General features: G+C 65.7%; 51 protein-coding genes, 1 tRNA gene and 1 pseudogene (1 of these 53 running past the window's edge). 33 read left to right on the forward strand and 20 right to left on the reverse strand.

Annotated features, from left to right (window positions below):
• Window positions 1-205: 205 nt before the first annotated feature.
• Entirely contained in the window at window positions 206-805 is a 600-nt protein-coding gene (locus CSC78_RS09325; RefSeq protein WP_162337723.1) for a LysR substrate-binding domain-containing protein, read from the reverse strand.
• Between the two features lie 47 nt (window positions 806-852).
• Here CSC78_RS09325 and CSC78_RS19015 point away from each other — a divergent pair, with 47 nt between their 5' ends.
• Entirely contained in the window at window positions 853-2,619 is a 1,767-nt protein-coding gene (locus tag CSC78_RS19015; RefSeq protein ID WP_238391220.1) for an oxidoreductase, read from the forward strand.
• 131 nt (window positions 2,620-2,750) lie between these two features.
• Entirely contained in the window at window positions 2,751-4,337 is a 1,587-nt protein-coding gene (locus tag CSC78_RS09340; RefSeq protein WP_162337724.1) for a GMC family oxidoreductase, read from the forward strand.
• Between the two features lie 120 nt (window positions 4,338-4,457).
• Here the strand turns inward: CSC78_RS09340 and CSC78_RS09345 are convergent, their stop codons facing one another.
• Together CSC78_RS09345 and CSC78_RS09350 are read right to left on the reverse strand one after the other, a co-directional pair.
• Window positions 4,458-5,033 carry a cytochrome b gene (locus tag CSC78_RS09345; RefSeq protein WP_162337645.1) on the reverse strand — a complete coding sequence of 192 codons (576 nt, stop codon included), beginning with the start codon at window positions 5,031-5,033 and terminating at the stop codon, window positions 4,458-4,460.
• Window positions 5,030-6,133 carry a catalase family peroxidase gene (locus CSC78_RS09350; RefSeq protein WP_162337646.1) on the reverse strand — a complete coding sequence of 368 codons (1,104 nt, stop codon included), beginning with the start codon at window positions 6,131-6,133 and terminating at the stop codon, window positions 5,030-5,032. The genes CSC78_RS09345 and CSC78_RS09350 overlap by 4 nt, the downstream gene beginning before the upstream one ends.
• 150 nt (window positions 6,134-6,283) lie before the next feature.
• Between CSC78_RS09350 and CSC78_RS09355 the strand changes: the two genes are divergently transcribed.
• The 7 genes and pseudogenes from CSC78_RS09355 to CSC78_RS19020 all read left to right on the forward strand — a co-directional run bounded on the left by CSC78_RS09355 (window position 6,284) and on the right by CSC78_RS19020 (window position 14,286).
• Window positions 6,284-6,796 carry a sigma-70 family RNA polymerase sigma factor gene (locus CSC78_RS09355; protein ID WP_162337725.1) on the forward strand — a complete coding sequence of 171 codons (513 nt, stop codon included), beginning with the start codon at window positions 6,284-6,286 and terminating at the stop codon, window positions 6,794-6,796.
• Window positions 6,793-7,545 carry an anti-sigma factor family protein gene (locus CSC78_RS09360; RefSeq protein ID WP_162337647.1) on the forward strand — a complete coding sequence of 251 codons (753 nt, stop codon included), beginning with the start codon at window positions 6,793-6,795 and terminating at the stop codon, window positions 7,543-7,545. The genes CSC78_RS09355 and CSC78_RS09360 overlap by 4 nt, the downstream gene beginning before the upstream one ends.
• A 593-nt stretch (window positions 7,546-8,138) precedes the next feature.
• Complete coding sequence (locus tag CSC78_RS09365; protein WP_162337648.1) at window positions 8,139-8,417, forward strand: hypothetical protein; 279 nt, start codon at window positions 8,139-8,141, stop codon at window positions 8,415-8,417.
• A gap of 954 nt (window positions 8,418-9,371) precedes the next feature.
• Window positions 9,372-11,855 carry an integrase catalytic domain-containing protein gene (locus CSC78_RS09370; protein WP_162337649.1) on the forward strand — a complete coding sequence of 828 codons (2,484 nt, stop codon included), beginning with the start codon at window positions 9,372-9,374 and terminating at the stop codon, window positions 11,853-11,855.
• Window positions 11,856-12,923: a hypothetical protein gene (locus CSC78_RS09375; RefSeq protein WP_162337650.1), complete on the forward strand. Its 1,068-nt coding sequence runs from the start codon at window positions 11,856-11,858 to the stop codon at window positions 12,921-12,923. It begins immediately after the preceding gene.
• 190 nt (window positions 12,924-13,113) lie between these two features.
• Window positions 13,114-13,362 (forward strand): annotated as a pseudogene (locus CSC78_RS19270) (TniQ family protein); the annotation flags it as partial.
• A gap of 144 nt (window positions 13,363-13,506) precedes the next feature.
• Window positions 13,507-14,286, forward strand: a complete 780-nt coding sequence (locus CSC78_RS19020) for a hypothetical protein (protein WP_238391222.1) — start codon at window positions 13,507-13,509, stop codon at window positions 14,284-14,286.
• 585 nt (window positions 14,287-14,871) lie between these two features.
• On the opposite strand, the gene CSC78_RS09385 is transcribed toward CSC78_RS19020, so the two are convergent.
• Window positions 14,872-14,947, reverse strand: a tRNA-Ile gene (locus CSC78_RS09385).
• Window positions 14,948-15,268: 321 nt separating this feature from the next.
• Between CSC78_RS09385 and CSC78_RS09390 the strand changes: the two genes are divergently transcribed.
• Window positions 15,269-15,493 (forward strand): hypothetical protein, encoded by a 225-nt coding sequence (locus CSC78_RS09390; protein WP_162337652.1) that lies wholly within the window; start codon window positions 15,269-15,271, stop codon window positions 15,491-15,493.
• Between the two features lie 121 nt (window positions 15,494-15,614).
• Here the strand turns inward: CSC78_RS09390 and mdoH are convergent, their stop codons facing one another.
• The 4 genes from mdoH to dtd all read right to left on the reverse strand — a co-directional run bounded on the left by mdoH (window position 15,615) and on the right by dtd (window position 21,670).
• Window positions 15,615-17,588, reverse strand: a complete 1,974-nt coding sequence (gene mdoH / locus CSC78_RS09395) for a glucans biosynthesis glucosyltransferase MdoH (RefSeq protein ID WP_162337653.1) — start codon at window positions 17,586-17,588, stop codon at window positions 15,615-15,617.
• Complete coding sequence (locus CSC78_RS09400; protein WP_202924153.1) at window positions 17,585-19,105, reverse strand: glucan biosynthesis protein; 1,521 nt, start codon at window positions 19,103-19,105, stop codon at window positions 17,585-17,587. Before CSC78_RS09400 ends, mdoH begins: the two co-directional genes overlap by 4 nt.
• A gap of 170 nt (window positions 19,106-19,275) precedes the next feature.
• Complete coding sequence (rpoD, locus tag CSC78_RS09405) at window positions 19,276-21,129, reverse strand: RNA polymerase sigma factor RpoD (protein WP_162337654.1); 1,854 nt, start codon at window positions 21,127-21,129, stop codon at window positions 19,276-19,278.
• A gap of 100 nt (window positions 21,130-21,229) precedes the next feature.
• Window positions 21,230-21,670, reverse strand: a complete 441-nt coding sequence (dtd, locus tag CSC78_RS09410) for a D-aminoacyl-tRNA deacylase (RefSeq protein WP_162337655.1) — start codon at window positions 21,668-21,670, stop codon at window positions 21,230-21,232.
• A 90-nt stretch (window positions 21,671-21,760) separates the two neighbouring features.
• Here dtd and CSC78_RS09415 point away from each other — a divergent pair, with 90 nt between their 5' ends.
• From CSC78_RS09415 to CSC78_RS09440, 6 genes are read left to right on the forward strand one after another with little or no spacing between them, the layout of a single operon-like run.
• Complete coding sequence (locus CSC78_RS09415) at window positions 21,761-22,660, forward strand: lauroyl acyltransferase (RefSeq protein ID WP_162337656.1); 900 nt, start codon at window positions 21,761-21,763, stop codon at window positions 22,658-22,660.
• Between the two features lie 22 nt (window positions 22,661-22,682).
• The gene (locus CSC78_RS09420) at window positions 22,683-24,143 is read left to right on the forward strand and encodes a tetratricopeptide repeat protein (RefSeq protein ID WP_162337657.1); all 1,461 of its coding nucleotides are present in this window, start codon (window positions 22,683-22,685) and stop codon (window positions 24,141-24,143) included.
• The gene (locus CSC78_RS09425; RefSeq protein WP_162337658.1) at window positions 24,140-24,634 is read left to right on the forward strand and encodes a PH domain-containing protein; all 495 of its coding nucleotides are present in this window, start codon (window positions 24,140-24,142) and stop codon (window positions 24,632-24,634) included. Before CSC78_RS09420 ends, CSC78_RS09425 begins: the two co-directional genes overlap by 4 nt.
• A complete protein-coding gene (locus CSC78_RS09430) occupies window positions 24,634-26,166 on the forward strand; it encodes a PH domain-containing protein (RefSeq protein ID WP_162337659.1) in 1,533 nt (510 codons plus the stop codon). The genes CSC78_RS09425 and CSC78_RS09430 overlap by 1 nt, the downstream gene beginning before the upstream one ends.
• A gap of 27 nt (window positions 26,167-26,193) precedes the next feature.
• Entirely contained in the window at window positions 26,194-26,700 is a 507-nt protein-coding gene (locus CSC78_RS09435) for a glycosyltransferase family 2 protein (RefSeq protein WP_162337660.1), read from the forward strand.
• A 2-nt stretch (window positions 26,701-26,702) separates the two neighbouring features.
• Entirely contained in the window at window positions 26,703-27,755 is a 1,053-nt protein-coding gene (locus CSC78_RS09440) for a glycosyltransferase family 9 protein (protein WP_238391228.1), read from the forward strand.
• Between the two features lie 5 nt (window positions 27,756-27,760).
• Here CSC78_RS09440 and CSC78_RS09445 read toward each other — a convergent pair whose 3' ends face one another.
• The 3 genes from CSC78_RS09445 to CSC78_RS09455 form a co-directional block, all read right to left on the reverse strand.
• Window positions 27,761-28,591, reverse strand: coding sequence for a glycosyltransferase family 2 protein (locus CSC78_RS09445; protein ID WP_162337662.1), 831 nt, complete (start codon window positions 28,589-28,591; stop codon window positions 27,761-27,763).
• A 117-nt stretch (window positions 28,592-28,708) separates the two neighbouring features.
• On the reverse strand, window positions 28,709-29,737 hold the full coding sequence (locus CSC78_RS09450; protein ID WP_162337663.1) for a CDP-glycerol glycerophosphotransferase family protein: 1,029 nt from the start codon (window positions 29,735-29,737) through the stop codon (window positions 28,709-28,711).
• A complete protein-coding gene (locus tag CSC78_RS09455) occupies window positions 29,737-30,552 on the reverse strand; it encodes a glycosyltransferase family 2 protein (protein WP_162337664.1) in 816 nt (271 codons plus the stop codon). Before CSC78_RS09455 ends, CSC78_RS09450 begins: the two co-directional genes overlap by 1 nt.
• 161 nt (window positions 30,553-30,713) lie before the next feature.
• Here CSC78_RS09455 and CSC78_RS09460 point away from each other — a divergent pair, with 161 nt between their 5' ends.
• From CSC78_RS09460 to CSC78_RS09470, 3 genes are read left to right on the forward strand one after another with little or no spacing between them, the layout of a single operon-like run.
• Window positions 30,714-31,658, forward strand: a complete 945-nt coding sequence (locus CSC78_RS09460) for a UDP-glucuronic acid decarboxylase family protein (protein ID WP_162337665.1) — start codon at window positions 30,714-30,716, stop codon at window positions 31,656-31,658.
• Window positions 31,655-32,575 carry a glycosyltransferase family 2 protein gene (locus CSC78_RS09465; protein ID WP_162337666.1) on the forward strand — a complete coding sequence of 307 codons (921 nt, stop codon included), beginning with the start codon at window positions 31,655-31,657 and terminating at the stop codon, window positions 32,573-32,575. The genes CSC78_RS09460 and CSC78_RS09465 overlap by 4 nt, the downstream gene beginning before the upstream one ends.
• Window positions 32,550-33,896 (forward strand): glycosyltransferase family 4 protein, encoded by a 1,347-nt coding sequence (locus CSC78_RS09470; RefSeq protein ID WP_238391223.1) that lies wholly within the window; start codon window positions 32,550-32,552, stop codon window positions 33,894-33,896. The genes CSC78_RS09465 and CSC78_RS09470 overlap by 26 nt, the downstream gene beginning before the upstream one ends.
• A 101-nt stretch (window positions 33,897-33,997) precedes the next feature.
• Here CSC78_RS09470 and CSC78_RS09475 read toward each other — a convergent pair whose 3' ends face one another.
• From CSC78_RS09475 to def, 4 genes are all read right to left on the reverse strand, one after another.
• Complete coding sequence (locus CSC78_RS09475; protein ID WP_162337667.1) at window positions 33,998-35,257, reverse strand: O-antigen ligase family protein; 1,260 nt, start codon at window positions 35,255-35,257, stop codon at window positions 33,998-34,000.
• A 214-nt stretch (window positions 35,258-35,471) separates the two neighbouring features.
• Window positions 35,472-36,767, reverse strand: coding sequence for a 16S rRNA (cytosine(967)-C(5))-methyltransferase RsmB (gene rsmB / locus CSC78_RS09480; RefSeq protein ID WP_274379350.1), 1,296 nt, complete (start codon window positions 36,765-36,767; stop codon window positions 35,472-35,474).
• Window positions 36,764-37,684 carry a methionyl-tRNA formyltransferase gene (fmt, locus tag CSC78_RS09485; RefSeq protein WP_162337668.1) on the reverse strand — a complete coding sequence of 307 codons (921 nt, stop codon included), beginning with the start codon at window positions 37,682-37,684 and terminating at the stop codon, window positions 36,764-36,766. The genes rsmB and fmt overlap by 4 nt, the downstream gene beginning before the upstream one ends.
• Before the next feature lie 73 nt (window positions 37,685-37,757).
• The gene (gene def, locus CSC78_RS09490) at window positions 37,758-38,270 is read right to left on the reverse strand and encodes a peptide deformylase (RefSeq protein ID WP_162337669.1); all 513 of its coding nucleotides are present in this window, start codon (window positions 38,268-38,270) and stop codon (window positions 37,758-37,760) included.
• Window positions 38,271-38,402: 132 nt separating this feature from the next.
• Between def and CSC78_RS09495 the strand changes: the two genes are divergently transcribed.
• The 10 genes from CSC78_RS09495 to CSC78_RS09540 all read left to right on the forward strand — a co-directional run bounded on the left by CSC78_RS09495 (window position 38,403) and on the right by CSC78_RS09540 (window position 48,674).
• Window positions 38,403-39,527 (forward strand): LysM peptidoglycan-binding domain-containing protein, encoded by a 1,125-nt coding sequence (locus CSC78_RS09495; RefSeq protein WP_162337670.1) that lies wholly within the window; start codon window positions 38,403-38,405, stop codon window positions 39,525-39,527.
• Window positions 39,528-39,607: 80 nt separating this feature from the next.
• Window positions 39,608-40,786: a DNA-processing protein DprA gene (gene dprA, locus CSC78_RS09500; protein WP_162337671.1), complete on the forward strand. Its 1,179-nt coding sequence runs from the start codon at window positions 39,608-39,610 to the stop codon at window positions 40,784-40,786.
• Window positions 40,783-41,256, forward strand: coding sequence for a DUF494 family protein (locus CSC78_RS09505; RefSeq protein WP_055937630.1), 474 nt, complete (start codon window positions 40,783-40,785; stop codon window positions 41,254-41,256). Before dprA ends, CSC78_RS09505 begins: the two co-directional genes overlap by 4 nt.
• 26 nt (window positions 41,257-41,282) lie before the next feature.
• A complete protein-coding gene (locus CSC78_RS09510) occupies window positions 41,283-42,017 on the forward strand; it encodes a GYF domain-containing protein (protein WP_162337672.1) in 735 nt (244 codons plus the stop codon).
• Between the two features lie 51 nt (window positions 42,018-42,068).
• Entirely contained in the window at window positions 42,069-42,959 is an 891-nt protein-coding gene (locus CSC78_RS09515) for an RDD family protein (protein WP_162337673.1), read from the forward strand.
• Window positions 42,956-43,954 carry an RDD family protein gene (locus CSC78_RS09520; RefSeq protein WP_162337674.1) on the forward strand — a complete coding sequence of 333 codons (999 nt, stop codon included), beginning with the start codon at window positions 42,956-42,958 and terminating at the stop codon, window positions 43,952-43,954. The genes CSC78_RS09515 and CSC78_RS09520 overlap by 4 nt, the downstream gene beginning before the upstream one ends.
• Before the next feature lie 206 nt (window positions 43,955-44,160).
• Complete coding sequence (locus tag CSC78_RS09525; RefSeq protein ID WP_162337675.1) at window positions 44,161-46,659, forward strand: DNA topoisomerase I; 2,499 nt, start codon at window positions 44,161-44,163, stop codon at window positions 46,657-46,659.
• 21 nt (window positions 46,660-46,680) lie between these two features.
• Window positions 46,681-47,244: an L-threonylcarbamoyladenylate synthase gene (locus CSC78_RS09530; protein ID WP_162337676.1), complete on the forward strand. Its 564-nt coding sequence runs from the start codon at window positions 46,681-46,683 to the stop codon at window positions 47,242-47,244.
• A 60-nt stretch (window positions 47,245-47,304) separates the two neighbouring features.
• Window positions 47,305-48,021, forward strand: coding sequence for a hypothetical protein (locus CSC78_RS09535; RefSeq protein WP_162337677.1), 717 nt, complete (start codon window positions 47,305-47,307; stop codon window positions 48,019-48,021).
• A 2-nt stretch (window positions 48,022-48,023) separates the two neighbouring features.
• On the forward strand, window positions 48,024-48,674 hold the full coding sequence (locus tag CSC78_RS09540) for a DUF4124 domain-containing protein (protein ID WP_162337678.1): 651 nt from the start codon (window positions 48,024-48,026) through the stop codon (window positions 48,672-48,674).
• Window positions 48,675-48,681: 7 nt separating this feature from the next.
• Here the strand turns inward: CSC78_RS09540 and CSC78_RS19175 are convergent, their stop codons facing one another.
• Entirely contained in the window at window positions 48,682-48,816 is a 135-nt protein-coding gene (locus CSC78_RS19175; RefSeq protein ID WP_274379351.1) for a hypothetical protein, read from the reverse strand.
• 164 nt (window positions 48,817-48,980) lie between these two features.
• On the opposite strand from CSC78_RS19175, the gene CSC78_RS09545 reads away from it, so the two are divergent.
• Entirely contained in the window at window positions 48,981-49,640 is a 660-nt protein-coding gene (locus CSC78_RS09545; protein WP_162337679.1) for a hypothetical protein, read from the forward strand.
• A 123-nt stretch (window positions 49,641-49,763) separates the two neighbouring features.
• Window positions 49,764-50,966 carry a metallophosphoesterase gene (locus CSC78_RS09550; RefSeq protein WP_162337680.1) on the forward strand — a complete coding sequence of 401 codons (1,203 nt, stop codon included), beginning with the start codon at window positions 49,764-49,766 and terminating at the stop codon, window positions 50,964-50,966.
• Window positions 50,967-50,969: 3 nt separating this feature from the next.
• On the opposite strand, the gene CSC78_RS09555 is transcribed toward CSC78_RS09550, so the two are convergent.
• Entirely contained in the window at window positions 50,970-51,389 is a 420-nt protein-coding gene (locus CSC78_RS09555; protein ID WP_162337681.1) for a hypothetical protein, read from the reverse strand.
• Between the two features lie 41 nt (window positions 51,390-51,430).
• Entirely contained in the window at window positions 51,431-52,207 is a 777-nt protein-coding gene (locus CSC78_RS09560) for an SDR family oxidoreductase (RefSeq protein WP_162337682.1), read from the reverse strand.
• A gap of 58 nt (window positions 52,208-52,265) precedes the next feature.
• On the opposite strand from CSC78_RS09560, the gene CSC78_RS19180 reads away from it, so the two are divergent.
• The gene (locus CSC78_RS19180) at window positions 52,266-52,388 is read left to right on the forward strand and encodes a hypothetical protein (RefSeq protein ID WP_274379352.1); all 123 of its coding nucleotides are present in this window, start codon (window positions 52,266-52,268) and stop codon (window positions 52,386-52,388) included.
• 137 nt (window positions 52,389-52,525) lie between these two features.
• Here CSC78_RS19180 and sppA read toward each other — a convergent pair whose 3' ends face one another.
• Window positions 52,526-54,430 carry a signal peptide peptidase SppA gene (sppA, locus tag CSC78_RS09565; protein ID WP_162337683.1) on the reverse strand — a complete coding sequence of 635 codons (1,905 nt, stop codon included), beginning with the start codon at window positions 54,428-54,430 and terminating at the stop codon, window positions 52,526-52,528.
• A 49-nt stretch (window positions 54,431-54,479) separates the two neighbouring features.
• Window positions 54,480-55,868 (reverse strand): MATE family efflux transporter, encoded by a 1,389-nt coding sequence (locus CSC78_RS09570; protein WP_162337684.1) that lies wholly within the window; start codon window positions 55,866-55,868, stop codon window positions 54,480-54,482.
• 102 nt (window positions 55,869-55,970) lie between these two features.
• Here CSC78_RS09570 and CSC78_RS09575 point away from each other — a divergent pair, with 102 nt between their 5' ends.
• On the forward strand, window positions 55,971-57,044 hold the 5' portion of the coding sequence (locus CSC78_RS09575) for a DUF3667 domain-containing protein (protein WP_162337685.1). 144 nt of this gene lie beyond the right edge of the window; the window shows 1,074 of its 1,218 coding nt (coding positions 1-1,074); it begins with the start codon at window positions 55,971-55,973; its stop codon lies beyond the right edge, outside the window.

Genomic DNA, 57,044 nt, shown 5'->3' on the forward strand with positions numbered 1-57,044 from the left:
CTGCCAGCGATCCCACATCAGTGCCTTCTCGGTGTCGGTGTAGTAGAGCCTCTTCCTGCGCTTCATTCGCAACACTCCTGCTGCCTATGCAGCTATCCGTGTGTTGCGTCGATCATATGAATCCGCGGTCAGAAGCGGACATCGCCCAACACCTGAATTGGGTCGGAAGCTGACATCAAGGAAGTCGATCAGCTCTTGCAACCAATCAGCGGGGGCTTGCTGGGATTGGAGCGTCTTTACCTTCTAGGTCACGATCCAGCAGGCAATCGATGAATGCACGTAGCGCCGGCAGCAGGTAGCGGCGGCTCGAGTAATGGAGGTACAGGCCAGGCACGGTCGGCGACCAGTCGGCCAGGACGCGTTTCAGCCGTCCGTCGCGCAAGGCCTCGGCGATGTCGTCGTCGTTGTAGGCGTAGAGGATGCCGAGCCCCTGCAGCGCGGCGGGCAAGATGATGTCCTGGTGGTTCGAAATCACCCGGCCCTCGCCGAAGACCTCGACCGTCTTGCCCTTCTTCGCGAACGACCAGCCCGCGATCTTGCCGCTGCCGGGGAAGCGCCAGTTGATGCACGCATGGCGATCCAAGTCGGCCGGCGTCTTTGGTTCGCCATGCTGCGCGAGATACTCGGGCGAGGCCACCGCCAGCAGTTCGATGTCCGGCGTCAGCCGCACTGCCACCATGTCCTTCTGCAGGCGGCCGCCCACGCGGATGCCGGCATCGAAGCCTTCGCCGGCGATGTCGCTCAGCGCGTCGTCGATCACGATGTCGAGCACGACATCGGGATTTGCTTTTGCGAAACGGCCCAGCCGCGGCGCGTGCGCTCGTACCTACCGCCTTCGCCACGGCCTCGTCCATGTCGCATAGCATCGGCGCCATGAGCTTCGATCTCTCCCTGGCGGGCAAGCGCGTTCTGGTCACCGGCGGCACGCGCGGCGTCGGCGGCGCCGTCGTCGAACTGCTCTCTTCGCTGCAGGCACGCATCGTGGCGACCGCGCTGTCGGCACCGAAGCAGCCCATCGACGGCGTGCACTACGTGGCCGCCAACCTGGTCACCGCCGAGGGCGTCCGCGCCGCGACGGAGGCAGCGCAGCACCATCTCGGCGGCGTCGACATCCTCATCAACGTGGTGGGCGGCTCGTCGGCGCCCTTGGGCGGCTTCGCGAAACTGGACGATGGCGAGTGGGCGAAGGCGCTCGACCTCAACCTGATGTCGGCCGTGCGCATGGACCGCGCCCTGCTGCCGGCGATGCTCGCGCAGGGGTCCGGCGTGATCCTGCACGTGACCTCGATCCAGCGCCTGCTGCCGCTGCACGATTCCACGATTGCCTACGCCGCCGCGAAGGCCGCGTTGTCGACCTACAGCAAGGCGCTGTCGAAGGAAGTCACGCCGCAGGGCGTGCGCGTGGTCCGCGTGTCGCCGGGCTGGATCGAGACCGAAGCCTCGATCGATTTCCTCGGCGACATCGCGGCCAACGCCGGCACGGATTACGAAGGCGCCAAGCAGATGGTCATGAACGCGCTGGGCGGAATTCCCGTCGGGCGACCGGCCAAGCCCTCCGAGGTCGCCGACCTCATCGCGTTCCTGGTCTCGCCCCGCGCCGCGTCCATCTCGGGGTCGGAACGGCGGCACCGTGCCCACGGCGTAAGCGCCGCCGATGGCCTCCCTGCCCGCCGGCACCGCGGCGGGCAGACCCGGCAGGGCGCACGGCAGGAACGTACGATCGATCAAGTTTTCAGGACGTTACGTGCCTTATGGTTCCGGATACGCCGGCAAAGTACCCCTGCCGGCCAACGCCGCACCCCGAACGCCACCCACCACTGCCCCGAGGACACGACCATGTTCAAGCTCATCCCCGCCCTGCTCGCCGCCGCCCTGGCCGCCAGCCTGTCCCCCGCCGTCCACGCCGCCGAGTCCGCCCGCGACAGCGGTGCAGTGAAGAACGTGGTGCTGGTACACGGCGCGTTCGCCGACGGCGCCGGCTGGCGCCCGGTGTACGACGACCTGACCGCACGCGGCTATCGCGTGTCCATCGTGCAGAACCCGCTGACCTCGCTCGCCGACGATGTCGCCGCGACCAGGCGCGTGCTCGACCGCCAGGACGGTCCGGCCATCCTGGTCGGACATTCGTGGGGCGGCACGGTGATCACCGAAGCCGGCGTGCACGACAAGGTGGCCGGCCTGGTCTATGTGTCGGCGCTGGCGCCGGACGCAGGCGAGACCACGGCGCAGCAGTACACGGGCTTCGCGCCGACGCCTGAGTTCGTCATCGACACCAGCGCCGATGGGTTCGGCTTCATCGCCCCGGCGAAGTTCAAGGCCGGCTTCGCGCACGACACGACGGATGCGGACGCGGCGTTCCTGCGCGATTCGCAGGTGCCGATCAACATGGCGTCGTTCGGCACCGTGCTGACGCACGCGGCGTGGCGCAGCAAGCCCAGCTGGGCGGTGATCGCCATCGAGGACAAGGCTTTCGACCAGGCCATGCTCATCCACATGGCCGAGCGCATCAACGCGCGCATCACCAAGGTCTCCGCCAGCCACGCGGTCTTCATGACGCAGCCGAAGGTGGTCGCTGACACGATCGACCGCGCAGCGAAGGATGCGGCGCAGGCGAAGTAAGCGCCGCTGGGACGCGACGGCATCTGCGGCCGTCGCGTCCGATATCTCTCCCCCTGAATTGCCCTTCCCCACGACAGGTGGCGCAACCCGCGCTGCCTGAAGGCCCCACGTCGCCCGGAGTTTCTGTCACCATGCCCACGTCCTCTCCCACCGTCCCCGCCTACGCCACCGACCTGCAACATCCGGGGCGCTACGACTTCATCGTCTGCGGCGCGGGTCCTGCCGGCTGCGCCCTTGCCGGCAGGCTCGCGGAAAATCCTGCCGTGCGCGTACTGCTGATCGAGGCAGGCGGCGCCGACGAGCTGCCGGAGATTCTCGATCCTACGCAGTGGCCATCGAACCTCGGCTCCGATCGCGACTGGGCATTTGTCGCCGAGCCCAATCAGCATCTGCATGGCCGTGCCATTCCACTGAACATGGGCAAGGTGGTGGGCGGCGGCTCCAGCATCAACGTGATGGTGTGGGCACGCGGTCACCAGAGCGACTGGGATCACTTCGCCGAGGAAGCCGGCGACGGTGCTTGGGGCTATCGTGCGGTGCTCGACATCTACAAGCGCATCGAAGACTGGCGAGGGATGCCCGATCCCATCCGCCGTGGCACCGGCGGACCGGTGCATGTGGAAACGCCACCGCATCCACAGCCAGTGGCCATCGCCATGGTCGAGGCCGCGAAAGCCCTGGGCATGCCGACCTTCGACAGCCCGAACGGCGTGATGATGGAAGGCCGCGGTGGCGTTGCACTCAACGACCTGATCGTGAAGGCCGGCCGGCGCTCTTCAATATTTCGCTCCTACATCTTCCCGAAGCTGGGGCAGCCGAACCTGACGGTGATGATCAATGCACAGGTGAGCAAGCTCGTGTTCGAAGGCACCACCGTCGTCGGCGTTGACGTGATGCAGAACGGCCGCCGTACGCGCATCACCGCCGAGCGCGAGGTGATCCTGTCGATGGGCGCGATCAATACGCCCAAGCTGCTGATGCAATCCGGCATCGGTCCGGAAGACGAACTGCAGTCACATGGCATTCCGGTGATTCAGTCTCTGCCGGGCGTCGGACGGAACCACCAGGACCACGTCTCGTTCGGCTGCCTGTTCGAGGCGAATGCGCCAGTCGGCGTGGGTAATGGCGGATCGGAGGCCACGCTCTACTGGAAGACGGATGCTGCGCTCACCTCGCCAGACGTCTTCCACTGTCAACTGGAGTTTCCGGTACCGACACCGGAAACGGCGCATCGTGGCGTGCCCGAGCACGGCTGGATGACGTTCGCCGGGTTGTCGCACCCCAAGAGCCGCGGCTCTCTGCACCTCACGGGTGCCGATGTCAGCGCACCCGTCCGTATCGTAGCGAACACGCTATCGCACCCCGACGATCTGCGCGATGCCATGGCGACCATCGCGCTGGCCCAGGAGATGGCGCACGCCTCACCGTTCAAGCGCTTGCTGAAGCGCGAAGCCATGCCTGGAAACCTGGCAAGGTCCGACCTAAAAGCGTATCTCCGCGACGCGGCTGTAACGTTCTGGCACCAGGCCTGCACGGCCAAGATGGGACGCGATGCGATGTCGGTCGTCAACGGCCAGCTGCAGGTCTACGGCATTGAGCGACTGCGGATCGCGGATGCGTCGATCATGCCCAGCATGCCGAGCGGCAACACCATGGCGCCGTGCGTCGTTATCGGCGAGCGCGCTGCGGAAATCATCAAGCAGACGCACGGGATCTGAATGCTGATGTTACGTCCGCTTCCGGCCAGAAGCGGACATGATGACCCGTCCGCTTCTTGTCCCTGCCTGCATTGGGGCTCAATGTAAGCGCCCAATGCGATATCGGCCAGGTCCACCGCGTCAATTCGGCTCGATGTCGGATCGAGCGGGCGGCAGTTCTGCGACGGCTCCGCTCCGCGCCATTGATCCAAACACGCCGTCACGACGTACCCACGCGTGATATAGCGCGGCGGTCAGGTGTAGCAGCACCAGCGCAAACAAGGCGAAGCCCAACGCCCCGTGCGCCTCCCTAAGCCAGGTATAGAGCGCGGGATCCTGTGGAAAGAGCGGCGGCAACCGCAGTGTGCCGACCATATGTACGGGATATCCGCCCGCCGACAACATGGCCCATCCAAGCAGTGGCATCGCTAGCATCAAGGAATACAACAGCCAGTGCGACGCCTTTGCAGCGACTGCCTGCAGTCGCGGCAGGTCTGCAGGCAGGGGCGGTGGCGGACTACGCCACCGATGTACAAGCCTGAGAAGCGCCAACAGCAGGATAGCGATGCCAAGCGGTCGATGCAGATCGATCAGTGCCGGCCGCAGCGACAACGATGAGACCATGCCGACGCCGATGAACAGCATCACCACGATCAACAGCGCCATGCACCAATGAAGCAAGCGCGCCAGTCCATCAAAATGTCCATGCCGGTTCATCGTGCGGCCTCCTGCACGGTGGCCCCGGTCGCCTCAGGCGCCTGCCCATGCGCGATCTCTCGCTCGCGCCGGTTGAACGAGACCGAATACGCCGCCGCCCGGGCAGCCAGAATTGGATCATCCGACAAGGCAATACCGCCAGGCACCACGGTCGGATCGTAGTTCACATCGCGGCATGCACCCGTTGCCTGCGGTTGGCTGCTTTCCAGCACCAGCGTGCCTGCGATGTAGTTGGGTCGGTCCTCGGGCCAGGCGCGCGAAGGATCCTCAATGGGATCCCCCGATTTGGCCTCGGTGACTACCAGATGCCAGCGCAGCGGCCCCTGCGACAATCGCGTCTGCAGGTCTTCCCGCAGGTAGTCGGGATCGGCGTGCTGCCGCTCGGCCTCGCTGAGCGGTTCGAACGCCGCCAAGGGCTGCATCGACCAACGTACAAAGCGAACACGGCCTTGCGCATCAATGAAGCGGAACGCGTTGACGCCGTTGTAGGTCGTGTTGGCCCAACTGCTGGACCAGGGTGCGGACTTGGCCCACGCCTGGAAGCGCTTGGCTTCGGGGTACTGCGCCACGAATGCGGCCATCTTCGCCGGATCCGGCTTGCCCGTCGCCGGATCGGGGCGCGACGCCAGTAGCTGGGCGTGGAAGCCGGCCGGCGTAGCCACCGCGAAGAATGGGAAGCTGTTCATCGCGGTGCGCCACTCTTGCCCATCATCCGTCTTCAGCAGCAGCGCCAAGCTGCGCACCCGGGCCTGTGCATCCAGGGCATATGGATCTCCCCCCGCGATCGACAGGCGGCCGGATACCTCAGTGCGAGGCTGGCTGAAGATGCGCGCGCGCGACAATGCGGCCGCCGGCTCCGATGGTTCGAAGTACCCTGCTACGCATACGCCCTTGCTGTGGGCCCGACGAAACCCCGGATAGGCCTTGCCACCCTCGATGGCGTCCACCAGCCGCGGTGCGGTCAGGCGCTTGGGCCCAATCCACCCTGCAGTCCATGCGAATGCGCCCGCTAGCACCATGACAATGGCGGCAATGGCCGTCAAGGCAAGCCACGGGACGCGGGTCCGGGATGGGTGGGTTGCTTCGTGAGGTGTCGACATGGATGGCTCCGGCATCGTGCAATGACCGTATGACGCCCGGGCGCGGGATTTATTTCACATCCGCGACATCTTTCGATTCCGAGGAATAATCGGGCTACCCGCACGTCTCACCTTAGACCTGCCCCGTTCACGCGACCCATGACCGCTTCATTGCCTCCGCTGGATGACGACAGCCTGCGAGACCTGATTCCTCGCCTGCGCAGGTTCGCGCGCTCGCTGACCCAGGATCCAGTCGCTGCGGACGACCTGGTCCAGGCGACGCTGGAGCGAGCGCTTACACACGGCGCTGAGCGGACGAAGGAAGCGGCGCTGCAATCGTGGCTGTTCTCCGTGCTCTACCGAAAATTCGTCGATGAGCAGCGGCGCGTAACCCGTTGGAGGCGCATCGCATGGCTATTCGCAGCCGAGGAGGAGGCACAGGCGGCCACGCCCGAACAGGTTTTTGCCGCCCGCACCTCGCTGGCCGGCTTCTCCCGCCTGACGGTGGAACAGCGCGCCTTGCTGATGCTGGTGAGCGTCGAGGACATGGGCTATCGCGAGGCCGCCGAGACGCTTGGCATACCCATTGGCACTGTCATGTCCCGTTTGTCGCGGGCGCGGCAGGCACTGCGTGCCATGCAGGAGGACGGACCCCCTGCCCCATCGTTGAGAGTCATGAAATGAACATCCAGACCACACAGCCCGAACCGGATGAGAGTGAACTCCATGCTTACGTGGATGGTCAGCTCGAGCCGGCGCGTCGCGAGGCCGTCGAATGCTGGCTGGACAGCCATCCTGAGCGTGCCCGCCAGATAGCCGACTGGAAGCGCGATGCCGGGCACCTGCGCGCACTGCACGCGCATCCGGAGCAGTGGGCGGCGAACGCGGCACTGGAGCCTCTACGGATACGGCGGCGCCTGCATGCAAGTCGCCGGCACCGCATGGGCATCGCTGCCTCCCTGATACTGGCGCTTGGATTGGGGGCTGGTGTGGGTTGGTGGGCACGTGACCTGCAGCCAGTGCCCATGCCCATGGCCGACGCGGTAGCGGCCTATCGCCAGTTCGCCGATGCCGATGCGCCTGCCATGGACTTCGATGCCAGTCGGAGCGCGGACCTGCAACGCTGGCTGCAGCGGCATTTCGGCAAAGTTGGCCGTGTCCCCGACCTCAAGCCGGCGGGCTACCGGCTGATGGGTGGACGCGTGCTGTCCACCGAACAGGGCACTGCCGCCATGCTGGTCTATCAAGATGGATCAGGTGCCCGTGTGGGGTTCTATCTCCGCCCGCGCGGCAAGCTGAAGGGTACAGGTCAGCGCCGCGACGGCGACCTGCTGGCTCAGTACTGGTCACATCAGAACACCAGCTTCGCTCTGGTTAGCGAGGTCGCAGATACAGCTGCTTTGCGACTTCCACACTTGTTAGACAACGGCTGAGTTTTCTAACACAAACTAGAGAGTCCGCTATCGGCCACAAGCGGACATCTGCCAAACCTCTAAACTCGACCGGCTCGTGAGTCATTATCGGACAGAGCTAGATGCCAGACGCCTAGCCTTCCTTGGAGGTAAGTGGAGCGCTCTCTAACCTTATAAATTTCGTCAGCAAGCGATCAATTCAGCTAGCTACCTGATTTGGCTAGGTTAGGCATGAACCCTACGCATTCTTGCCAAAGGGCCTACTGACGGCTTTTGATGAGTGACCGTGTCTCAATGGCATTAATTAGCAATACGATTTGGCGGGCTGACACGATTAATCCATGTCTAGGCTCGAGGCGGCCCCCGCGGGAGCGCAAGTTATGCTCGTGGTACATGCCGGGCTGCTAAGCAGAGCGAATTCGGCCCATGCAGTGTCCCCTTTGACGAGTGCGCATCATGACGAACGACGAGCAGATGGATCTTTGGCTGTGGAGTCAGGGTGTAGGCCAATGGCATGCGGGTCGCGTTAAGAGATGGGGGGGTCACCGAGCAGCTTGATTAGCTGTTCGGTTTCCTTCCTCAGGTACTTCGCTGTGATCTCACCCAATGTGGGAATGAAGGTGGCCCACCAGTCAGGCCACTCGCATTCGCTTCGCTCGCGTCCTGTCATTACCCGGGAGAACCTGCGCGACGTCGCGAGCGTACGTGCGGCAAACCACAGATACGATCTGCGCCAAGCGACGGTGCTGGTGTTCGTGACGCATCGATCGCTCGTTGGCTTTGTTAGAACGTTCATCTCGTCAGATCAAGGCCAAAAGCGCGGTGGCGCACTTGACCGCATCAACATCAGCTCTCGAGTTTTCTCGCTCAAGAAGCGCCAGGTAAATGGTTGATTTCTCACCGAAGCCCTTCGAGTATTTGTAAGCGAGATCAAGCGACGCTTGGACCACCTAAAGTGCCTCCATCTTCCCATCACCTGCTGAATCACAGCTCCGCGCTCTGAAAGAATGCGACTCCCTTCACAGTCATCGAATATGCCTACTTCGGAACCAGGCAAAATCGCATGTAACGGGAGGAGTTGCTCCGGCATCAGGTCTAGCAACCGATCTAGCACATCGATGAACTCAATCTCGTAGCGCTGCATCATAGGACTATGCGCCATTGGACCTATCATCGACAGCAAACGATCAGTTCGCGACAGCAATGTACGTACATCTCGACCACCCAACGCGCGCCGCCACTCACAGAGTGACCACCAGAATTCTGCTGTGGTCACGTCCTCACCGACCTTGGTAGAGAGCCTGATAGCTGGCTCCTTATCTAGTCGTCTCGGATGCAGTGCTTCCCAAGGCATGGCCGTCACGAAACCAAGCGCTACCTCTACTGACAACGCCTCCATTCGATCACGTGTGAGTCTGCGCTGGCCGGATTCATATAGCCAGAACTGCCGCCCAGCGTTACGGGGATGGATACCCCAAGCGAGGGCTGCCTTGTGAACTAGGTCCTCTCTACCACCCACGATAGTCTCCGCCGCGCCCAAGATAACGTGCGTCGCTAAGACGTCTGCCAAGTCGCTGTCGGGCTGACCTCTCCTTCTACGCGGATATCTAACCAGGTCTGAAATCCGGACATAGTCAAGAACTGCGGGATACGTGTACGTCGAAGAGGCGCGACTTGCAGCAGACGTATGCATAGACCTGTCCTCGCATGTGTCGTGTTCGGATTATCCCCCCTTCTTTTGGGAATAAAAGGACGCGCCCGGGTCACACCTTGTGGGACCCTGATGCAGCTTCACGACCACAGCACAGGCGAATCTGGGTCGCGTGTGGCCCGAAGGGTGAATCTGTATGGCTGCGCTTCCACTCGATGCTGTCACGCGTCAAGATCTACTGGAAAAGCTTGGGCTGAATCAACAGGCGGTTTCACATCTCGACCTTTCGCCCGAAGGCATCTCGTATGTCGTCGAGACCGCGATTTCTCCTCCGGCCAAGAAGGTTGGCAGGAGGCGGCGCCGCAACCTAATACTTGATGTACCGCTTAAGAGCATCCCAGGCGTCGTTCTCCAAGCCGAATCGATGACTGGCGAGTTCAACTTCCTAGTCGAACTTGATCGACGCCCTGATCTCACCGCGGTCTTTGACCAGCCGATAACCATCAAGGTCTGCATCACCGACAGCAGAGGTCGCAGAACCCGAACAACTTACACGGCCGACTACCTGGTGATCTACAGCCGCAGCGTATGTGTCTACGAGATAAAGGCCGACTCGGAACTCGAAAGGCTGGTCCGAGAGCGCCCCAGGGATTGGATCGTGCAGGATAGTGAGTATCACTATGTCCCAGCATCAAAGCATTTCAGCTCAATGGGAATTGATCATGTCGTCGTCCCGATTAGCTCATTGAGCTCGCTTCGGGCAGACAATCTTCGACTTCTCACAAGCTCTCGAGAGGCGCCGGACACGAAGAGATACCGCTGGACCAGGAAAGCGATTTTGACCCTGCTAGAGCATGAGTCAACCCTGCGCATGTCCGACATCCTTGAACGGCTCGGGATGCCGGATGGAACCCCAGTCCTACAACTCTTGGACGCTGAGCAGATCTTTGCAGACCTAGACCGTGTAACTCTGGCGGACCCCAATAGCGTCTGGTTATCAACAAGCTTGGAGCTCGCCAAGATTGCGCAAGAGTCGTGCAGTAGGCTCGCGACTAATCTCCGATCTGACGAACTCGGTACCGATGAAGTAGTTGACCCTCGTTATGAGCTAGAGGTCGCCAGCCGTCTCGCCCTTGTCCAGGGAACAACGCGTACAAATAGCAATGGCAAGAATGTCTCAGATCGATCCATACGGCGCTATCGGAAGGCCTTTCAGGATGCCAATGGCGACCCTCTCAGCCTTACGCCGCGCTGGAGTAACTGCGGAAATCGCGACCCTCTTATCGGAATAGTTCATTTGTCGTTCCTTGAATCCATTATTCGTGCAGGCAAAAGCGACCGCCACCACACATCCATTAGCGCATGTTTCTTTGCCTATCAGACAGCATTTCCTGAAGCAAGACGCCAACTCGAGTTCTTCGATGAGCACCCCGTGTCCCGTTCAACTTTCTACACGTACTGGGATCGCATAGCTCTCAACAATGAAGACTCTTTCAAGAAGGGCGGGAGGCGACTCCGCAACGAGCAGTCTGACTCGTTTGATCCCGCAAAGAGGACGATCCTCGCTACTCGGCCGTTTGCAGTTGCCCATATCGACCACTGGAAGACAGACCTTCATCTTGTTGTTGGATACATCAACGGAGCAAAGATAACAAAGCGAGCATGGCTTACCGCCATGGTCGATTCATTCAGTGGAGAAGTGCTGGCAATCTGGCTGTCATTCGCTGACCCGAGCAAGAAATCCTGCACAATGGTAATCCGAGACTGCGCAAGACGTCATGGCAGATTGCCGGAGATGGTCATTGTCGACGGCGGAAGTGACTTTAGGAGCAGTCACTTCTTTGTGATGCTTGCTTCTTTGAAGGTTGTCCGATGTGAGCGGCCACCTGAAGACCCGCGCTTCGGACAGCAGGTTGAGCGTCTCTTCAGAGACTTTAAAGAACGATTCGCTCGCGGCCTTCCTGGCTTCGGCATCAGCATTGAGCGCTCTCGTGCCGTTTCAGGCGCGTTCAAGGCGGCGGCGGGCTCAACCCTTACGCTCCTGGACGCTTTCGAAGCCCTTGAGGCGTTCGTGTTTCAAGGCTACAACAATGGCTCTAAACCCGGAGAAGTATCGTCACGCTACGCTCTGCGCCACAAGGCGGAGCGCACCTATCCACATGGCGGCCGGAGAATCGCTTGGGATATGAGGTTCCTGATCGCCACCTCAGTTGAATCTCCCGACGCAGGTTACAAGCTATGGACTGGGCGCGGCATCCATGTTCACGGTAAGTGGTATAGCTCTCCGAAGTTGTTGGCGTATCGCGGCTACAAGAAGGACCTTTCCGTTAGGATCGAGCCCTATGCCGATTCCGTTATCTACGTTTGCATTGAAGGGAAATGGCTTGAGTGCAGGAACTCCGACTCTCCTTTACAGCTAGCCATGTCCGAAACAAGCTTGCTTTTCCGGACTGCGGAACGACACGATCTTTCGGCACTTCGTGTTGAACTTACAAACGACATGAATCGTTGCGTCGCTGAAATAGTCAACGGCAAACTTCACGAAATTGCCGAACGCAAGGAATCTAACTCCACCCGACCTACCTCCAATGACAACCAGACGGATGACGTTCGGGATTCGTCCACCTTCGTGCCATTCAACTTCGACGACGTCGAACCGTACGAGAACGAGACGTTATAGATGAATCGTTTGTCGCGAGTCACTAACGGCGTAATCAAGCATCGACTTCTTGAAAGAGCAAGGGATATCTTCGTTCCACTGTGTCGTGATGCGTCCGATGGACTCGTACTCCTGCTTCTTGGCCCGACGCAGTCCGGAAAGTCCATCATATTTCACGAGATAGTTACGGCATTGAAGGATTCCTTCCAAGATAGTCGTCCCGGTGCAATCCCCATAGTGAGCCTACAGATTGAAACTGTCAGCGAGGGACGCGCGAAGGCGAAGTGGATCGGAATCGAGTTGCTGAAGTCGCTTGAACATCCGATATACAAGCATATCGGAGGTTTAGATGAGAACGAGCACTACTTTCCTTCGCGAGGCCGGGACGAGTCCACCATTCGCATCGCGCTGAAGGAAGCGCTTAGTCATAGGTTCACTCGTCGCACCTGCCTAGATGAAGCGCACCTTCTTACCCGGACCAAGGACCCAGAACTCCGCGCCGCAATTCTTGAGTCCATCAAGTCAACATGCGCGATAGATCGAACTCTCATAGCGAGTGGCGGATACGAGATGGCATACAAAGGATTATTCGACTCCTCCCACTTTTGCGGACGTGTATTAAGCTTTAATTTCGGCCACTACGGTGCATGCAATCCCGACGATCTCGAGTCCTGGGCACGGATTCTAAAGACATACAGCGGGAAGCTTGAACTGAGTCCGAAATCTCTACTCCTAGACGAAGCCGTCAATCTCTTGCACTGGAACAACGGAACGGTCGGACTGCTTGACAAGCACCTCTGGTCGTGCAGCGTGCAGGCTCGTGCGCGCCATATGTACATAGACAGAGCGCTCCTTAGGGCATGTGCCCCTCCCGAGCGGGAGCGAAAGGCTATCGCTGAGGACATCCGAAGGGGCGAGGAAGCACTCCAATCCAGCTCCCAGTTCTCCATTCCTAGTTCAGGGAAGTCACGCCAAGAAGAAGAGGGGCCTGGCGACAAGGCGGATAACTCCAGTCAAAGAAACACGCCGTTCCAACGTGCGCCAAACCGCAATGCTGCCGCGGAGGTTGTTGTTCATGACGACGACTGAGTACTTGCCGATATCGCCGCTAGGCCAAGGCACGGTCGAGATTGAGGCTTTCGGTTCATTGTTCTGCAGAATGGCTGTATCCCACAGCGTAACCATCCATGCCCTGTCCAAACATCTCCGCAGCTGGTGGCTACGCCAGAATCCGGGCGTTTTCGAGCTCAGCATAGGCGGCATCAATGGCAAGAATCCAATGTTCTGCGGCACCGGGCTGATCGTTCAATCATTCGTAGATCTCTTAAGCGAGGCTGTAGGTTGTCCTACGCTCAAACGAACAACGTTCTTGGCGCTCACGCCAGTACTAAGCTTGCAAGGGCATGGAATAGTTCGAGAGGGTCGCGCATGGTGTCCCGCTTGCTTGGAGGAGGCCATTAGCAGCCAGAACCAGTTCTATGATCGACTGATTTGGGCTATTCCCGTCATCAAGCGATGCACAATTCACCGAATATCCCTTCAAACCCTGTGCCCGCGGTGTGGGAGCCGCCAGGCGCGGTACCATCATCTTGGACAAATGGCCTTGTGCTTCAGATGCAAAGGATCTTTACGCCAAGCTTCGTCCGGATGGCAAACGGCGCTCGATACGACAATGTATGAGAAGGAATGCTTCGAGTTGGTTGAGGCGATCTCTACTGGGAACCTTGAAACTGTTGTTCCCGATGCCTATAGCATGCTCCTCAAGGAGGGCATCAAGTCCAGACCTGAGATCTACGATGCTTTCGGCCGTAAGAGTCACATCTCGATGGCGGTGACTCGAATTACTCTGCGTACCTCTGGCCGCCCACACTTGCGCACGCTAATGAAGCGCTGCGTTTTGCTGGGTGTCAGCCCGGTTGATCTGATCAGGGATCCAATCGGGACGTTCAACTCAGTTGACCTTCTTGATCTGGCGGCTGCAACGGTGCCAGAAGATCGAAAACCAAAGCGGCCTGAGCACCTTACAAAAATCGCCGAGAAGTGGCTTAAAGCAGAACTCGAGAAGACCGACTTCGATTCGATGGTTTCTCTAGCTTTTATCGCGAAGCAGCTTGGGGTTTCTAAAGGCTTTCTACGCTATAGGCTACGTGAGCTTTGCGCACGGTACGCTCGTCATCGCAAGCAATATGGATATCTTAAGCACGTCGAGAGAATTCGCCTCGCTGCGGACTACCTCCTCAACGGCCCTGTTTTGAGCTACCCCTCTGCCGAGTATCCAAGTCATGATCACCTTGTCGCCGCCGCCGTCAGCGAGACTGGCGTCGGAGTGCGGGTTGCTCGGCTTGCTGTCGAAGCAGCCCTTAAGAAAGTGACAAGCGATTGGAATTACAGGCGGTACCGCGAGGCCAACCGTCTCTTTCGAGTTCCTCGACCAACGATAGCGGCTGAGTAGCCTTAGATGATGTCCGCGCATCCTCTCTGTGCGGCGATACAAACACTTGAACGTGGCCCAGCGCGGCGTAAGGAAGGCGACCCCATTGCTGCGTCTTGGTCTTGCCTCGAGACAATTCATGCTTCTGCCAGCAGCCCCAGCATCGCTACTCGGGTCCGAATTGCTAACGCTATCAGTTGGTCGCTGATCGCCAACATGCTGGTCATCGGCGCCAGCTCAAACTGGAAGGCTAACTCCAATTACTCAGAGCAGCTGCTTGAACCAACTCTAGAAGTCTCCCGGCCTGACAAAGCCGCACGGACCCTAAGTCCTAGTACCCCGAAGTTGGGTTGGGTCCGCGATGGGCACTGGGAACCCCGCATTGTGGACGGCACTGCGTTGATTACGGCCATGCATTAACTGGTGGAACTACTTTCCTACGAGATAGCGTCAACTTTGACGCCATTTAAGTTGGAGTACCCGTCCACGCACCGCCTAGTCCCCCTGCCCCAAGCGGCCAAACTTGTCGGACATCCATCAAGGTTTGTCCCAAATGGCCAAACTTGGCTGGATCGCGCAGAATCCGGATACTGCCGGATTGCTTTATGGTGGGCCCACCAGGACTCGAACCTGGAACCAAAGGATTATGAGTCCTCTGCTCTAACCATTGAGCTATAGGCCCGACGATGCTTTCAAGCGGATGTGTGCGATGCCCGGTGCAATCCGGTGTACCCCTGCTTCCGGAAAGCCGGTTCCGCAGCGGTCCATCGCGCGCCGCATTGGAGCCGCGTGAGTATAGCGTTCGGCCATTGCGTGAGTCTTCCAGCCCCTTGTCGGCGGGTGGGTGCAGCGTCCTCACCCGCGCGCGTGGCGTTCTTCACCGTAGCTCGGTTACGGGACATGGCCCGTTGCCAGTGGCGTTCCGTAGCCCGACGTCTCGACGGTTGAAATGGGCGCGTCGCGGAATAGAATCCGGCGCGTGCGGCACGGGGTTGGATGAAGCATGACGGTGAAGACGATCACTGAGAATGGACACCAGCTGACAGTCCAGATATTGCAGAGGACCGACGCTTCCGGATTGAGCTACTGGCAGGCCCGGGCCATGTTTCGTGTGGCGAACCAGACCGCCAGGGGCGACGTGATCACGACATCCCGGCACGCCTCGACGGAGGCGGCGGAGCGGGCGGCCATTCGACTGGCGCGGGACCATGGCTGGGGCCGGAGCTGAGCCGGAGCGGCCGATCAGGCGTCGTTGACAGCGGCACCGACAGTGCCAAGGCGCCTTGTTCCAGGTCGCTTAGGCAAGAAGCGGAATTCGCGGCATGCCGAAAAGCCCCGGCAGCATCGGATCACGCGTCCTCTGCGCCGACCATCGGGCCATAGCTCCTCAGCGACAGCGTTGTGCCGGAGGCTTCAACGATTGAAGGCATGCCCTCGTTCCGGGAACGAAGTTCGAGCGCGCGGGCGAGCACGGGCGGGGGCGTGGTGTCCTCCGGGGTGCGGAACCACCCTGCGGCACACAGGCGGCCTCCGACTCGGGGCGACGCGGTCACCATGTTGATCGGCACCGACAGCACCATGCCCAGGATCACCGGCGCCATCCACGCCGCCAGCGCCGGCGACACGAGGTAGGCGAGCACGCCGCAGAAGAGGCCGAACAGCGTCAGCCCGGCATATCGCCGCACAAGGCCGGCGAGCGCGACGCTGCCGTCGTCGCGACGCTGGGTTTCCCAGCCCGAGTCGCGGCCGGCCAGCACTTCCGCCACGCCACGCGACTGCACGTACATGGTGACGGGTGCCATCAGCGCCGCCATCGCCGTTTCCAGCAGCGCACTGCCGGCGATGCGGGCGGCGCCGCCACATTGCCGCCGGAGCGCAGGGTCCAGCATCGTGGCGATGCAGCCCATCACTTTCGGGGCAAGCAGCACCGCCATGGTGAAGTAGAAGACCCACAGGAAGCGTTCGGGGTCGCCACCGCGCCAGTACAGCGCAGGCGTGAATCCCGCCAGCTGCGGCTGGTCCAGATGGAAGCCCGCCTGCTGCAGCGGGATCGCCAGGCCGACCAGCATCAGCATCGCCCACATCGGCGCGGTGAAGTAGTGGCCGATGCCCACCAGCAGGTGCAGGCGACTGATCCAGTGCAGGCCGCGTGCGGGCAGCACGGCACCATGCTGCAGATTGCCCTGGCACCAGCGTCGATCACGCACCAGCATGTCGGTCAACGAGGGCGGGCCCTCTTCGAAACTGCCGCCCAGGCCCGGCGCCATGTGCACCGCCCAGCCACCCCGCCGCAGCAATGCCGCCTCGACGAAGTCATGGCTCAGTACCGCGCCCTCGAACGGCTTTCCGCCTCCCAGATGCGGCAGCCCTGCGTGCCGCGCGAACGCCGCGGTGCGGATGATGGCGTTGTGGCCCCAGTAGTTGCCTTCGGCACCATGCCACCACGCGATACCGTGCGCGACGACAGGCCCGTACACGCGGCCGGCGAACTGCTGCATGCGCGCAAAGAACGTGCGCCCGTTGACGATCATCGGCAGCGTCTGCACGAGCGCCAGCGCGGGCTGCCGCTCCATGGCCGCGGCCAGCCGGACCAGCGTGTCGCCGGTCATCAGGCTGTCGGCGTCCAGGATGAGGAAGTGCGGATAGGCACCACCGAAACGACGGACCCACTCGGCGATGTTGCCCGCCTTCCGCTCGGTGTTTTTCTGGCGACGCCGGTAGAACACGCGGGCGCCGCTGCCGAGCCGATGCAGCAATTCCCGCACGGCCGCGAGTTCTTCCTGCTGCGTGTCCGGCCTGGTCGTATCGCTCAGGATGAAGAAGTCGAAGCGATCCCCCTGCCCGCTCTCCGCCAGCGATTCGTGCATCGCCTGCACACCCGCGAGGACCCGCCACGGATCTTCGTTGTAGGTCGGCACCAGGAGCGCGGTGCGCTGGGTCAGCGTGGGCAACGGCGCATCCGGATCAATACCCAGCGGATGCGAACGCCTCGCGAGCAGCATGACGAAGCCTGCCAGGGCGCTCGAGAACGAGAGCGCTATCCACGCGAACAGCGCGACGAACAGCACGAGCAGGATGCCCTCGAGTACGTCGATGCCATCGCCCCGCAGCACCCACCACACCTGGTAGGTCGCGAAGATCGTCAGCATCGCTGCGACGCCCATCACCAGCGCGCGACGTCCTCCGATCCCGGCGGGGGACGTAGGCGGAACACGCGATGGAAGACGACCCTCGCGCAGTTCCTGCACGGGCATGGGCAGGGGGGATTCGAGGGGCAGCCACTCATTCTGCAGAGGGGAGGAATGCGGGGTTCGGTCGTTCATGGCGGGCTCCAGCGGTACAGCCAGGTTTCGGACAGCGGCACGTGCCCCTCCAGCACGCGCGCATGCAGTTCCACATCATGTCTGTCCCCATGGGGACGGAATTCGAAGCTCAGCCGCCATCCGCCCGCTTCCGGATTCGGATACGCGACTGCATTCACGACGTCGCCATGGGCCGCCCACACGTCGGGCGTCAGCGTCGTGTCGTGGGCGATGGATGCCAGGCGCCCGCCTTCCAGGTCGATCACCACCAGGCGCCGTGTCGCGTCCGGGGCCGCGCCGATGCGGGTGGCGCCGACGGTGGCCAGCGCTGCCTCCGAGCGGTGCGTGTCGCACCAGTGCATGCGGTAATCGAAACGGTATTCGCGGCCAGCACGCAAGGGCTGCTGCGGCCGCCAGAACGCCACGATGTTGTCGTGGTATTCGTCGGCGGTGGGAATCTCCACCAGCACCACCGCGCCGTCGCCCCAGTCGCCCACGGGTTCGATCCAGAGGCTCGGCCGCTGGTGGTAACGCGCTTCCGTATCCGCGTAGTCGGCGAAGTGGCGCTTGCGCTGCATCAGGCCGAAGCCTTTCGGGCGCGCATCCGTGAAGCCGCTGATCCTGACGCGCGGCGGATTGCCCAACGGCCGCCATATCTGCTCGCCTGCGCCATCGAGGATCGCCAGTCCGTCGGAATCGTGCACGGCAGGACGGTAGTCGTCGATATCCACACGGTCGCCGGCGTCGAACTCGAACATGCTGGTCAACGGCGCAATACCCGCACGGGCAAGATCCACGCGCGGATACAGGCGCGACTGCACATCGATGATCGTCTCTCCGCCGGGCCGGATCGCGAAACGGAATGCACCCGTGACACTGGGACTGTCGAGCAGTGCGTGGACGACCAGATGGTCCGCACCGGATGCGGGCTGCTCTATCCAGAAGGCGCGGAAGACGGGGAACTCCTCCGCGCCAGGATCGCCGCTGCCCAGCGCCAACCCGCGCGCGGACAGACCGTAGAGGTGTCCTTTGCCGAGCGCGCGGAAGTAGCTTGCGCCCAGGAAGACGATCAGTTCGTCATACACCGTCGCCCGGTTGAGCGGCGCATGCACGCGGAATCCCGCAAACCCGGTGTCTTCTCCCAACTCCGCGCCGACGCCGGGTGGCAGGGAGAACATTCCCGGCGAATAGACGAGCGGCGTGGCGACGCCGTCGTGCACCAGATGCAGATCCACGCGCTGCTTGAACAGGAAACCGCGATGGAACATCTGCAACTGGAACGGCAGGGCTTCGCGGCGCCAGATCGCCTGTTCCGGATCGAAGCGCAGGTCGCGGTAGGCATCGTAATCGGCGGCCAACGCGGCAGGCAGGCGGTCGTCCGGCGCGCGGAAGGGCTGTTTCGCCATCGCCTGCGCGAGGCGTGGAACCGTTTCCAAGTCGAATCGTGCAAGTGGTGCGGCGGTGTTCGCCGCTGTGGAGGCCTGCGCCATCACGCGGGGCATGGTGCCCAGCAACGCCATGGCGAGGACGGATTTCACTGCGTCCCGTCGCTGCACGCGGAAGTCTTGCTCGTGGGGTACCGTCAGTCTATGCAGGCGTGCGTGATGAAGATGAAAAGGCTGGCGTCATGGCGTCGCGCGGCCTGCACCAAAAACAAACGCGGCCCATCGGGGCCGCGTCTGTTTGGTGCATCTCGTTGGCGGATGCGTCAGTCGATGTCGAGGAAGCTGCGCAGCTGCTCCGACCGCGACGGGTGGCGCAGCTTGCGCAGCGCCTTCGCTTCGATCTGGCGGATGCGCTCGCGGGTGACGTCGAACTGCTTGCCGACTTCTTCCAGCGTGTGATCGGTGTTCATGTCGATGCCGAACCGCATGCGCAGCACCTTCGCCTCCCGCGGGGTCAGGCCGGCGAGCACGTCGCGGACCGTTTCCGAGAGATTGATGTTGGTGGTGTTCTCGATCGGGGACTCGACATTGGTGTCCTCGATGAAGTCGCCCAGGTGGGAGTCTTCATCGTCGCCGATCGGGGTTTCCATGGAGATCGGTTCCTTCGCGATCTTCATGACCTTGCGGATCTTGTCCTCGGGCATGTCCATTTCCTTGGCCAGCTCCTCCGGCGTGGCCTCGCGGCCGTACTGCTGGAGCATCTGGCGGGAAATGCGGTTGAGCTTGTTGATCGTCTCGATCATGTGCACCGGGATGCGGATGGTGCGCGCCTGGTCGGCGATCGAGCGAGTGATGGCCTGGCGGATCCACCACGTGGCGTACGTGGAGAACTTGTAGCCGCGGCGGTACTCGAACTTGTCCACGGCCTTCATCAGGCCGATGTTGCCTTCCTGGATCAGGTCGAGGAACTGCAGGCCGCGGTTGGTGTACTTCTTGGCGATGGAGATGACCAGGCGCAGGTTGGCCTCGACCATTTCCTTCTTCGCCTTGCGTGCCTTGGCTTCGCCGTAGGCCATCGCGCGGCTGATGTCCTTGATGTCGGCCAGCGTCAGGTGCATCGCCTGTTCGACGGCGATGGTGGCTTCCTGCTCGGCGACGATCTGCTCGCGCACGTCGCGCAGGCCGGACGACCACTTCTGCTTGCGCTTCAGCACTTCGTCCACCCAACCGAGGTTGGTCTGGTTGCCTTCCCACGCGCGCAGGAATTCCTTGCGCGGCATCTTGGCGACGTTGGCGCACAGGTGCAGCACGCGGCGCTCGTGGTCCTTCACCTGGGCCACGACCTCGCGCAGCTTGCGGACCAGCGTGTCGGTCAGCGGCAGCGGCAGCTTCAGCGTGACGAAGGTCTCGGCCAGTTCGGCGCGCAGCTTGGCGACCGCCTTGTTGTCTGCACCGTTCTTGGCGTACGACTTCTTGAACTTGGTGTAGCCGTCGGCCAGCACCTGCATGCGACGCGCGACCTCTTCCGGATCCGGACCGGTCGGCGCGGCTTCCTCGGCGGTGTCGTCGTCGCCGTCGTCGTCTTCGTCCGCCTCTTCGGCGGAATCCGAGGCTTCTTCGGCGGCCGGCACTTCAGGCGTCGGCTCTTCGACGTCGTTGAAGCCGACCACGACTTCGGCCAAGCGCTTCTTGCCGGCCTTGTGCAGTTCGTACTCTTCCAGCAGCAGCTCGATGGACCACGGGAAGTTGCCGAGCGACGCCTGCACCTGGCCCAGGCCTTCCTCGATGCGCTTGGCGATGGCGATTTCGCCTTCGCGCGTCAGCAGCTCGACGGTGCCCATCTCGCGCATGTACATGCGCACGGGGTCGGTGGTGCGGCCGCCTTCGGTGTCCAGCGAGGTCAGCGCGGCGGCCGCTTCTTCGGCCGCGGTCTCGTCGACTTCGCGGTTGCCGGTGTTGCCGTCGGCGAGCAGCAGGGTTTCGGCATCGGGGGCAACTTCATGGACGTCGATGCCCATGCCGTTGATCATGCCGATGATGTCCTCGATCTGCTCCGGGTCGACCAGGTCGTCCGGCAGGTGATCGTTGACTTCGGCGTAGGTCAGATAGCCCTGCTCCAGGCCCTTGCTGATCAAGAGCTTGATGTCGGACTGCTGCGCAGGACGTTCGTTGGCCATGGAGGTTGCGCCACCGGGAGTGAGGAAGGGAGAACCCCGTATTATACCAGCCCGGACCGGCTTGGGTTCCTGCTACCTGGTGCCCGGCAAGGGGGAAACGTCAGGGACGGAGCAGGAAGGTCACGGGCCCGTCGTTGACGAGGCTGATCACCATATGGGCACCGAAACGGCCCGTTTCCACCCTCCCTGAGTGCATTTGGCGACAGATTGCGACCAGCTGGTTGAAGCCCTGTTCAGCCTCGGCGGGAGGGGCGGCCGTGGTGAAGCTGGGGCGCATCCCCGACCGGGTATCCGCAGCCAACGTGAACTGACTGACCAGCAGCAGGCCACCGCCCGTGTCGGTCAGGGAGCGGTTCATGCGCCCGGCCTCGTCGGCGAACACGCGATACCCCAGCAGACGCTCGGCCATGCGCGCGATCTGCGCATCGCCGTCTCCCGGCTCCACCGCGACCAGCGCAAGCAGGCCGCCGTCGATGGCTCCCACGACAAGCTCATCGACGGCCACAGAGGCCCGGGTCACGCGCTGGATCAGGGAAAGCATGGGCAGACATCCGGACGGAGAGCGACAGGATAACGGCGCTCCACCTCCGGACCACCAGGGCCTGCCATCCGGGTTGGCTACACTCGACGGATGAAACCGGACACCCTCGCCGCCCTCGGCTACCACGCTGCCGCCCTGCTCGGGCGCCTCCCCTGGTCCTGGTTGCGCGCGCTCGGCGACGTGATGGCATGGGCGTGGCGCAAGGCGGATGCGCGGGAGAGCCGGGTGACGCGGCGCAACCTCGAGATCGCCTACCCCGATCTGCTGCCCAGCCAGCGCGAGGACCTGCATCGCGCGATCCTCCGCACAACGGCGCGGCAGGCCCTTGAAACCCTCCGCTTCTGGACCCGCCCGCCCGCCGAGAACCTCGCCCACCTGCGCGAGCGCCACGGCGAGGCGCTGTATGACGCCGCGCTGGCCAGCGGCAAGGGCGTGATCGTCGCCGCGCCGCATTTCGGCAATTGGGAACTGCTCAACCAATGGCTGGCATCGCGCGGCCCGCTGGCCATCGTCTATCGCCCACCAGCCTCGCCCGCGGGCGACGCCTTCCTGCTGCGCGTGCGGGGCGCCGACAACATCCGCCAGGTGCGCGCGGAAGGCCCGGCCGTGCGCCAGTTGTGGAAGGTGCTCAAGGAAGGCGGCGCGGTCGGCATCCTGCCGGACCAGCAGCCCAAGGCCGGCGACGGCGAGTTCGCACCGTTCTTCGGCAAGCAGGCGTTGACCATGACGCTGGTATCGCGGCTTGCCGAGCGCACCGGCGCGGTCGTCCTGTTCGCCTGGTGCGAACGGATCGGACCCGGGCCGGACTTCGCGCTGCACGTCGAACCCGCATCCCCGGCGATCGCGGATGCGGATCCGGTGGCAGCGGTCACCGCGCTCAACGAAACCGTCGAACGGATCGCGCGCCGCGATCCCGCGCAGTACCAGTGGACGTACAAACGCTATACGCTGCGGCCTGCGGGCAGCGGAGAGGACACACCCTACCGCTGAGGGGAACGGACAGGGGACGACGATGCGGATACGGGGATGGCTGACCGGGATGTTGGCTGGCGTGCTGGCGCTGCCGGCATGGGCGACACAGGACGTGTCCACGATGAACGACGTGTCGCGGACCTGGGAGCGCTACAGCGCCCTGAGCAGCCAGGACAAGATCGAGTCCGTGGACATGCTGTCGGCGTCCAGCCTGGCGCATGTGGGGTTTCTCCGCGACATGGCGCTGTATGCCTCGACCGAGCAGCTGCGCCGCCTGCCGGTCCTCGATCGCATCGTCGTCTACCTTCTGCGGGCCTCGCAGACCGACGACGCCCTGCAGGCCATGGACGCTCGCGCGGTTGCCACGCTGTGCGTGGGTCGCGGCTGGATCAATGTGCGGGCGCCCCAGGCGGGAATGGCGTTGCCTAGCCTGTCGCATGTCACCGTCTTGGGCGACCAGGCCATCGGGGAACTGAGCCCGCCGACGGAAACGCAATTCCATTTCGGGCCGGCGTTCGTTCGCGAAGACGGCCATTGGCGCTTCCTCTACATGTCGATGGTGGGTGATATGTCCACCGTCATGGACGAGCAGATCCGGCGTACCGGGATGAACGAATCCCGTGTGCTGGAAATGTCGATCTCCAATGCACTGAAAGGTCCGGCGCCCAGTCTGGCCACCCTGGACCGCGCGCCGCTGGACGACGCCGCCAGGCGGACACGGCTCAACGAGGCCTGGCCCGACTACGCCCAGTGGCTGCAGCTGCGCGTGCGTGCCATTTTCCGCAAGGCGGAGGATGGCGATGCGCTCGCGCAGTACGCCGCGGGCAGCATCACCTACGTGGGCGAGATGCCGGCCATCGCGCCCAAGGACGAAGCCGCCGGCCTGGCATGGTGGGAGAAGGCCAGCCAGAACGGACATGGCCTGGCGGCCTGGATGGCCTTCATGGCGATCACCGACGGCAAAGACGGGCAGACGGACGCGGCCGCGCTGCGCGCCCTGCCCCACCTGCAACGTGCGGCCGCCCAAGGCACGCCACCCGACGCGTTGCTGGCCCAGTCCAACTACTACCTGGATGGCATGGCCGGGCTGCCGCGCGATTGCAGGCAGGCCGCCGAGTGGGCCACGCGCGCCGAAGAAGCCGGCGTGGAAAGCGCGCGCAACGAGCGCGTCTGGATCTGGGCCACCTGCCCGGTGGAGGGCCAGCGTGATCCTGCCCAGGCCCTGGCACTCGCGCAGTACATGATCGGGCGCGAAGACACCCTGAAATGGCATGAACTCGACACCGTGGCCGCAGCGCTGGCCGCCAACCGCGACTTCCCGCAGGCGGTCCGGTTCCAGCAGCTTGCCGTGACGAAGATGGGCGCGGATCCCGAGTACACGGGCCGCGACCGGACGGCGACGCTGAAGCGGATGAAGGCGCGTCTGAACCGCTATCGCGCCGGGCGCGACTATGTGCTCGACTACCGCATGATCGACGAACTCAGGACAGGCAAGCAGTGACATCCCCCGGCATTGATGCACCTTCGACCGACGCGTGGCATGCCTTGCCCGGCCGCGGCGCCTGGCTGGCCGCACTCGGCGGGGCGACGCTGCTGTTCCCGCTCGGTTTCCCGGTGTTCTTCATTTCCCGGTCGACGGATATCGTGTCGCCCTGGCTGGCGGTGCCGGTCGCGGCCATCGTCGGTGCCGCAGTGGGTGCCTGGGTCGCCGTCAAGCGCCACCGGCGCACGCGCTGGCGCCTCGACGACCGCGGCTTCGCCGTGCGCCGCGGCAACTGGTGGCAGAGCGAAACGCACGTGCCGATCTCGCGCGTGCAACACCTCGACCTGAAGCGCGGGCCGCTGGAGCGCAGCGCCGGGCTGTCCACGCTGGTCGTGCACACGGCCGGTACGCGCATGGCCTCCGTCAGCGTCTCGGGCCTGGATGCGGACGATGCGGAGCGGCTGCGAGAGCGGCTGGCGACCCAGGTCGACCACGACGACGCCCTGTGATGGACGGAGCACGCCAGGGCGCGTCGCCGGACGAACGCCGCCTGCATCCCTGGTCGTGGCTGTTCGTGCTGTTGCAGCAGCTCAAGCAGTTCATCTTCCCGCTGGTCGCGCTGGTGGTGTTCGGCGCGCGCAGGAGCAGTGGCGACGGCGAGCTGTGGGCTTCGCTCGCGCCCGTCATCGGCATCACGGTGCTGGTGGTCCTGGCCATCCTGCAGTACTTCACGTATCGCTACACGATCGGGCGCGACGGACTGACCGTACGCGAAGGGTTGCTGCACCGCTCGCGCCGCGAGATCCCGTTCTCGCGCATCCACAACGTGGTCGTGCACCAGTCGCTGCTGCACCGCGTGTTCGGCGTGGCCGAAGTCCGGCTGGAATCGGCCGGCGGCACCAAGCCGGAAGCGCAGATGCGCGTGCTCGGCCTGCACGATGCGCTCGCACTGGAAGACCTGGTGCGCCACCAGTCGCACGGAACCGCACCGGTTGCCCCCGGGCAGGAAGCGGCGCCGCGCGACGAAGGCACCACGCTGCTGTCGTTGTCGACGATGGAAGTGCTACGGCTGGGCCTGATCTCCAATCGCGGCATGATCGTGGTGGCCGCCGGCTTCGGCGCCGCGTGGCAGATCCTGCCCGAGAACGTGATGGCGCAGTTCTTCCGCCAGGGCGCGAAACAGGCCTATGGCTATGCCGAGGGCCTGCACCTGGGCTGGCTGACCGGCGCCGTCGGCGGCGTCGCCCTGATCGGTGTCGCGCTGGCGCTGGTGCGCCTGCTGTCCGTCGCGCTGGCGCTGTCGCAGTTCCATGGTTTCCGACTGACCGAGGAGCCGCGCCGCCTGATGGTGGAACGCGGCCTGTTCGCGCGCCTGCGCACCAGCGTGGCGCGTCGGCGCATCCAGGCGTGGACGCTGCACGAAGGCGTGCTGCATCGGCTGTTCGGGCGCCGCTCGCTGCGCATCGACACGGCGGTCGCCGAGAAATCGGGACAGCAGGACACGCGCGCACTGAAGGATGTCGCCCCCATCGCGCCACCCGAGGCCTGCGACGCGCTGATCTCCCACCTGTTGCCGCAGGCGCACTGGCCGCGCGACGACTGGCGGGCGGTCGATGCGTCCGCGCGCTGGCGCCTGTGGCTGCCTTCGCTCGCATGGCTGCTGCCGGTGACGGCCCTGGTCGCCTGGCAGTTCGGTGCCTGGGTGTGGTTACCGGGGCTGGCGTGGATGCTCGCGGCCGCGTACGCCGCACGCCGGCAGGCGCATCGGATCGGATGGGCGCTGGACGACCACCTGGTCGCCGTGCGCAGCGGCTGGTGGTCCCGCTACTGGCGCTTCGCCGAGATCGACAAGCTGCAGGCGCTACGGCTGTCGCGCTCGCCGCTGGACCACCGCATGGGCACCGCGACGCTGTGGCTGGACACGGCCGGCGCGAGCGGCATGTCCGCGCCGCTGGCGCTGCGCTTCATACCCGAGGCCGACGCCGTGGTCGTCCACGAACGGCTGACCACGGCGCTGGCACGGCGACGCCTGCACTGGTGACCCGATGCTGATCCAGGTTCCGACGCCATGACGTCCCCGCTTCCCCTCTCCGCCGTCATCATCACCAGGAACGAGGCCGACCGGCTGGGTCGTTGCCTCGCTTCGGTGCGTGATGTGTGCAGCGAGATCCTGGTGCTGGACTGCGGATCCGACGACGGAACGGTCGTGTTGGCGCAGTCGTACGGCGCGCGTGTCGAACACCAGGACTGGCTGGGTTTCGCAGAGCAGACGAACGAAGCCATCCGCCGTGCCACGCAGCCCTGGCTGCTGCTGATGGACGCGGACGAGTGGCTCGCCGACGGCAGCGACAAGAACGACCGCTATGCGCGCCTGTGGACCGAACAGCGGCACGAGGACGGCAAGCGCTGCTCCGCGATCAGCCCATGGACGCATGCGGCCGCCTACTGGCCGATGATGTATCTGCTGCGCGGTGCCTGGCGCGACGGTCGCCAGGGCTGGTGGTTCCATGCCAACCACGCGCGCGCCGTGATTCGCAAGTATCGACATCTGCATGAGTTGAGGAAGTCCGCTTGACCGTGAACGACGCGACCTCCGCGCCTCCCCTGGTCGTGCGCTGTGGCGCCTTCGGCGACGTGGTGATGCTGACCACCATGGTCCGGCTGCTGCATGCACGGTACGGCCAGCCTGTCGATGTGCTGGGCTCAGGAGGCTGGACCGGCCCCCTGCTGGAGCCCCTGCCGGAGATCGGACACGTCCGGATCGTCACCAGCCGCAACACGCCCTACCTGCTGTGTCCCAGCCAGTGGGCCGCCATCCGCTGGCTGCGCGCACGCGGCCGCGGCCCCGTCTACGTCTGCGACACCGATGCCGCGACACTGCAGCTGCTGACGCGTGCCGGCCTGCATCCGGACGACCGCGTGCAACGCACCCGGGACGACGACGAAAGCGACGGCATCACGCGCCTGTGGCCGGACCGCTGGCTGCGGATCGGCATGCGCGATCCCGGGCACGCGTATCCGACGCGCGAGGTGGATCCGCTCGAGTACCTGTATCCGCGCCTGCGGATCACCGAAGAGGATCGCCGCGACCTAGCCCGATGGCGTGCCGGACATGGACTGGAAGGCCCCTGCGTGCTGTTCCAGCCCGGCAACAAGCGCACGCACAAGCGGGGCAATGTGGCGACGGCCTCGCACCCCAAGTACTGGCCGCCGTCGGCATGGGCCGCGCTGGCGGCTTCGATATGGCGCGACCTGCCGGAGGCTCGCATCGTGCTTTGCGGATCGCCCGCCGAGCACGGGGTACTGGAGGAGATCGCGACCGCGGCCGGTCACGATCCCCGCATGCACAACGCCGCGCGCGAACTGCCGATCCCACGCCTGCTCGCGTTGCTTGAACAGGCACACAGCCTGGTCTCGGTGGACACCGGTCCTGCGCATGCGGCGGCGGCGCTTGGCTGCCCGCTGGTGGTGATGTTCGGGGCGGCGTCGCCGGCGAAATGGCGCCCGATCGGACCCGGTGCGATCACGGTACTGGGCGGCGAACGGGGTGAAACCAGCCGTGTGCGCGACATCCCGGCGACCGACGTGATCGCCGCATGGTCGACGCTGCCGGACCGCGACGCCGGCTGAGGCGTTCAGCCCGCCGGACTGCCGGCGGACTTGTCGATGCCGTACCGTGTCCAGGTGATGCGCTGCGCACGCGTCTGCGCACGGATGGCGAGGTTGCGCTCCACCGACTCGCGGGTCTTGTAGCCGCGCGCATGGTCCAGGTGCACGCAGACGGCACGGTGGCGGACCTGCTTGCCGCGGATGCCGTTGTTCTCCAGCCGCTCTCCCAGCTCGCGATCCGGCCCGCCGTACTTCATCCGCTCGTCGTAGCCGTTGATCGCCAGCAGGTCCGACTTCCAGGCCGATGAATTGCAGTTGTTGAACGTCGGCCGCGTGGTGGTGATGGTGTCCAGCAGCTTCGCCGTCACGGTACCGGCACCCAGCTTCAGCGTGTTCGACAGGCCGAGCCGATCCTGCGCGCGTAGCCAGCTGCGGTCGAAGGCGCGTCCGTCACGGATATCGTCGGGACCGATCGCCTTGCTGAGTTTCATGCTCAGCTTGCAGTAGCCGCCGGAGAGGAACCGGCCCGGCTCCGCCTGCTCGGCATGGACCTGCACGAAATCGCGCCGCGGGATGCAGTCGCCGTCGGTGAACAGGAGGTAGTCGTGCCGCGCTTCCAGAATGGCGACGTTGAGGATTTCCTGTCGCCGATAGCCCTCGTCTTCGTGCCAGACATGCCGCAGCGGCAACGGATAGTCGGCGGCGAACCGTTCCACCAGCGCGCGGGTCGATTCGCGCGACCCGTCGTCCGCCACGATCAGCTCGAAATCGCGCCAGGTCTGGCAGCGGTAGCCCAGCAGGACCTTTTCCAGCCATTCCTCGGCGTTGTAGGTACTGGCGATGACGGTGATCTTCATGGTGCCTCTCCATACGCCAACAGCGGCGACGCCCCATCGGGGCGACGCTTGTTCCCGCACGGATTGTCCCTGGGCCGGATGACAGCCAGCAGCACCGCCAGTCTCCGGCCTCAGGCCTCAGGCCGGGCCCCAATAGCCGATGCGCCGGCGGATCTTCAGCTTGCGCCACAGGTTCATCGGCTTGGGCCTGGGATTGCGCGCGCCCGCAGCGATGAACGCATCGATGGCCTCCAGCACACGCTCGCTCGAACGGCCATCGCGGTAGGGATGGATGCTGTCGGCGTAATCGACGATGGCCCGCATCAATTCCGGCGGCCGCGACAGTGCGCGGCGGATCGCCGGTTCGAACTGCGCAGGATCGTCGATATCGATCAACTGCGGGCCGGGACGGCGGTTCTTGAACGTCACCACCGGCTTGTGGGTCAGCAGGAACTCGTTGAGTGCCGACGAGGTGTCCGAGCACATCATGTCCACCTGCGGGAACAGCTCGAGGATGTTGTCGTCGTCGGCGAAGCGCAGGTGTTCGTTCTCCAGCGCGCGGAACTTCGCCACCGTGTCCAGGCTCATCTTGGGGTGGAAGGTCACGATCCACTTCCACTCGCCGGTGCGCGAGAGCCGCTTCACTTCCTCGTACAGCGTTTCCGCCGCGCTCCACGACGGCGAGAACGTGGAGTGGTAGAGGATCACCGGTGGCTGGCGCACCGGCGGCAGGTCACCGGCGATCTCCTGCATGAAGGGATCGATTTTCGGCCAGCCGGTCTCCACCACGCTGAAGTGGCCCACCTTGTCGGCGATGGCCTTGAACTGCGCGGTGTCGCGCGGCCCCGTGGTGCAGTACAGGTCGAAGAATCCCCGGATGTAGATATGGCGCGGCTTGCCGGCATCGAAGCCATGGAAGGTTTCCACCTTCACGCCGGGGAAGAAGTGCGGCACCGCATTGCTGCCGGTGATCACGGCGATGGCGTTCCAGCGGCGGACCTCCTCGGTCGTCGTCAGCAGCTTCTCGTCGGGATGCAGATCCTCGGCGCCGGGGCCGTCGAAGAACCAGGCAGCCTCGCCGCCGCGCGCACGGATGGCCTCCTGCACGGGCCGCAGGATCGCCAGCGCATAGCGCTCGGAGCCGTAGAGGAGGTAGTGCTTGGCCATCAGTGTTCCAGTTCGTGGTGGGCGAGCTTGCGGTGCGCGGCGTCGATGGATGGGGGATTGTGCTGCATCTCGTAGTAGCGCATGCGTTTGTATATGGCGTAGCTGGCCGCGGTCTGCGCGATGATGAAACCACGCCAGCCGTCCAGGAACGCCAGGCGCAGCAGGTAATCCTTGATGAAGCTGGACAGGTAGACCAGCGGCGTCAGCCACATGTAGACCGGCCGCCGCTTGTCGCGCCAGTCGAGCGCCTTCAGCTCGCTGTAGCGCAATACCTTCAGCTGCTTGTGCACCAGGCTGGGGTTGTCGACATGGTTGAACGGCGCCTTGAACTCCACCGTCTCGCCATCGAACCGCAGGGATTCGTGCACGCGCGCATCTGTCCAGCGCGCACGGCCGCGATGGTAGAGGCGCGCCATCCGCTCGCCGACCATCGGCCGGTACCAGCGCATCGGCGCCCCCATCAGCCAGGTACGACGGCGCAACCAGGCGCCGGCCTTCGCCGATGCCATCAGCGCCGGCAACTCCTTCTCGAGTTGCGCTGCCAGTTCGGGAGACAGGAACTCGTCGGCATCCAGGACCAGGATCCAGTCATGCGCCGCCTGGGTACTCGCGAAGTTGCGCTGCGGACCGAACCCCAGCCAGTCCTGGTGCACCACCCTGGCGCCATGTGCCTGCGCGACGGCAATGGTGTCGTCGGTGCTGCCGCTGTCCACCACCAGCTTGTCCGCTGCGAGCGGGACGCTGTCCAGACAGCGGGCGATGTTCAACCCCTCGTTGTGGGCGATGACGACGAGGGAGAAGGGCAAGTTTGGCATCGTCACATTCTAGGGGGCGTGGGCCCTCCCGGGGAGGGCCGCGAAGTCCCGGTTGCCGCGCAATTTCTGACTGGGGGCTGTCTCGATGGCAAGACCCCTGCTGTCCGGGGGGCACGCAGCCCGGACAATTGTTAATCACACATCACTTTGCCCCAGCCCCCATGCAACGCATTCTGGTTACCGGCGGCGCCGGCTTTCTGGGCTCGCATCTGTGCGAGCGACTGGTTGAACAAGGTCACGACGTTCTCTGCTTAGACAATTTCTTCACCGGCAGCAAACGGAACATCTCGCACCTGCTAGGTCACCCCTCCTTTGAACTGATGCGCCACGACGTGACGTTTCCGTTGTACGTAGAGGTGGACGGGATCTACAACCTCGCATGCCCTGCGTCGCCGGTGCACTATCAGCATGATCCCGTGCAGACGACCAAGACGAGCGTGCATGGCGCCATCAACATGCTCGGACTTGCCAAGCGCCTTGACGCCCGGATTCTGCAGGCATCAACTAGCGAGGTATACGGCGACCCGGAGGTGCATCCCCAGAAAGAGAACTACTGGGGTCGGGTCAACCCCATAGGCATCCGTAGTTGCTACGACGAAGGCAAGCGCTGCGCGGAGACATTGTTCTTCGATTACTTCCGGCAGCACAAACTGGACATCAAGGTGGTACGGATATTCAACACCTACGGCCCGCGCATGCATCCGAACGATGGCCGGGTGGTTTCCAACTTTGTGGTGCAAGCGCTTCGTGGCGAAGACATCACCATCTATGGCGACGGAAGCCAGACGCGCAGCTTCTGCTACGTCGACGATCTGATCGATGCGATGCAGGGGATGATGTCTACCGAGCGAGGCTTCACCGGCCCGATCAACATCGGAAACCCGGGCGAATTCAGCATGCTGGAACTCGCGGAAAAAGTACTATCGCTGGTGGGCGGACGCTCGAAGCTAACCTACATGCCGCTGCCACACGATGATCCGCGCCAACGCCAGCCCGACATCGAACTGGCGCGCGAGAAGCTAGGCTGGGAGCCTAGAGTAAGCCTGGATGACGGGCTGAAAGAGACGATCGCATATTTCCGCCGACTGCTGCAGGACGCAGCATGACTACGTACGCCGTCATCATCACCAACTACAACTACCAGAGCTTCGTGGTAGAGGCGATTGAAAGCGTTCTGCGACAAAATCGCGCAGCCAACCAGATCATCGTGATCGACGACGGATCGACAGACGCATCCAGGCAAGTCCTCCAGGATAAGTTTGGCGCTGATAGCCGCATCAATCTGATTTTCAGTGAGAACGGCGGCCAGCTGACTGCGTTCCAGCGCGGGATGTCGCTCGTCGCTTCGACGATCACCTGTTTCCTCGATGCCGATGACCGCTGGGGTCCCGACTATCTTGAGCAGATCGCGCGCGTCTACGATCAGCGACCTGACGTCGGATTCATCTTCTCGGACATCATCCTGTTCGGGAACGAGCAGGCCCATTTGCGGTTTGCACCTCACATGGTGGATCTGGGATACACCGCCGTCAGCACTTATGCGCTCACGTACTGGTACGGAGCGCCGACATCGGCCCTGTCCATGCGTAGCGCCGTGGCGACATGGGCGCTGAGCCTCCCGGAAGAACTGGCACGCATATGGCGACTATCGGCCGACAACTGCCTGGTGTATGGCGCCAGCCTTCAGGGCGCGAGGAAATGCTACGTCCCTACCGGCCAAGTCGAATATCGGATACACGGGAAGAATGGCTGGTGGTCTCAGCGTGGTGATACAGAGGTCTATCACAATCGCTTGCGGTCTCGCGGCCTGATCGGACACTACGCGCGCGTGGCCGGCCTGGACGACTCCTGCCTCGAGTTAGCGAAGCTGGAATACAAAACCAAGCCCGCGCCGGACTGGAGCGAGACCCGGCGCTACATGGAGGTATGTTGGCGTGACCGCACCAGCATATTCAAGAAGGTAGAAAGGAGCCTGAGTATCGTGAAGCTCTATTTTCGTGCCAAGCAGCGAGCGAAACGGTGAAAGTGCTGCCAACGAACTTCCGTCACAGCAGCGGCGGCTTTTGCGCCCCGCTTACCACCCCGACCACCGCATGAAACTCCTGTACACCAATTTCCACAGCGGCAGCGGCGGGGGACACACCACCTACATCCGCGAACTAGCGCGCGGACTGTCCGTTCGGCACGAAGTGCACGTCGCGGCACCGGAGGACAGTCGGCTGCTGCGTGAAGCTCGGGAGATCCCGCGCCTCCACGCCTTCACCCAGACCTATCCCAACGGCCTGCGCCTGCGGCCCGCCCGCAGGCGCGCCTGCGCACACCTGCGGGCGTACCTCGAGGAACATCGCTTCGATATCGTGCACGTGAACGGGTCGGCGGATCACCGTCTCGTGATCGCGGCCCTGAGAGGCCTGCAGCCCCGCCCCCTGGTCGTGCTGACGAAGCACAACACCAAGCCGATGCGCGGCCTGCAACATGCGTGGCGTGCGCGCTTCGGGACCGACAAGGTGATCGCGGTGTGCGAATTCGTGCGCCGCCAGCTGAGCCACACCCCCTATCGTCGATGCCAACCGGAAACCGTCTACAACGGCGTCGACACCGCGTTCTACTCACCTGCCGAACCAGCCGACCGCGCGGATGCGCGACAGCTCTGGATCGGAAGCAACGCCGGCACGGCGGACTACAAGGGATGGACCGACCTGATGGCGGCGCTGGCGTTGCTGACGCCGGACGAGCGCGACCGCATCCAGGTCGTCATTGCCGGCCACCCGCCGTCTGCGGCCCAGCGGGAGATGCTTGCGCGATCCGGGCTGCAGGACCGCTTCCATTTTCCCGGCCTGCTGGACGACGTGCGTCCGATGATTGCCCGACTGGATGCCGGCTTCGTGCTGTCCCATGACATCGAAACGATCTCCTTCGCCTGCCGCGAGATGATGGCGATGGGCAAGCCGGTCATGGTGACCGACTACGCCGGCCTGCCGGAGAACATCCGCCCCGGCACCGATGGCTGGATCGTGCCGGTGCATGGACACGCCGCGATGGCGGCGGCGCTGCGCGACATGCTGAACGACCGCGAAGACGTCCTGCGCCGCGGCAAGGCGGCCCGCGATCACGCGCTCGCCGAATTCGGCATCGGAACCTTCCTCGATCACACCGAGGCTGTCTATGCGCGGCTGCTGGCAGGCGTGCCCTCGCTCGACTCCGAGCCCAATCCGAGCCAGGACCTGGCGTCCACGGGCAGGCTCATCGGCGAAGACGGCCAACCACGGCGCCACGGGCCGATGCAGATGCCGGACATGCCTGCCTCACCTCAACCCGTGGCCGATCCGCCGAGTGTCTGGTGAGGCGCTCGCGGAATATCGGGTTGCGGTGACGCATCCTTTGCCCGGATGGACTGCGCCGAACGGACACCTCACGCCTTCCTGCATCTCTCCTGCGGACAGCGCTATTCCGAGCCGTTTTCCTCCGCAGTCCCCGCAGCGTCGCGAGGCACCATCCCCATGCCCAGCAAAAGTCCGACCAGCACCACGTAGGCGCTGGTGCTGAGGGCATGGGAGAACATCGACTGTGTCAGCCCGGACACCAGGTAGGCGAACACCAGCATCCCCGCGGCCCAGGAGGGACCGACGGGTGCGTGCAGGCGGTTACGGCGGATTTGACGAGTCGCGATCGCCAGCGGCACGCCATAGAGCGCCAGCAAAACCGCCAGACCCGGAATTCCCATCGTGGCGGCCCACTGCGCGACATCGTTGTGCGCATGCTCCAGTCCGCAGAAATGCCGTGACGCGCCCTGGCAGTAGAGGCTGGCGTCGACCCGCGACTTGAAGGCCTCGATCCCCACACCCGTGAACGGCGCCTCACGGAATGCATCCCACGCCACCGACCACAACGCCAGCCGCGCACTGATCGGCTGGTCCACCTGACCCTGCGCGTAACCCGCCACGTCCGCGTGCAACTGGTCGAACCGGAACTGCGCCGACAGCCACGGCACCGTCCACAACGCGGCCAGCAGCAGCGCCAGCGCGACGCCGGTCGCGCCCAGCCGCCACCCGCGATGCCGTGCTTCGTTGCCGGCAAGCAGCATCAGTAGCACCAGCCCGAGACCGGGCAGCACGCCACGGCTGCCACTGAGGATCACGGCGACCACGGCTAGCGCCACCAGCGCGGCCAGCAGCAACTGCATCGAGAATCCGTTGCGTGCCGGCCGGCAGAACACGCCCACCACCAGCAGCGCCAGCACGGCGTTCGCGAACACAATGGGGTTGGCCTCGCCGCCCGCGCGCTCCACGCCCCACGACGCCTGCGCCATCGAGATCGTGAACGCAAGCGCCAATCCCGCCAGCGCGCCATACCAGAGACTCGTCGCGCGCATGCACGTGGACCATGCCAGCCAGGCACACCACGGCAGCAGCAAGGCGCGCGAGGGATTGTCGAGCGCGGACAGGTCGGCGCCGCTGCCGCACATGGAAAGCGCGGCGACGGCCAGGACCGCCGACGCTGTACCCAGCAAGAGATGCAAGGCACGCGGTGTGCGCGCGTCACGACCACGCCAGGCATCCGGCAGCGCCAGCATTGTGGCCACAAGCATCAGCATGGCGAACGCACCCAGTCCCTTGGGTACCACCAGCAAGGCAGGGGCACTGAATCCTGACAGCCACGCGAACACGCGCGCGACATCCTGTCGACGATGGCTCCTGCCTTGCATTGCCTTGGATCCTTCCCTGCGCGACGACACGTTCATGAAGGCAGCGTGTGCGAACCGACCATGACGACGGAGTCTGCGCCTACTCCGTCCCCGCCACGTCAAGGCGAGGTGAACAGCGGCACGCTGCCTTCGTCGTCAGTATCGCGCACTCAGGGAATGGAACGTCAGCAGTGCATCACTACGCGCGTGGCGTTACCGAGCACTGCTGCGCGAATCACGCTTTCCGCAGGACGGCATAGAAAAATCCGTCCATGTCGCATTCGCCCGGCAGCCGCTGTCGACCACCCCCATCGGCATGCCCCCACGTTTCATCGAGCGACTCGACCAGCGCCGCGGCGTGGCGTGCGCGAAATGCCTCCAACTGCAGCGCATTCTCGGCGCGCAGGATCGAGCAGGTGGTGTAGACCAGGCGTCCGCCCGGACGCAGCACCTGCCACGCGGCATCGAGCAGGCGTGCCTGCAGGCGAGTGAGCGCCACCAGGTCGTCGGCACGCCGATGCATCAGCACATCGGGTTGGCGGCGCACGATGCCCATGGCGGAACAGGGCGCATCCAACAGGACCGCATCGAACGGCTCACCGTCCCACCATGCCGAGGGATCGGCCGCGTCCGCGGGCTTCATGTCGGCCTGCACACCGACGCGATCGAAGGTCTCACGCACGCGCTGGAGCCTGCGCGCATCCACATCGATCGCCAGCAGGCGCCGCATGGGGTCGCGCTCGAGCAGATGCGCGGACTTGCCGCCCGGCGCCGCGCACATGTCCAGCACCCGCGCACCGGCGGGCAGCCCGTCCAGCAGGTCCGCCACGCGTTGCGCGGCGCCATCCTGCACCGACACATCGCCTTGGGCGAATCCGGGCAGACCCGTCGCAGCCACCGGAGCGCGGAGCAGCAGCGCGTCCGGCACCCCGTCCGGAACTTCCGCCTCGATGCCCGCGTCCAGCAGCCGTTGCCCATAGTCGTCACGGTTGCCATGCCGCCGGTTGACCCGCAACCACAGCGGCGCCTCCTGCTGGCTGGCGGCAAAGATCGCATCGGCCTGCAACGGCCAGTCCTCGCGCACCTGCCGTCGCAGCCAGGCGGGCCACAGGGCATCGGCGGGCGCGGACGGCAGCCCTTCGCGCTGCGCGCGCCTCAGCAGTGCATTGACCAGTTTGTCCTGATGCGGACGTCCCAGCGCACGGACCGCCTCGACGGTCGCCGACAGGGCCGCATGGGCCGGCAACTCCATGACCACCAGTTGCGCGAAGCCGACATGCAGCAGCGCGCGCAGTTCGTTGTCGGCGCGCCCCAGCGGCCGTGGCATCCAGGCTGCGAGCGCGGCCTCGCTGCGGGCACGCGAACGCAGCACCGCGAAGCAGATCGCCTCGAGCAATGCGCGATCGCGCGGGTCTTCGATCCGGGGCAGGTTCGCCGCCAGTTCGGCCTTCAGCGAACGGCCGCGGTACATCACGGCATCCACCACCCGTGCCGCCATCACCCGCACGGCCACGCCGGCCTGCGTGGTCACGACGACACCAGGTCGCGCCTTGCGTTGAGATAGTCGGCGGCGGTGATCGCCTTGCCGCCCTCGCGCTGGACCACGCGCAGGCGCAGCACGCCGGCCCCGCAGGCGATGTCGAGCCCTTGCCGGCTGGCGGTCAACAGCGTGCCCGGTGCCGCCGCATGCGCCTGCTCGACCGCCACCGCGCCATGGATGCGCAGGCGCTCGCCGGCGACCTGCGCTTCGGCGACTGGCCACGGATTGAAGGCACGGACCTTGCGCGCCAGCACCTCGGCCGGCTGCGCCCAGTCCAGCTTCGCCTCCGCCTTGTCCAGCTTGTGCGCGTACTCGACGCCCACCTCCGGTTGCGGATGCGGCGGCAAGCGCACGCCGGCGCGCAGCAGGCCCAGCGCATCGCGCAACACCTGCGCACCCAGATCGGACAGGCGGTCGTGCAACTGCCCGCCCGTGTCGTCCGGCCCGATCGGCAGACTCTGCGCCAACAGCACCGGGCCGGTGTCGAGACCGGCTTCCATCTGCATCAGGCAGACGCCGGTTTCATCGTCGCCGGCTTCAATCGCGCGCTGGATCGGCGCCGCACCGCGCCAGCGCGGCAGCAGCGAGGCGTGCACGTTCCAGCAGCCGTACTGCGGAATGTCGAGCACCGCCTGCGGCAGGATCAGGCCGTAGGCCACCACGATCATCACGTCAGGCTGCATCTCGCGCAGCGCATCCTGGGTGGACTTCTTCTTCAACGACACCGGCTGCAAGACCGGAATGCCGCGCTGGATCGCCTCCAGCTTCACCGGCGAGGGCGTCAGGCCACGCCCGCGGCCGGCCGGCCGGTCGGGCTGGGTGTAGACCGCGACGACTTCATGGTGGGCATGGGCCGCGCGCAGGCAGGGAACGGCAAAAGCCGGCGTGCCGGCGAAGACGATTCTCATGGGGACCGATATGAGTAGGGGAAGGACGGAACCGGCGGGAGCATCCCGTACGCCCGGTTCCGCGGCGCGGCGATCAGGCCACGTGCTTGCGTTGCTTGGCCAGCTTCTTGCGCACCATTTCGCGCTTCAGCGGCGAGAGGTAGTCGACGAACAGCTTGCCGTCCAGGTGGTCCATCTCGTGCTGGATGCACACCGCCAGCAGACCGTCGGCGCGCAGTTCCTGCGGCTGGCCCTGGCGGTCGAGGAAACGCACGGTGATCTCGTCGGCGCGGGTGACGTCGGCAAAGATGCCCGGAACCGACAGGCAGCCTTCCTGGTACACCTGCTCGCCCCCCTTGTCGCTCAGCTCGGGGTTGATGAAGACCTGCGGCTGGTTCTTCTCTTCGCTGATGTCGATCACCATGAAACGCTGGTGCACGTCCACCTGGCTGGCAGCCAGGCCGATGCCGGGAGCGTCGTACATGGTCTCGAACATGTCGTCGAGCAGGCGCTGGAATGCGGGCGTCGTCACATGACCGGCGTCGACCGGCACCGCCTTCGTGCGCAGGCGCGGATCGGGGAATTCGAGGATGGGGAGCAGGGCCATGGTACGTCTCGGGATGGGGGCGCCAGTGGAATCCGGCAAGGCCTCACGAATTCTAACGCGGGCGCTTGCGTTGCGCCGGGTTTTCTGGACTATAGTGCTGACCACCTGTCGGGGAATCAGGTAGATACCGCCATGTTTAAATGTTTTCGTACGGTTTTCGCCGTTGCGGTGCTGACCGTCGGCACCTACGCGGCTGCCGCCGAGATGGCGGAACGCCATCCTGATACCTATGTGGTCAAGCGTGGCGACACGCTGTGGGACATCTCGGCCCGCTTCCTGAAGAAGCCGTGGCTGTGGCCGGAGATCTGGCAGGCCAACCCGCAGATCCAGAACCCGCACCTGATCTATCCGGGCGACGTGATCAGCCTGGCCTACCTGGACCGCGTCGCGGTACAGCCGGGTCCGCGCCAGGAAGCGCCGCTCAACGCCATTCCGCTGTCCGACATCGAGGCCTACTTGAAGGACCGCCGCGTCGTCGACAGCTTCGAGCACCTCCCGCACGTGGCGGCGCTGGAAGAGGACCGCCTGCGCGGTTCCGGTGGCCACAACATCTACGTGCGCGGCCTCGACGGCGCGCAGGCCGGCCAGCGCTTCCTGGTCGTCCGTCCGACCGCCCGGTTCACCGACAACCCGCGCGCCCAGGACCTGGACTTCCGCGGCAAGACCATCCGCGGCGAGATCGACCAGTGGAAGGACATCGTCGAGCAGACGGGCAAGGGCGCGTTCCTCGGCTACGAACTGGCCAAGGTCAACGTGGCCACCTTCACCCGCGGCGTCGTGCCGGGCACCGAGGTCAGCACGCTGGTCGCCGACATCGGCGGTCACGAAGTGCGCGTCGGCGACCGCCTGATCCCGGTCGATGCCCAGCCTTACGACCTGCACTTCTTCCCGCATGCGCCCGCCGCCGATCCGGCCGGCAAGCTGCGCGTGCTGGCCGTGGCCGACGCCCTGACCTCGGGCGGCACGCGTGATGTGATCGCCATTTCCGGCGGTCGTCTGGACGGCGTGGACAACGGCACCGTGTTCTCGATCTGGCGCAACGGCAGCCACACCGCCAACCGCATGGCCCATCCGGGGTCCTCGCGCATCAGCGAATCGACGAAGCCGGGCGCCGGTCGCGTGAGCCTGCCGGACGAGTACGCCAGCCATGCGATGGTGTTCCGCACCTTCGACAAGGTCAGCTACGCGCTGGTGATGGAAGGCGTGGACGTCACGCGCGTCGGCTACGAACTGAAGCATCCCGACGCGACGTACTGACGACGCAGGTCAGGCAAGTCCTACGCAACACCGCGACGGCGCCCGAGGGCGCCGTCGCCATATGCGGCCTACGCTGGCGCATGCCCAACGAAGACCTGATCGCGCTGGCCCGGCTTGTCCTGGCCGGTGGTCCCGTCCTGCCCCGCCGCCGCCTGCTGGAGCAGCATGCGGCGCCAGCGCTTGCGCTCGCCGCCGGAACCGGCGCCTGGCGGGCGGAGGGACTGGACGCCGTCCAGATCACACACCTGCAAGGCGGGGATACCGATGGCGCGCTGGCGCGCACGCGGCATTGGCTGGAGGGGCCGGGCCACCACCTGATCGGTTGGCACGACGCGGACTACCCCGCCCAGTTGCGCGCGATGCCCAGCCCACCGCTCGCGCTGTTCGTCGATGGCGACCCCACCCTGCTCTGGCGTCCCGCGGTCGCGATCGTGGGCAGCCGCAGCCCGACCAGCGGGGGCCGCGACAATGCGCATTACTTCGCGCGCGCGCTCGCTTCGGCCGGGATCGTCGTGGTCAGCGGCATGGCGCGGGGCATCGACGCGGCCGCACACGAAGCCGCCTTGGCCGCCGGCAGCGGCACGACGGTGGCGGTGGTGGGCACGGGCCCCGACATCGCCTACCCGCCCGCCCACGACCGCCTCCGCGACCGGCTGGCCATGCAGGGGGCCGTGGTCAGCGAGCACCCGCCCGGCACGCCCGCGGTGCGCAGCCACTTCCCGGCGCGCAACCGGATCCTCGCCGGGCTGGCGCTGGGCACACTGGTCGTGGAAGCGGCAGAGCAGTCCGGTGCGCTGATCACCGCCCGGCAGGCCGGCGAAGCGGGACGCGAGGTCTTCGCCGTTCCCGGGTCGATCCACAACCCCAGGGCCCGTGGCTGCCATCGGCTGATCCGCGATGGCGCCGCGCTCGTGGAAGACCCGCGTGAGGTCGTCGACGGCCTCGCCCATCTGGCGGCCGACCTCGCCGACGCCCTGCGCGCGCGGCTGGGCGAGGCTGAATCGGGGGCGATCGCAGGCCCGGGAGAGACACCGCAACGCCTGGACCCGGACTACCAGCGATTGTGGGAGGCACTCGGTCATGACCCAACAGGTATGGATCAGCTCGTCTCACGCACCCGATTGACGGCCGCGGAACTGTCCTCCATGCTGCTGGTCATGGAACTGGATGGCTTAGTAACGGCGGAACACGGCCGATACCAGAGAAAGACCGGTTTCTTCACCTCCACAGCGTCGACGACGCAGGCCGAGGGGCAATGAAAGAGAGCATCCTGGATGTACTGCTGTACCTGTTCGAACACTACTTCACCGAAGATGCGGACCCTGTCCGCGACCGCGACTCTCTCCAGAACGGCCTGATCCAGGCCGGCTTCAGCCCCACCGAGATCAGCAAGGCCTTCGACTGGCTCGACGCCCTGGCCGACCAGCGGCCCGCGGCATCCACGCCGCGCGTCGGTGGCCCGACCCGCGTCTTCCACGGGCCGGAGCTCGAGAAGCTGGACGTCGACTGCCGCGGCTTCCTGCTGTTCCTGGAGCAGCATGGGGTCCTCGACGCGGACCAGCGCGAGCTGGTGCTGGACCGCGCCATGGCACTGGACCAGGACGAGCTGGACCTGGACGACCTGAAGTGGGTCGTGCTGATGGTGCTGTTCAACCAACCGGGTTCCGAAGCCGCCTACGCGTGGATGGAAACCCAGATGTTTGCCGACGAGCCCGAGCCGGTACACTGAGACGTTGATCCGCTTCAGGGGGAAGCATGTCGGGTTGGTATTACGCCGACCGGAACCGTGAGCAGCACGGTCCGGTCTCGTCTGATGAACTGGTCACCCACTTCCGTTACGGACGCATCGCGCTGGACAGCCTGGTCTGGCGCGAGGGCATGGCGCAGTGGCAACCGCTGCGCGATTTCGCCGACGAAATCGGCCTGAATCCCTCCCCCGTCGAGGCGGCCACCATGCCGCCCCCGGTCCCGTCCGCGCCTTCCGCGCCCGCCTCCGCCTCGCCGCATGACCGTCTGTTGCGCACACCCGTGGCGCCCGCCCCCAGGCCGCGCATGTCGGGCGGCAAGATCGCGCTGATCGTCATCGCCGTGCTGCTGGTGCCGTGCCTGGGCATCGGCGCGATCCTCGCCGCGATCTCGCTGCCCGCCTATCAGCAGTACACGCTGCGCACGAAGGTCACGCAGGCGATCACCGACAACGTCGGACTGCGCACCGACGTCAAAGCCTTCCTCGAGGCGGAAGGCCGCTGCCCGAGCAATGGCGAAGGCAACATCGGTACGCCCGAGCGCTACGCCAGCACCTACGTCACGCGCGCGACCGTCGGCGAGTTCGACGACGGCACCTGCGGGTTCGAGCTGGAGTTCGGCAACACCGGCAACGCGGAGATCGACGGCCGCAAACTGTGGTGGGACCTGGGCAGCGACAACAGCGAGTGGCACTGCTCGTCGGAGATCGACGACAAGTGGCTGCCGCTGGATTGCCGCGGCTGAACAACGTCAGCGTGGCGACGCGGGCCACGCTTTTCATCGGGGAATGATGCAATGACGCAGTGGTACTACGCCGACGCCAGCGGGCAGCGGCAGGGGCCGTTCTCGGCCGAGGAACTGGAAGGCCACGTGCGCCACGCGCGCCTGGGTGCGGCGTCGCTGGTGTGGCGCGAGGGGCTGCAGGACTGGCAGCCGCTGTCCAGCGTGGCGGCGGAACTCGGCCTGCCACTCGACGCGCCGGCCGCGCCCGCCATGGACGCCGTCGTGCCGGCGGCGGACGCGCCCTACACGCCGCCGACCGCCGACCTCGCTTCGTTCCAGCCGGTGGTCGCCGGCCACATCGTGCACGGCGGCCTGTGGAAGCGCTTCGCCGCCAGCTTCATCGACGGCATCGTCACCACTGTCGTCAGCTACGCGCTGATGATCCCGCTGATGCTGATCGGCGTGGGCGTGATGGGCGCCGGCGGCTCCGACAATCCGTTCGCCACCGGGGCCGGCCTCGCCTCGATGCTGGCGATCTATCCGATCCTGTTCCTCGCGCCGTGCGTCTACTTCGGCTGGATGCAGTCCTCGTCGCTGCAGGCCAGCCTGGGCAAACTGGCGGTGGGCATCAAGGTGACGCGTACCGACGGGCAGCGGATGAGCTTCTGGCGCGGCTTCCTGCGCTCGCTGGCCTACCTGGTCTTCACCATGGTCACCTGCGGCCTGGGCGTGCTGATTTCCGGCCTGATGGTGGCGTTCACCGACCGCAAGCAGGCACTGCACGACATGCTCTGCGACACCCTGGTGGTCGACAAGTGGGCCTTCACCGCATTCCCCGAGCGGCAGCGCGATGAGCTGGGCGTGGTCACCATCGTCATCCTGGTGCTGGCCGGGCTGATGATCTTCGGCAGCCTGGCGATCTACGGCGTCATGGGCGCGCTGATGATGAAGGGGCTGTCATGAGCCAGTGGTACTACGTCGATGCGCACCAGCAGCGCCACGGTCCGGTCGACCCCGGCAGGGTCGCCGACCTCTTCCGCGACGGCACCCTCACGCGGACATCGCTGGTCTGGCGCGAAGGCATGCAGGAGTGGACCGCACTGATCAACGTGGCACCGGAGTTGCGGCTGGACATGACGCCGCCGCTTCCACCCGTGCCCGAGACGACCGACGCACCGGTCACGGCCACGGCCACGGCCGAGGAAGTCCGCCCGCTCACGGGCCGCGCCGTGTTCACGGCAAGTGAGCCCACCTACGCACCCGCCGCCGCGCCGGTCGCGCATCCGGACGCCACGGTCACGACCGGCGACTCTCCCTACGCCGCACCGCACGCGGACATCGGCGCCCATGCTTATGCCCCCGCGGTGCGTGAGGGACACGTCGTCTACGCGGGCTTCTGGAAACGGGTGGCGGCCTGCCTCATCGACGGCTTCGCCCTCGGCATTCCGGTCGCCATCATCGTGACGATCGTCGGCGGCCTGCTGGGCTGGGGAAGCAGCTTCAGCGGCACCTTGTTGGGACGCAGCCAGTTCAATCCGGCCGAGACCGTCATGTCCTGGGTGTTGAGCGCGCTGGTGTTCGCCTGGTTCCATTCCAGCGCCGGCCTGTTGGCGACGCCCGGCAAGCTGGCCATCGGCATCAAGGTGGTCCGCACCGACGGCGGCCGGATCAGTTTCCTGCGCGGCTTCGCGCGCTACTGGGCGTACATGCTCAGCAGCCTGCTGTTGTGCATCGGCCTGCTGATGGCCGCCTTCACCGGCCGCAAGCAGGGCCTGCACGATTTCATGTGCGACACCCTGGTGGTCGACAAGTGGGCCTTCACGTCCCACCCGGAGCGGCAGCGCGATGAACTGGGCACGGTGGCCGTGGTCGTGCTGGTTCTGGGCGGCCTGCTGATCGTCGGCCTGCTTGTGCTCGCCGTGGCGGCCGGTTTCGCCATCGCCTCGATGGGCCGCTGAACCCGCCCCGGGGCGTGACCGGGGTCGCGGCCCCGGCGTCCGGCCCGGTACGGCGGCTTGACAGGCCGGCCCCGCCCGTGACACCACTATAAAAAGGAAATCTGAACGCCCGGGGCCCCCGCTCCGGGCGTCCGCTTCTCTGGCGCCCGCATCTGGGCCACCCTTGCCGGCCCCGGACGGCCCATCCGAACCCCTGAACCCCTGACATGCCCAAGCACCTGCTCATCGTCGAGTCGCCCGCCAAGGCCAAGACGATCAACAAATACCTCGGCAAGGACTTCACCGTCCTGGCGTCCTACGGCCACGTCCGTGACCTGGTGCCGAAGGAGGGGGCGGTGGACCCGGCCAACGGGTTCGCCATGCGCTACGACCTGATCGAGAAGAACGAAAAGCACGTCGACGCCATCGCCAAGGCCGCCAAGGGCGCCGACGACATCTTCCTGGCGACCGACCCGGACCGCGAAGGCGAGGCGATCAGCTGGCACATCGCGGAGATCCTGAAAGAGCGCGGCCTGCTGAAGGACAAGCCCCTGCACCGCGTGGTGTTCACCGAAATCACCCCGCGCGCCATCAAGGAAGCGATGACCCAGCCACGCCAGATCGCCGGCGACCTGGTCGATGCCCAGCAGGCGCGCCGTGCGCTGGACTACCTGGTCGGCTTCAACCTGTCGCCGGTGCTGTGGCGCAAGGTGCAGCGCGGCCTGTCCGCCGGCCGCGTGCAGTCGCCGGCACTGCGCATGATCGTCGAGCGCGAGGAAGAGATCGAAGCCTTCACCGCCCGCGAATACTGGAGCATCGAGGCGGAGTGCGCGCATCCGCGCCAGGCCTTCACCGCCAAGCTCACCAAGCTGGACGGCCAGAAGTTCGAGCAGTTCACCGTCACCGACGGCGACACCGCCGAGGCCGCCCGCCTGCGCATCCAGCAGGCTGCGCAGGGTGCCCTGCACGTCACCGACGTGACCAGCAAGGAACGCAAGCGCCGCCCGGCGCCGCCGTTCACCACCTCCACGCTGCAGCAGGAAGCCTCGCGCAAGCTCGGCTTCACCACCCGCAAGACCATGCAGGTGGCGCAGAAGCTGTACGAAGGCGTGGCCATCGGCGACGAAGGCACGGTCGGCCTGATCAGCTACATGCGTACCGACTCGGTCAGCCTGTCGCAGGATGCGCTGGCCGAGATCCGCGACGTTATCGCGCGCGACTACGGCACGCAGGCACTGCCGGACAAGCCGAACGTCTACGTCACCAAGTCGAAGAACGCGCAGGAAGCGCACGAAGCCGTCCGTCCGACCAGCGCACTGCGCACGCCCGCGCAGGTGGCCAAGTACCTCAGCGACGACGAGCGCAAGCTGTACGACCTGATCTGGAAGCGCGCCGTCGCCTGCCAGATGGTGCCGGCCACGCTCAACACCGTCAGCGTCGACCTCGCCGCCGGCAGCCAGCACAGTTTCCGCGCCAGTGGCACCACCGTGGTCGATCCCGGCTTCCTGGCTGTCTATGAGGAAGGCAAGGACACCAAGAACGCCGAAGACGACGACGAAGGCCGCAAGCTGCCGCCGATGAAGCCCGGCGACTCCGTGCCGCTGGACCGCATCCACGCCGACCAGCATTTCACCCAGCCGCCGCCGCGCTTCACCGAAGCCGCGCTGGTGAAGGCACTGGAGGAATACGGCATCGGCCGTCCGTCGACCTACGCCTCGATCATCCAGACGCTGATCTTCCGCAAGTACGTGGAAATGGAAGGCCGTGCGTTCAAGCCCAGCGACGTGGGCCGCGCGGTGTCCAAGTTCCTGTCAGGCCACTTCACCCGGTACGTCGACTACGACTTCACCGCCAAGCTGGAGGACGAGCTCGACGCCGTCTCGCGCGGCGAGGAAGAGTGGGTGCCGCTGATGGAGAAATTCTGGGGCCCGTTCAAGGAACTGGTGGACGAGAAGGCCGAGACCGTCGACCGCAGCGAAGCCACCGGCGCGCGCGAGCTCGGCAGCGATCCCAAGTCCGGCAAGCCGGTCAGCGTGCGCCTCGGCCGCTACGGGCCGTATGCGCAGATCGGCGACAAGGACACCGACGAGAAGCTGGAGTTCGCCTCGCTGCGTCCCGGCCAGTCGATGCACACCATCACCCTGGAAGACGCGCTGGAGCTGTTCAAGCTGCCGCGCAAGCTCGGCCAGGACAAGGACGAGGAGGTCAGCGTCGGCATCGGCCGCTTCGGCCCGTTCGCCAAGCGCGGCAGCACCTATGCATCGCTGAAGAAGGAAGACGATCCGTACACGATCGACCTGGCGCGCGCGGTGTTCCTGATCGAAGAGAAGGAAGAGATCGCGCGCAACCGCATCATCAAGGAATTCGACGGCAGCGACATCCAGGTGCTCAATGGCCGCTTCGGCCCGTACATCAGCGATGGCAAGCTCAACGGCAAGATCCCGAAGGACCGCGAGCCCGCCTCGCTGACCTTCGAGGAAGTGCAGAAGCTGCTCGAGGAAACCGGCAAGCCGGTGCGCAAGGGCTTCGGCAAGAAGGCGCCCGCCAAGAAGGCCGCGGTGAAGAAGGAAGCCGCGCCGAAGAAGGCCGCAGCCAAGAAAGCGCCAGCGAAGAAAGCCGCGAAGAAAGCCACCAAGAAGACCGCCACGAAGAAGGCCGCGACCAAGACGACGACGGTGAAGAAGGTCGCCTCCAAGGTGGTCGCCGGAGACGACGCGCCCTTCTGATTCCACCCAGACGCCCAGACCATGCCGATCGAAAGGACCATCGAGGAAGCCGCGGAAACGATCCGCAGCGGCGGCGTCGTCGCCTACCCCACCGAGGCCGTGTGGGGCCTGGGCTGCGATCCGTTCGACGAGGGCGCGGTACACCGCCTGCTGGCGATCAAGCAGCGACCGGTCGAGAAGGGCCTGATCCTCATCGCCGCCACGCTGGACCAGTTGAAGCCCCTGATCGACGTGTCGGCGGTGCCCACCGAGCGCCTGACCGAAGTGCTGTCCAGCTGGCCCGGCCCGCATACGTGGATCATGCCGGCGACCGTACAGGCGCCTCGCTGGGTCACCGGTGCGCACCGCGGCATCGCCGTACGGGTCAGCCAGCACACCATCGTCGTCGGCCTCTGCCAGGCCTACGGCGGCGCGCTGGTGTCGACCAGCGCCAACCTCAGCGGCCAACCCGCCGTCAGCGAACAGGCAGCGCTGGATCCCGCCCTGCTGGCGCGCGTCGACGCCGTCGTGCCGGGCGCGACCGGCGGCCTGGACCGCCCCACCGCCATCCGCGACGCACTGACGGGCCAGTCGCTGCGTGACTGACGGCCATACGGGCCGCGCCATCGCCTTTCCATCGACCGCTCCGGCGCGCACCATGGCGCCATGCACCTCGCCCTGCCCCTGCTGCTGGTCCTGCTGACGGCCGTGCCGTCCGCGGCGCGTGCGCAGGCGACCACGGGAAGCCAGGTGACCATCTACCGCTGCGTCGCCGCGAACGGCACGGTCGCCCTGCGCGACTCGCCTTGCCTGAAGGGCGAGAAGCAGGAAGTCCGCGCGATGCAGCGGCCGCAGGATCCGCCGCCGCGCCCCGCCGTCGCCGCCCCGGTGCCCGCACCGCAAGCCACGCCCACACCGGCTCCACCCGCGCGCGTCGTGTACCTCAGTCCGCCCAAGCCCATGTACGAGTGCACCACGCCCGAGGGTCGGGTCTATACGAGCGACAACGACGACGGCAATCCACGCTGGGTGCCGTATGGCGTGGGGTACGCCGCCTATCCGGCGTGGCCGCGCGCCAGCGGCGGCAGCGTGTCGGGCAGCGTCTCGATCGGCAACGGCAATCTGTCGTTCGAAAGCGGCGACCGTCGTCCTCCGCGTCCCCCGGGAGGCGGCGGCCATCATCACGGCCCGGTGATCGTGCCTGGCGGCGCCTGGGTACGCGATGCCTGCCATCCGCTGCCGCAGGAAGAAGTCTGCGCACGCCTGTCCGACCGGCGCTACGAGATCCTCCGCCGCTACGGCGCCGCACTGCCCAGCGAACGCCGCACGCTAGACTTGGAGCAGCGCGGCATCGATGCGCGCCTGGCCAACGACTGCAGGTAATGATGAGCCCCACCGTCCGCACCTTCGCCCGCCTGCTGCTTGCGCTGTCGTGCGTCATCTCCGGCATCGCCACCGCGACGGCCGCCGACATCACCATATACCGGTGCACCGACGCCAGCGGCGCACTGACCCTGCAGAACGCGCCCTGTCCCAAGGGCATGAAGCAGGAAGCCCGGACCATGCAGGGCGTGAACAGCGTGCCGATGGCGCCCGGCCAGACGGGTACCGCGCCGCCACCGGCCACCGCGCCCGCCGCACCCGCTCCTGCGACGACGCCCGCCACGGACGTCGTCACGCCGCCCGCGACGCCAAGCCCCGACATCCGACGCCTGCCGCCGCCCGTCATGTTCCAGTGCACGACCTACGACAAGGGCCGCTACGTCACCGAAGATCCCGAACCGGCGTCCCGCTGCGTCGCGCTGCAGACCATCGGGCTGGACGGCAACCCGCAGTCCGGGGCCGGCCAGGCCTGCGAAGTGGTGCGCGACGTCTGCGCGCGCGTACCCGACGGCGCGCTGTGCGATGCGTGGAAGCAGCGCCGCGACGAAACCGAAGTCGCCTTCCGCTTCGCCCGCCCCGAGAACGCCGAGAAGAACCGCGCCGAGTACGAACGCGTCGCGCGCATCGTCGCCGAGAGCAGCTGCCGGCAGTAGGCGGTACTCAACCGCGCGTGCCCCTCATGCCGTCATGCATGAACTGCAGGTCCAGCGCATGCACGCAGGCGAAGCCACCCACACCCACCACCAGCAAGACCACCAGGCACGCCAGCAGGCCGCGCGTGATCCATCGCTTCATGTCCGCTCCCGCTTCCGTCGATGCAGCCACGCTACGCATCGCGTGTAAAACGAACGTCAATCGCGCCGGCGGCGGTGGCCCGGCCCAGCATTGCGGACACGCGTGAGGCCCCTGCGCACGGCACGCTCGCTAGAATCGACGGTTTCCCACCGCAAGGACCTCCGATGCCGCACGACCCGATGCCTCGCCTGCTGCGCGAAATGCGCCTGTTGCGCCTGTACGCCGGTGCGCTGACCCTCGCCTTCGTCGCCGTGCTGCTGACGGCCTTCAAGGCACCGGATCCGCACTTCGAACGTCTGTCGGTCGAGCGGCTGGACATCGTGGATGCCGATGGCGCCACGCGCATGGTGCTGGCCAACCAGCAGCGCTTTCCGCCGCCCATGTTGAACGGCGAGACGTTCAAGCGCGCGGTCACGCCCGCGGGGCTGGTGTTCTACGACCGCAAGGGCAACGAAGTGGGTGGGCTGGCGCTGACCGACGTGGAGGCCGGCAAGATCTCCGCGCTCGCCTTCGACAATCCGAACATGGATGCCATCGGCCTGATGACGCGCATCGGCGCCGACGGCGAGCCGATCAGCAGTGGCCTGCAGATCAACCAGGCCGTGCCGTCGCATGTGAAGGTACTGGACGCCGCGAAACAGGCCACGCGCCGCATCGCCATCCAGAACGACCGCAACGATGCCGAGATCCTGCTGGCCGACGCCAGCGGCAAGGACCGCATCCGCCTGCGCGTGGACCGCGCCGGCGACGCGCGCATCGAAGTGCTGGATGCCGACGGCCGCGTGGTGTTCAGTGCGCCGGAGGCGGCGACCCGGACGCCGTAGCGCAGGTACGCGACGCGCGACTGCCGTGCGCGCATCGCCTCACACTCGGGCATGGCTTCCAGCCCATGAAAGCGTGCGCTCGCGACGCGTAACGTCATCCGCATTCCGGCGAGGGCGTGCGCGATGGCGACATGGATGAAGCGGTTGGCGCTGGTGTCCGCACTGGCCGTCGCGGCGGTGATCGGACTGGTGGTGTTCGGTGGTTTCCGCCTGAAGGATCCGCAGGGAAACATCGCGTTCGGCTGGGATGCGGACGCGCGGCGTTTCCAGATCATGGAAAAGCCGATGCTGGCCGCGGAAGGCCCGCACGTCTTCCTCCACGACGGCGGCTACGAAGTGCTCGCCACGCAGCAGGATGCGGATGCCTGGCGACTGGTCCGCACGCAGCTGCCCGCATCGCCATTGCCGACGCTCACCGTGCAGGTCGGCAATGCATCGAAGACGCGCTTCCAAGTGACGCTGCGGCCGGCATCGCCCGCACGCAGCGCGGTGCACGCCGACAATCCTCCGCGCCTGCTGATGCTGTCGGACATCGAGGGCGAGTTCGACAGGCTCACCTCGCTGCTGCGCGCGAACGGCGTCATCGACGACGCCCTGCACTGGCGCTACGGCGACGGCCATGTCGCGCTGGTCGGCGACTTCGTCGACCGCGGCGACGACATGACCGCGGTGCTGTGGCTGATCTACCGGCTTCAGGCGGAAGCAGATGCCACCGGTGGACGCGTCCACTACGTGCTGGGCAACCATGAGCACCTCGCGATGTCGGGCCGCAAGAAGTACTGGCCCGGCGGCCTGGTCGCGTTCGCCACCGCCCTGGGCGACGACGGCGACGAGCGCCTGTTTTCCTCACAGTCCGTGCTCGGCGAATGGCTGGCGGAACAGCCGGTGATCGCGCGCGTTGGCGACCATCTGTTCGTCCACGGCGGCATCAGTGGGGACGTACTGGCACTCGACCTGGACATCGACCAGATCAACGCCCTCGCGCAACCGCACCTGCATGCCGAACCGGAGAGCCTGCAGGGCGACGCCGACACCCTGCTCGGCCGCACCGGCCTGACCTGGTACCGCGGCATGGCGATGCCGGACGACGCGAAGCAGCGTCGCGAAGCCGATCCCGCCGCCCACCTGCAACGAGTCCTTGCCCGCTACGGCGTCAAGCGCCTCGCCATCGGCCACACGCTGGTGCCGGACATCACGCTGGAGCAGCAGGGGCGCCTGCTGCGTCTGGATGTGCACCACGCCGAGCAAACCCCGCAGGCCGCGCTATACGAGGGCGACGAACTGTGGCGCGTGGATGCGGCCGGCGGACGTGTACGTCTGCAATGACGATCATCTGCGGTGACGCCGACAGACCTGCGGCGTGATGGTGTACTGCAGTCGCCGGCTTGGATCCGATGCAATCCGCTCGGCATCGCCGAACGCGGCGTATGCGAAATGGCCGGTCAACGCTGCGCCCGGTTCGATCCGCGTTCTACCGCAGCCGCCGGGGCAATAGACGCTGAGGAGAGAGCTCTTCACCGCCAGCAGACCGTCCATAGTCGACAGCGATACGACGGGGCTCTCGACCACCAGCGTCCCTTCGGACGATGGCCAGTCGTGCGCCCCCACGCACAGCGCGCGATCGTGGTGCGATTGCAGTACGACATCGAATCGGCGCTTGGCCGGGTTGTCGGTGACAGTGAGGCTGTATGCGTCCGACGTGAGCAGCGTGGACGTCGAGGCGCACGCCGCCGTCACCAGAGCGAGCATGCTGGCCAACATGCGGCATACGACGTGTGGCAGACGACGGCTCAGAACCCGTACCGCAGGAACCCGCCATCCACCGCGATGCATTCGCCGGTGACGTAGCTGGCGGCGGGCAGACAGAGAAAGGCGACAGCGGCGGCAACCTCTTCCGGCTCGCCGATCCGGCGCATCGGCGTGCGCGCGACGACTTCGTCGTAGTAGTCCGCATCGGACAGCGGGCCGGAGGTGCGGCGCGTGCGGATGTACCACGGCGCCACCGCGTTGACGCGCACGCCGTCCTCGGCCCATTCGGCGGCGAGGTTGCGGGTGAGCTGGTGCAGCGCGGCCTTGGTCATGCCGTAGGGGGCGCCGCTGCGCACGGCGGTGATCCCAGACACGCTACCGACGTTGACGATGCTCGAGGCCGCATGCCGCGTCAGCAGCGGATGCGCATAGCGCGACAGCTCGAATGCCGAGAACAGGTTGGTCTCGAAGATGCCGCGCCACTCGTCCTCGGTGTAGTCCACCGCGGCACGGGTGACGTTGCCGCCGGCATTGTTGACCAGGATGTTGAGGCCGTCGCCGTGGTCTTCCACCCAGTCGAGGATGGCGCGGCGGTCTTCGTCGTCGGCCACGTCGGCGGCCAGCGTGGCGATGGTGCGTTCAGGGAACTCGTCTGCCAGGTCCGTGCGCGCGTCCTGCAGCGCATCCTCGTCGCGCGCCACCATCAGCACGTCCGCGCCGAAGCCGAGCAATTCGCGTGCGATCGCCATCCCGATGCCCGCGCTGGCACCGGTCACCAGTGCCAGTTGCCCTTCCAGTCGCCACCGGTTCGCCGCCACATGCGCCTCCTTCATCGAAGGGCGTAGCATAGCGCCACGTCACAGGAGGACCGTCGCCATGACCCGGCTCCGCCTCACCCTGCTCGCCATCGCATTGCTGGCCTGCGCCGCCTGCCGCGCACCCGAGCCACCGCCCACCGACGATCCACCGGAACCTCAGGCGGCGCCCGAGACCGCCTGAGTCCTGCGGATCATCGCCACACGGCGCGGATGGCGCCGCATGGCACGCGACGTCGCCCGTCGGCATCCGACACCCCGACACGCAACGGGCCGCGCGGTTGCCCACGCGGCCCGTCGATCACGCGTTGTCGGGTGGACTCAGAACCCGCAGAAGCAGTACGCCAGGCTCTTCACCGGGGCGCCGTTGCGGTCGTTCACCGCCTCGTCGACGAAGCGCAGCTGCGCTTCCATCTCCGGCAGGCTGCGCGCCAGCAGCGCGCGGGCGAAATCGGAGTCCTTCAACCAAGCCGCACCGATGCGGCTGCCGGCGAAGCCGCCCATGAACTGCGAGAACGGCGAGGACATCTTCTCGATGTAGCGCACGCGGTACTTGTCCGGCTCGCCCAGCTTGGCGCGCTTGGCCGCGTCGGCCACCGCCGCGTCGAAGCCGGCGAGTTCGTCGACCAGCCCGCGCTCCTTCGCCTGCGCACCGCTCCACACGCGACCGCGCGCGACGGCATCGATCTCTTCGACCGGCTTCTTGCGCGCTTCGGCGACCTTGCCGGTGAAATCGGCATAGCCCTTGTCGATGACCGACTGGATCACCTGGCCCACGGCCGGGTCCAGCGGACGGGTGATGTCGAACGCGCCGGCGAAGCGGGTGGTGCCCACGCCGTCGGTGCGCACGCCGATCTTCTCCAGCGTGCGCGGCACGGTGGGGATCACGCCGAAGATGCCGATCGAACCGGTGATCGTGGACGGATCGGCATAGATGCGGTCGGCATTCATGCTGATCCAGTAGCCGCCGGACGCGGCCAGGTCGCCCATCGAGACGACCACCGGCTTGCCGGCCTTCTTCAGCGCCGCCACTTCGCGGCGGATCTGTTCGGAGGCGTACACGCCGCCGCCCGGCGAATCCACGCGCAGCACCACGGCCTTCACGTCGTCGTCGTCGCGCGCCTCGCGCAGCAGCGCCGAGGTGGACAGGCCACCGACGCGGCCGGCCGGCTGGTCGCCATCGGTGATCTCGCCTTCGGCCACGACTACGGCGACCTGCGGACGCTTGTCGAGCGGATTGATCTTGGCGTCGAGGTGGGTCAGGTAACCGGCCAGGCCGACCGCACGGAAGCCGGTGTCGGAATCCTCATCGGCCACGCCACGCTCGATCAGCAGGTTCTCGACTTCTTCCTGCGTTTTCAGGCCATCGACGAGCTTCTGCTGCAGCGCGTACTTGGCCAGGTCGCCACCGGCGGCGGCAATGCCTTCGGGCAGCGTGTCGATGCCGGCGGCCAGCGCTTCCGGCGTGGTCTTGCGGACCTTGGCTATGTCGGCCAGCAAGCGCTGCCACACGTCGTTCATCCAGAACAGGTCGGCTTCCTTGGCTTCCTTCGACGCGCCATCCAGCACGTAGGGCTCGGCGGCCGACTTGTACTCGCCCACCTTGAACAGGTGCACGTCCACGCCGAGCTTTTCCTGCAGGCCTTCGCGGTAGTACTGGCGGTAGCGGCCCAGGCCCTCCAGCATCAGGCTGCCCATCGGGTCGAGATAGACCTCGTCGGCCTGCGCGGCCAGCAGGTACTGCGTCTGGCTGATGTTCTCGCCGAAGGCGACGATCTGCTTGCCGGAGGCACGGAACTTCGCGAGCGCCGCGGCGACTTCACGCAGCGAGGCGTAGCCGGTGGGCTGCAGCTGGTCCACGCGCAACAGCATGCGCTCGATCTTGTCGTCCTTCTGCGCGGCCTCGATGGCGCGCAGCAGGTCGCGCAGCTGCACTTCCTCGGCGCTCTTGTCGCCGAACGCCTTGGCCAGCGCGCGCGTGGCGGGATCGGTGGTGAACTGCTCGACCAGGCGGCCTTCCGGCGCCAGCACGAAGGTGGTGCGCTCCATCATCGGCTTCACCCCGCCACTGCCGGCGGCGATGACGAACACGATGAAGACCAGGAACAGCAACCCGAAGAAGATCAGGTTGAGGACCAGCTTGCGGGTGAAGTTCATCACGTCCCACAGGCCGACGAAGAAGGCGACGATGGGGCTGCGACGCGGCGGGGGTGCGACTTGGTTCATGGAAAACTCCGGGAAACTGGGGCCACTGTAGCGTGCGCGTGTGAGGGTTTCATGCCCCGTTGGTCACCGTGACCGGGGCGGGAGACGCGGACCAGCGCCGGCTGCTGCGCTCGAAGCGCCAGCCCAGCAGCACGGCCGCGGCGGTCAGGCCGACGATCAGGCCCAGCCACATGCCCTGCGGGCCCCAGCCGAGGCCCAGGCCCAGCCCGGCGCCCAGCGGCATGCCCAGGCCCCAGTACGAGACCACCGCCAGCCACATGGGCACGCGGGTGTCCTTCAGTCCGCGCAGCGCGCCGGCCGACAGCACCTGGATGCCGTCGGGGAACTGGAACGCCGCGGCGAACAGCAGCAGCGTGCCCGCCAACGCGGCCACCGCCAGGTCGTCGGTGTACAGCGACACCACCAGGTCGTGGCCGAGCAGCAGGAACAGCGCCGAGATCGCCTGCGTGGCCAGCACGATGACGTAGCCCGCGTGCGCGGCGCGGCGGATGCCCGGCGTGTTGCCCGCGCCCACCGCATGGCCCACGCGCACCGTGGTGGCCTCGGCCACGCCCATCGGGATCATGAAGCACAGCGCCGACACGTTGATGGCGATCTGGTGCGCCGCCGCCGGGATGGCGCCGAGGCGCGCGATCAGCAGCGCGGTGACGATGAAGAGGCTGCCCTCCATCAGCACGGTGATGCCGATCGGCAGGCCGGTGCGCAGCAGCTGCATGATCGGCGCGCGGCGCGGCGGATCGAACCGCGCGAACAGCTGCAGGTCGGCGAAGCGGCGCGCACGCGTCAGGTAGATCGCGAAGGCGATCGCCTGCAGCCACATGGTCAGCGCCGAGGCGATGCCCAGCCCGCCCGCGCCCAGCTCCGGAAAGCCGAACTTGCCGAACGCCAGCACGTAGCCCACCGGCGCCAGCACCAGCAGGCCGCCGAAGCCGAGGATCATGGTCGGCAGCGTCCAGTGCGTGCCTTCGCTGAGGTAGCGCATGCAGAAGTAGAACGTCAGCGCCGGCACGCCCCAGCGGATGCCGTGCAGAAAGGCGGTGGCGCCGGGAATGATGTCGGGCGCGATGCCGAACGCGGCCAGCGCGTACGGCGCCACGCTGAGGAAGGCGAACATCAGCAGGCCCAGGCCCAGCGACAGCCACAGCGCCTGGCAGAACAACGGGCCGATCTCGGCGCGCCGCTTGGCGCCGTCGAGCTGCGAGACCGACGCGGTCAGCGAGATCAGCGTGCCGATCGGCACCATCATCGGCAGCCACAGCAGCGCGGTGCCCACCGTCACCGCCGCCAGCGTGGCCGTGGCGTGGTGGCCGGCGATGACGTTGTCGACGAAGCCGATCAGGCCGGTGGACACGTGGCCCAGCACCAGCGGCAAAGCGAGCGTGCCCGTGGCGCGCACTTCCTGGCCGAAGCGCGGGGTCGGGGAGGGGGAGACGGACATGAGGATCAACCGCCGGACTGCGGTCGCGCGGCATCGCGCTGGCACCGGGTCACGGGAGGCCGGTATCTTACCCGCTCGCCCGCCGCGCCACCCGAACGCCCCATGACCCCATCGCACGATGCCGACGCCGTGCACGCCAGCGCGTGCGACAACTGCAGGACGCCGCTGCAGGGCGGCTTCTGCCACGTCTGCGGACAGAACGCGCACAACCCGCTGCGCAGCTTCGGGCATGCGGTGGAAGAGGTGTTCGAATCGTTCTGGCACCTGGACGGGCGCATCTTCCGCACCCTCCGCACCCTGCTCTCGCCCGGCAAGCTGGCCAACGCCTACCTAGCAGGCCACCGCGCGCCGTACGTGGCGCCGCTGCGGCTGTTCGTCATCGTCAGCGTGCTGACGTTCTTCGTCGCCAGGCTGACCCTGCATATCGGCGAAGTGAGGCTGCCGGAGCCGCCACCGACCGCGGACGGCCAGACCAACCTGGTCGCCAAGCCGGACGAATCCGGCATCAGCTTCGCCAGGCAGGCCACGGTCGAAGCCGTCATCAAGGAGCGCGACCGCACCCTGGAAGGCCTGGTGGCGGCACGGACCACGCTTCCTCCCGGCCTGGGCTTCGTGCGCGAGCGCATGGACCAGAACATCTTCGCCACCCAGCGACTGGCGCGCGAACGGATTATCCAGTTGCAACCGGATCATCCGGCATTGGCGCAACCCGATCCGTATCCGGAGGGCAAGCCGCTGCCGGAGGTGCCGCAAGGCTCGCTGATCTCGATCGGCGACAAGCCGTTCGACGCCCAGAGCAACCCGGTGAAGATCGGCTGGCTACCCGATTTCGCCAACGGCTGGATCAACAGGAAGCTGGCGCGTGCCGAGCAGAACATGCCGCGCGTGGCGGAGGACCCCGAGTATTTCTTCACCCGTCTGATCGGCTCGGTACCGTCGGCGCTGTTCGTGCTCGTGCCCGTCTTCGCCCTGCTGCTGAAACTCGCCTACATCGGGACGCGGCGCGTCTATCTGGAGCACTTGGTCGTGGCGCTGTACAGCCATGCCTACCTGTGCCTCTGCATCCTGGCGCTGTGCCTCACCCAGGCGCTCGGCAGCGTGATTGCGACGGACAGTTTCTGGTGGAAGATCCCCTACTGGACGGTGCTGACGGCGATCCTGGTGTGGATGCCGATC

This window comes from Pseudoxanthomonas japonensis (assembly GCF_010093445.1).
In the GTDB taxonomy this organism is placed as follows: domain Bacteria; phylum Pseudomonadota; class Gammaproteobacteria; order Xanthomonadales; family Xanthomonadaceae; genus Pseudoxanthomonas_A; species Pseudoxanthomonas_A japonensis.

What these genes read in the sequence shown, in the direction of transcription:
- CSC78_RS09430 (WP_162337659.1), top strand. Translation starts at nt 24,634, where the DNA reads ATGGACGGAGCACGCCAGGGCGCGTCGCCGGACGAACGCCGCCTGCAT.
- CSC78_RS09550 (WP_162337680.1), top strand. Translation starts at nt 49,764, where the DNA reads ATGGCGACATGGATGAAGCGGTTGGCGCTGGTGTCCGCACTGGCCGTC.
- CSC78_RS19020 (WP_238391222.1), top strand. Translation starts at nt 13,507, where the DNA reads ATGTATGAGAAGGAATGCTTCGAGTTGGTTGAGGCGATCTCTACTGGG.
- CSC78_RS09525 (WP_162337675.1), top strand. Translation starts at nt 44,161, where the DNA reads ATGCCCAAGCACCTGCTCATCGTCGAGTCGCCCGCCAAGGCCAAGACG.
- CSC78_RS09475 (WP_162337667.1), bottom strand. Translation starts at nt 35,257, where the DNA reads ATGCAAGGCAGGAGCCATCGTCGACAGGATGTCGCGCGCGTGTTCGCG.
- CSC78_RS19180 (WP_274379352.1), top strand. Translation starts at nt 52,266, where the DNA reads ATGACCCGGCTCCGCCTCACCCTGCTCGCCATCGCATTGCTGGCCTGC.
- dprA (WP_162337671.1), top strand. Translation starts at nt 39,608, where the DNA reads ATGCCCAACGAAGACCTGATCGCGCTGGCCCGGCTTGTCCTGGCCGGT.
- CSC78_RS19015 (WP_238391220.1), top strand. Translation starts at nt 853, where the DNA reads ATGTCGCATAGCATCGGCGCCATGAGCTTCGATCTCTCCCTGGCGGGC.
- CSC78_RS09540 (WP_162337678.1), top strand. Translation starts at nt 48,024, where the DNA reads ATGAGCCCCACCGTCCGCACCTTCGCCCGCCTGCTGCTTGCGCTGTCG.
- CSC78_RS19175 (WP_274379351.1), bottom strand. Translation starts at nt 48,816, where the DNA reads ATGAAGCGATGGATCACGCGCGGCCTGCTGGCGTGCCTGGTGGTCTTG.
- CSC78_RS09515 (WP_162337673.1), top strand. Translation starts at nt 42,069, where the DNA reads ATGACGCAGTGGTACTACGCCGACGCCAGCGGGCAGCGGCAGGGGCCG.
- CSC78_RS09350 (WP_162337646.1), bottom strand. Translation starts at nt 6,133, where the DNA reads ATGTCGACACCTCACGAAGCAACCCACCCATCCCGGACCCGCGTCCCG.
- CSC78_RS09370 (WP_162337649.1), top strand. Translation starts at nt 9,372, where the DNA reads ATGGCTGCGCTTCCACTCGATGCTGTCACGCGTCAAGATCTACTGGAA.
- CSC78_RS09415 (WP_162337656.1), top strand. Translation starts at nt 21,761, where the DNA reads ATGAAACCGGACACCCTCGCCGCCCTCGGCTACCACGCTGCCGCCCTG.
- CSC78_RS09465 (WP_162337666.1), top strand. Translation starts at nt 31,655, where the DNA reads ATGACTACGTACGCCGTCATCATCACCAACTACAACTACCAGAGCTTC.
- CSC78_RS09495 (WP_162337670.1), top strand. Translation starts at nt 38,403, where the DNA reads ATGTTTAAATGTTTTCGTACGGTTTTCGCCGTTGCGGTGCTGACCGTC.
- CSC78_RS09570 (WP_162337684.1), bottom strand. Translation starts at nt 55,868, where the DNA reads ATGTCCGTCTCCCCCTCCCCGACCCCGCGCTTCGGCCAGGAAGTGCGC.
- fmt (WP_162337668.1), bottom strand. Translation starts at nt 37,684, where the DNA reads ATGAGAATCGTCTTCGCCGGCACGCCGGCTTTTGCCGTTCCCTGCCTG.
- def (WP_162337669.1), bottom strand. Translation starts at nt 38,270, where the DNA reads ATGGCCCTGCTCCCCATCCTCGAATTCCCCGATCCGCGCCTGCGCACG.
- CSC78_RS09450 (WP_162337663.1), bottom strand. Translation starts at nt 29,737, where the DNA reads ATGGCCAAGCACTACCTCCTCTACGGCTCCGAGCGCTATGCGCTGGCG.
- CSC78_RS09340 (WP_162337724.1), top strand. Translation starts at nt 2,751, where the DNA reads ATGCCCACGTCCTCTCCCACCGTCCCCGCCTACGCCACCGACCTGCAA.
- CSC78_RS09555 (WP_162337681.1), bottom strand. Translation starts at nt 51,389, where the DNA reads ATGCTCGCTCTGGTGACGGCGGCGTGCGCCTCGACGTCCACGCTGCTC.
- CSC78_RS09510 (WP_162337672.1), top strand. Translation starts at nt 41,283, where the DNA reads ATGTCGGGTTGGTATTACGCCGACCGGAACCGTGAGCAGCACGGTCCG.
- CSC78_RS09530 (WP_162337676.1), top strand. Translation starts at nt 46,681, where the DNA reads ATGCCGATCGAAAGGACCATCGAGGAAGCCGCGGAAACGATCCGCAGC.
- CSC78_RS09375 (WP_162337650.1), top strand. Translation starts at nt 11,856, where the DNA reads ATGAATCGTTTGTCGCGAGTCACTAACGGCGTAATCAAGCATCGACTT.
- CSC78_RS09545 (WP_162337679.1), top strand. Translation starts at nt 48,981, where the DNA reads ATGCCGCACGACCCGATGCCTCGCCTGCTGCGCGAAATGCGCCTGTTG.
- CSC78_RS09535 (WP_162337677.1), top strand. Translation starts at nt 47,305, where the DNA reads ATGCACCTCGCCCTGCCCCTGCTGCTGGTCCTGCTGACGGCCGTGCCG.
- rpoD (WP_162337654.1), bottom strand. Translation starts at nt 21,129, where the DNA reads ATGGCCAACGAACGTCCTGCGCAGCAGTCCGACATCAAGCTCTTGATC.
- CSC78_RS09360 (WP_162337647.1), top strand. Translation starts at nt 6,793, where the DNA reads ATGAACATCCAGACCACACAGCCCGAACCGGATGAGAGTGAACTCCAT.
- CSC78_RS09520 (WP_162337674.1), top strand. Translation starts at nt 42,956, where the DNA reads ATGAGCCAGTGGTACTACGTCGATGCGCACCAGCAGCGCCACGGTCCG.
- CSC78_RS09445 (WP_162337662.1), bottom strand. Translation starts at nt 28,591, where the DNA reads ATGAAGATCACCGTCATCGCCAGTACCTACAACGCCGAGGAATGGCTG.
- CSC78_RS09435 (WP_162337660.1), top strand. Translation starts at nt 26,194, where the DNA reads ATGACGTCCCCGCTTCCCCTCTCCGCCGTCATCATCACCAGGAACGAG.
- CSC78_RS09345 (WP_162337645.1), bottom strand. Translation starts at nt 5,033, where the DNA reads ATGAACCGGCATGGACATTTTGATGGACTGGCGCGCTTGCTTCATTGG.
- CSC78_RS09420 (WP_162337657.1), top strand. Translation starts at nt 22,683, where the DNA reads ATGCGGATACGGGGATGGCTGACCGGGATGTTGGCTGGCGTGCTGGCG.
- sppA (WP_162337683.1), bottom strand. Translation starts at nt 54,430, where the DNA reads ATGAACCAAGTCGCACCCCCGCCGCGTCGCAGCCCCATCGTCGCCTTC.
- CSC78_RS09460 (WP_162337665.1), top strand. Translation starts at nt 30,714, where the DNA reads ATGCAACGCATTCTGGTTACCGGCGGCGCCGGCTTTCTGGGCTCGCAT.
- CSC78_RS09390 (WP_162337652.1), top strand. Translation starts at nt 15,269, where the DNA reads ATGACGGTGAAGACGATCACTGAGAATGGACACCAGCTGACAGTCCAG.
- CSC78_RS09365 (WP_162337648.1), top strand. Translation starts at nt 8,139, where the DNA reads ATGAAGGTGGCCCACCAGTCAGGCCACTCGCATTCGCTTCGCTCGCGT.
- dtd (WP_162337655.1), bottom strand. Translation starts at nt 21,670, where the DNA reads ATGCTTTCCCTGATCCAGCGCGTGACCCGGGCCTCTGTGGCCGTCGAT.
- CSC78_RS09505 (WP_055937630.1), top strand. Translation starts at nt 40,783, where the DNA reads ATGAAAGAGAGCATCCTGGATGTACTGCTGTACCTGTTCGAACACTAC.
- mdoH (WP_162337653.1), bottom strand. Translation starts at nt 17,588, where the DNA reads ATGAACGACCGAACCCCGCATTCCTCCCCTCTGCAGAATGAGTGGCTG.
- CSC78_RS09455 (WP_162337664.1), bottom strand. Translation starts at nt 30,552, where the DNA reads ATGCCAAACTTGCCCTTCTCCCTCGTCGTCATCGCCCACAACGAGGGG.